This window comes from Pseudoalteromonas luteoviolacea NCIMB 1944, assembly GCF_001625565.1.
GTDB classification, from domain to species: Bacteria; Pseudomonadota; Gammaproteobacteria; order Enterobacterales; family Alteromonadaceae; genus Pseudoalteromonas; species Pseudoalteromonas luteoviolacea_F.
The window spans coordinates 1-57453 of record NZ_AUXS01000045.1 but is presented as its reverse complement, the minus strand read 5'-3'; the positions used below and the strand labels follow the sequence as shown (position 1 = coordinate 57453).

The 57453-nt window shown below is 43.8% G+C and carries 61 protein-coding genes and 3 tRNA genes (1 of these 64 only partly in view); 19 read left to right on the top strand and 45 right to left on the bottom strand.

Annotation, left to right across the window (positions count from 1 at the left end):
• The 20 genes from rpsD to N483_RS17810 all read right to left on the bottom strand — a co-directional run.
• A protein-coding gene (gene rpsD, locus N483_RS17905; RefSeq protein ID WP_023401261.1) for a 30S ribosomal protein S4 crosses the window boundary here: on the bottom strand, positions 1-342 show its 5' portion. 279 nt of this gene lie to the left of the window's left edge; the window shows 342 of its 621 coding nt (coding positions 1-342); its start codon is at positions 340-342; its stop codon lies beyond the left edge, outside the window.
• A gap of 22 nt (positions 343-364) precedes the next feature.
• Positions 365-751, bottom strand: coding sequence for a 30S ribosomal protein S11 (gene rpsK / locus N483_RS17900; protein WP_010386935.1), 387 nt, complete (start codon positions 749-751; stop codon positions 365-367).
• A gap of 13 nt (positions 752-764) precedes the next feature.
• Positions 765-1121: a 30S ribosomal protein S13 gene (gene rpsM / locus N483_RS17895; protein ID WP_010378282.1), complete on the bottom strand. Its 357-nt coding sequence runs from the start codon at positions 1119-1121 to the stop codon at positions 765-767.
• Positions 1122-1250: 129 nt separating this feature from the next.
• A complete protein-coding gene (gene rpmJ / locus N483_RS26680; RefSeq protein WP_002959476.1) occupies positions 1251-1364 on the bottom strand; it encodes a 50S ribosomal protein L36 in 114 nt (37 codons plus the stop codon).
• Between the two features lie 21 nt (positions 1365-1385).
• Positions 1386-2714: a preprotein translocase subunit SecY gene (gene secY, locus N483_RS17890; protein WP_023401262.1), complete on the bottom strand. Its 1329-nt coding sequence runs from the start codon at positions 2712-2714 to the stop codon at positions 1386-1388.
• Positions 2715-2725: 11 nt separating this feature from the next.
• Positions 2726-3160: a 50S ribosomal protein L15 gene (gene rplO, locus N483_RS17885; RefSeq protein ID WP_023401263.1), complete on the bottom strand. Its 435-nt coding sequence runs from the start codon at positions 3158-3160 to the stop codon at positions 2726-2728.
• Between the two features lie 4 nt (positions 3161-3164).
• On the bottom strand, positions 3165-3344 hold the full coding sequence (gene rpmD, locus N483_RS17880) for a 50S ribosomal protein L30 (RefSeq protein ID WP_010378276.1): 180 nt from the start codon (positions 3342-3344) through the stop codon (positions 3165-3167).
• Positions 3345-3350: 6 nt separating this feature from the next.
• Entirely contained in the window at positions 3351-3857 is a 507-nt protein-coding gene (gene rpsE / locus N483_RS17875; protein WP_023401264.1) for a 30S ribosomal protein S5, read from the bottom strand.
• Between the two features lie 9 nt (positions 3858-3866).
• The gene (rplR, locus tag N483_RS17870; RefSeq protein WP_023401265.1) at positions 3867-4217 is read right to left on the bottom strand and encodes a 50S ribosomal protein L18; all 351 of its coding nucleotides are present in this window, start codon (positions 4215-4217) and stop codon (positions 3867-3869) included.
• Positions 4218-4226: 9 nt separating this feature from the next.
• Positions 4227-4757 carry a 50S ribosomal protein L6 gene (rplF, locus tag N483_RS17865; RefSeq protein ID WP_023401266.1) on the bottom strand — a complete coding sequence of 177 codons (531 nt, stop codon included), beginning with the start codon at positions 4755-4757 and terminating at the stop codon, positions 4227-4229.
• Positions 4758-4770: 13 nt separating this feature from the next.
• Entirely contained in the window at positions 4771-5163 is a 393-nt protein-coding gene (rpsH, locus tag N483_RS17860; RefSeq protein WP_023401267.1) for a 30S ribosomal protein S8, read from the bottom strand.
• A gap of 20 nt (positions 5164-5183) precedes the next feature.
• Positions 5184-5489, bottom strand: coding sequence for a 30S ribosomal protein S14 (gene rpsN, locus N483_RS17855; RefSeq protein WP_023401268.1), 306 nt, complete (start codon positions 5487-5489; stop codon positions 5184-5186).
• A gap of 10 nt (positions 5490-5499) precedes the next feature.
• Positions 5500-6039, bottom strand: a complete 540-nt coding sequence (rplE, locus tag N483_RS17850) for a 50S ribosomal protein L5 (RefSeq protein WP_010386945.1) — start codon at positions 6037-6039, stop codon at positions 5500-5502.
• Positions 6040-6054: 15 nt separating this feature from the next.
• Complete coding sequence (gene rplX, locus N483_RS17845) at positions 6055-6369, bottom strand: 50S ribosomal protein L24 (protein WP_023401269.1); 315 nt, start codon at positions 6367-6369, stop codon at positions 6055-6057.
• 10 nt (positions 6370-6379) lie between these two features.
• Complete coding sequence (gene rplN, locus N483_RS17840; RefSeq protein ID WP_023401270.1) at positions 6380-6748, bottom strand: 50S ribosomal protein L14; 369 nt, start codon at positions 6746-6748, stop codon at positions 6380-6382.
• Between the two features lie 276 nt (positions 6749-7024).
• Positions 7025-7852 carry a polysaccharide deacetylase family protein gene (locus N483_RS17835; protein ID WP_023401271.1) on the bottom strand — a complete coding sequence of 276 codons (828 nt, stop codon included), beginning with the start codon at positions 7850-7852 and terminating at the stop codon, positions 7025-7027.
• Positions 7853-8119: 267 nt separating this feature from the next.
• Complete coding sequence (locus N483_RS17830; protein WP_023401272.1) at positions 8120-8680, bottom strand: hypothetical protein; 561 nt, start codon at positions 8678-8680, stop codon at positions 8120-8122.
• 288 nt (positions 8681-8968) lie between these two features.
• Positions 8969-11632 carry a family 20 glycosylhydrolase gene (locus N483_RS17820; RefSeq protein ID WP_023401274.1) on the bottom strand — a complete coding sequence of 888 codons (2664 nt, stop codon included), beginning with the start codon at positions 11630-11632 and terminating at the stop codon, positions 8969-8971.
• Positions 11633-12289: 657 nt separating this feature from the next.
• Positions 12290-13114: an ATP-binding cassette domain-containing protein gene (locus N483_RS17815; RefSeq protein ID WP_080672653.1), complete on the bottom strand. Its 825-nt coding sequence runs from the start codon at positions 13112-13114 to the stop codon at positions 12290-12292.
• A 411-nt stretch (positions 13115-13525) separates the two neighbouring features.
• A complete protein-coding gene (locus N483_RS17810) occupies positions 13526-15478 on the bottom strand; it encodes an AsmA family protein (RefSeq protein WP_023401276.1) in 1953 nt (650 codons plus the stop codon).
• Positions 15479-15922: 444 nt separating this feature from the next.
• On the opposite strand from N483_RS17810, the gene N483_RS17805 reads away from it, so the two are divergent.
• Both N483_RS17805 and N483_RS17800 read left to right on the top strand, forming a co-directional pair.
• Entirely contained in the window at positions 15923-17089 is a 1167-nt protein-coding gene (locus N483_RS17805; protein ID WP_023401277.1) for a hypothetical protein, read from the top strand.
• 270 nt (positions 17090-17359) lie between these two features.
• Positions 17360-18046 (top strand): TorF family putative porin, encoded by a 687-nt coding sequence (locus N483_RS17800; protein ID WP_023401278.1) that lies wholly within the window; start codon positions 17360-17362, stop codon positions 18044-18046.
• Between the two features lie 49 nt (positions 18047-18095).
• On the opposite strand, the gene purT is transcribed toward N483_RS17800, so the two are convergent.
• Together purT and N483_RS17790 are read right to left on the bottom strand one after the other, a co-directional pair.
• Positions 18096-19283, bottom strand: coding sequence for a formate-dependent phosphoribosylglycinamide formyltransferase (purT, locus tag N483_RS17795; RefSeq protein ID WP_023401279.1), 1188 nt, complete (start codon positions 19281-19283; stop codon positions 18096-18098).
• A gap of 102 nt (positions 19284-19385) precedes the next feature.
• Entirely contained in the window at positions 19386-20051 is a 666-nt protein-coding gene (locus N483_RS17790) for a fumarylacetoacetate hydrolase family protein (RefSeq protein ID WP_023401280.1), read from the bottom strand.
• A 244-nt stretch (positions 20052-20295) separates the two neighbouring features.
• Here N483_RS17790 and N483_RS17785 point away from each other — a divergent pair, with 244 nt between their 5' ends.
• Positions 20296-20973 carry a nitroreductase family protein gene (locus tag N483_RS17785; RefSeq protein WP_023401281.1) on the top strand — a complete coding sequence of 226 codons (678 nt, stop codon included), beginning with the start codon at positions 20296-20298 and terminating at the stop codon, positions 20971-20973.
• 3 nt (positions 20974-20976) lie between these two features.
• Here the strand turns inward: N483_RS17785 and N483_RS17780 are convergent, their stop codons facing one another.
• From N483_RS17780 to N483_RS17770, 3 genes are read right to left on the bottom strand one after another with little or no spacing between them, the layout of a single operon-like run.
• Positions 20977-22038 (bottom strand): efflux RND transporter periplasmic adaptor subunit, encoded by a 1062-nt coding sequence (locus tag N483_RS17780; protein WP_023401282.1) that lies wholly within the window; start codon positions 22036-22038, stop codon positions 20977-20979.
• Entirely contained in the window at positions 22022-25315 is a 3294-nt protein-coding gene (locus N483_RS17775) for an efflux RND transporter permease subunit (protein WP_023401283.1), read from the bottom strand. Before N483_RS17775 ends, N483_RS17780 begins: the two co-directional genes overlap by 17 nt.
• Entirely contained in the window at positions 25315-25632 is a 318-nt protein-coding gene (locus tag N483_RS17770) for an ArsR/SmtB family transcription factor (RefSeq protein ID WP_036977121.1), read from the bottom strand. Before N483_RS17770 ends, N483_RS17775 begins: the two co-directional genes overlap by 1 nt.
• Positions 25633-25727: 95 nt before the next feature.
• On the opposite strand from N483_RS17770, the gene N483_RS17765 reads away from it, so the two are divergent.
• Complete coding sequence (locus tag N483_RS17765) at positions 25728-26078, top strand: rhodanese-like domain-containing protein (protein ID WP_023401285.1); 351 nt, start codon at positions 25728-25730, stop codon at positions 26076-26078.
• Here N483_RS17765 and N483_RS17760 read toward each other — a convergent pair.
• Positions 26062-26571, bottom strand: a complete 510-nt coding sequence (locus N483_RS17760) for a DUF6653 family protein (protein ID WP_023401286.1) — start codon at positions 26569-26571, stop codon at positions 26062-26064. The genes N483_RS17765 and N483_RS17760 overlap by 17 nt on opposite strands.
• Positions 26572-26756: 185 nt before the next feature.
• Between N483_RS17760 and N483_RS17755 the strand changes: the two genes are divergently transcribed.
• Positions 26757-29147, top strand: a complete 2391-nt coding sequence (locus N483_RS17755) for a S41 family peptidase (RefSeq protein WP_023401287.1) — start codon at positions 26757-26759, stop codon at positions 29145-29147.
• A 4-nt stretch (positions 29148-29151) separates the two neighbouring features.
• Here N483_RS17755 and N483_RS17750 read toward each other — a convergent pair whose 3' ends face one another.
• The 5 genes from N483_RS17750 to speA all read right to left on the bottom strand — a co-directional run bounded on the left by N483_RS17750 (position 29152) and on the right by speA (position 35213).
• Positions 29152-29964, bottom strand: coding sequence for a substrate-binding periplasmic protein (locus tag N483_RS17750; protein ID WP_023401288.1), 813 nt, complete (start codon positions 29962-29964; stop codon positions 29152-29154).
• 239 nt (positions 29965-30203) lie between these two features.
• Entirely contained in the window at positions 30204-31385 is a 1182-nt protein-coding gene (locus N483_RS17745; RefSeq protein WP_023401289.1) for a mechanosensitive ion channel family protein, read from the bottom strand.
• Positions 31382-32302, bottom strand: a complete 921-nt coding sequence (locus N483_RS17740) for an acetyltransferase (RefSeq protein ID WP_036977124.1) — start codon at positions 32300-32302, stop codon at positions 31382-31384. Before N483_RS17740 ends, N483_RS17745 begins: the two co-directional genes overlap by 4 nt.
• A gap of 41 nt (positions 32303-32343) precedes the next feature.
• The gene (locus tag N483_RS17735; RefSeq protein ID WP_023401291.1) at positions 32344-33222 is read right to left on the bottom strand and encodes an acyltransferase; all 879 of its coding nucleotides are present in this window, start codon (positions 33220-33222) and stop codon (positions 32344-32346) included.
• 110 nt (positions 33223-33332) lie between these two features.
• Entirely contained in the window at positions 33333-35213 is a 1881-nt protein-coding gene (gene speA, locus N483_RS17730) for a biosynthetic arginine decarboxylase (RefSeq protein WP_023401292.1), read from the bottom strand.
• A 207-nt stretch (positions 35214-35420) separates the two neighbouring features.
• Here speA and speE point away from each other — a divergent pair, with 207 nt between their 5' ends.
• Complete coding sequence (gene speE, locus N483_RS17725; RefSeq protein WP_023401293.1) at positions 35421-36281, top strand: polyamine aminopropyltransferase; 861 nt, start codon at positions 35421-35423, stop codon at positions 36279-36281.
• A 60-nt stretch (positions 36282-36341) separates the two neighbouring features.
• Here the strand turns inward: speE and hemE are convergent, their stop codons facing one another.
• Positions 36342-37409 (bottom strand): uroporphyrinogen decarboxylase, encoded by a 1068-nt coding sequence (gene hemE / locus N483_RS17720; RefSeq protein WP_023401294.1) that lies wholly within the window; start codon positions 37407-37409, stop codon positions 36342-36344.
• A 657-nt stretch (positions 37410-38066) separates the two neighbouring features.
• Here hemE and N483_RS17715 point away from each other — a divergent pair.
• Positions 38067-38537 carry an Rsd/AlgQ family anti-sigma factor gene (locus N483_RS17715; RefSeq protein ID WP_023401296.1) on the top strand — a complete coding sequence of 157 codons (471 nt, stop codon included), beginning with the start codon at positions 38067-38069 and terminating at the stop codon, positions 38535-38537.
• A 55-nt stretch (positions 38538-38592) separates the two neighbouring features.
• Here the strand turns inward: N483_RS17715 and fkpA are convergent, their stop codons facing one another.
• The gene (fkpA, locus tag N483_RS17710; protein WP_023401297.1) at positions 38593-39348 is read right to left on the bottom strand and encodes an FKBP-type peptidyl-prolyl cis-trans isomerase; all 756 of its coding nucleotides are present in this window, start codon (positions 39346-39348) and stop codon (positions 38593-38595) included.
• A gap of 328 nt (positions 39349-39676) precedes the next feature.
• Between fkpA and N483_RS17705 the strand changes: the two genes are divergently transcribed.
• Both N483_RS17705 and N483_RS17700 read left to right on the top strand, forming a co-directional pair.
• On the top strand, positions 39677-40621 hold the full coding sequence (locus tag N483_RS17705) for a WD40 repeat domain-containing protein (protein ID WP_231105476.1): 945 nt from the start codon (positions 39677-39679) through the stop codon (positions 40619-40621).
• Positions 40621-40833: a SlyX family protein gene (locus N483_RS17700; RefSeq protein WP_023401299.1), complete on the top strand. Its 213-nt coding sequence runs from the start codon at positions 40621-40623 to the stop codon at positions 40831-40833. Before N483_RS17705 ends, N483_RS17700 begins: the two co-directional genes overlap by 1 nt.
• Positions 40834-40869: 36 nt before the next feature.
• On the opposite strand, the gene N483_RS17695 is transcribed toward N483_RS17700, so the two are convergent.
• The gene (locus N483_RS17695) at positions 40870-41070 is read right to left on the bottom strand and encodes a YheV family putative zinc ribbon protein (RefSeq protein WP_023401300.1); all 201 of its coding nucleotides are present in this window, start codon (positions 41068-41070) and stop codon (positions 40870-40872) included.
• Between the two features lie 122 nt (positions 41071-41192).
• On the opposite strand from N483_RS17695, the gene N483_RS17690 reads away from it, so the two are divergent.
• The 7 genes from N483_RS17690 (at position 41193) to N483_RS17665 (ending at position 47276) form a co-directional block, all read left to right on the top strand.
• On the top strand, positions 41193-43115 hold the full coding sequence (locus tag N483_RS17690; RefSeq protein ID WP_023401301.1) for an ATP-binding cassette domain-containing protein: 1923 nt from the start codon (positions 41193-41195) through the stop codon (positions 43113-43115).
• Positions 43109-43558 (top strand): TIGR02444 family protein, encoded by a 450-nt coding sequence (locus N483_RS17685; RefSeq protein ID WP_023401302.1) that lies wholly within the window; start codon positions 43109-43111, stop codon positions 43556-43558. The genes N483_RS17690 and N483_RS17685 overlap by 7 nt, the downstream gene beginning before the upstream one ends.
• A 119-nt stretch (positions 43559-43677) precedes the next feature.
• Positions 43678-43818, top strand: coding sequence for a hypothetical protein (locus tag N483_RS27305; protein ID WP_023401303.1), 141 nt, complete (start codon positions 43678-43680; stop codon positions 43816-43818).
• A 197-nt stretch (positions 43819-44015) separates the two neighbouring features.
• Positions 44016-44996: a hydrolase gene (locus N483_RS17680; protein ID WP_023401304.1), complete on the top strand. Its 981-nt coding sequence runs from the start codon at positions 44016-44018 to the stop codon at positions 44994-44996.
• Positions 44997-45006: 10 nt separating this feature from the next.
• Positions 45007-45261: a YheU family protein gene (locus N483_RS17675; protein WP_023401305.1), complete on the top strand. Its 255-nt coding sequence runs from the start codon at positions 45007-45009 to the stop codon at positions 45259-45261.
• Between the two features lie 88 nt (positions 45262-45349).
• On the top strand, positions 45350-46534 hold the full coding sequence (locus N483_RS17670) for a dipeptidase (protein WP_023401306.1): 1185 nt from the start codon (positions 45350-45352) through the stop codon (positions 46532-46534).
• A gap of 532 nt (positions 46535-47066) precedes the next feature.
• Positions 47067-47276, top strand: a complete 210-nt coding sequence (locus tag N483_RS17665; RefSeq protein WP_023401307.1) for a hypothetical protein — start codon at positions 47067-47069, stop codon at positions 47274-47276.
• Positions 47277-47928: 652 nt separating this feature from the next.
• Here the strand turns inward: N483_RS17665 and N483_RS17660 are convergent.
• The 5 genes from N483_RS17660 to nudE form a co-directional block, all read right to left on the bottom strand.
• A tRNA-Met gene (locus tag N483_RS17660) sits at positions 47929-48005 on the bottom strand.
• 44 nt (positions 48006-48049) lie between these two features.
• A tRNA-Met gene (locus N483_RS17655) sits at positions 48050-48126 on the bottom strand.
• Positions 48127-48170: 44 nt separating this feature from the next.
• Positions 48171-48247, bottom strand: a tRNA-Met gene (locus N483_RS17650).
• Positions 48248-48486: 239 nt separating this feature from the next.
• Positions 48487-49278, bottom strand: a complete 792-nt coding sequence (gene cysQ, locus N483_RS17645; RefSeq protein WP_023401308.1) for a 3'(2'),5'-bisphosphate nucleotidase CysQ — start codon at positions 49276-49278, stop codon at positions 48487-48489.
• A gap of 1 nt (position 49279) precedes the next feature.
• Positions 49280-49843, bottom strand: a complete 564-nt coding sequence (nudE, locus tag N483_RS17640; RefSeq protein WP_023401309.1) for an ADP compounds hydrolase NudE — start codon at positions 49841-49843, stop codon at positions 49280-49282.
• A 60-nt stretch (positions 49844-49903) separates the two neighbouring features.
• On the opposite strand from nudE, the gene yrfG reads away from it, so the two are divergent.
• Complete coding sequence (gene yrfG / locus N483_RS17635; RefSeq protein ID WP_023401310.1) at positions 49904-50575, top strand: GMP/IMP nucleotidase; 672 nt, start codon at positions 49904-49906, stop codon at positions 50573-50575.
• Position 50576: 1 nt separating this feature from the next.
• Here yrfG and N483_RS17630 read toward each other — a convergent pair whose 3' ends face one another.
• Positions 50577-51197 carry a dUTP diphosphatase gene (locus N483_RS17630; protein ID WP_023401311.1) on the bottom strand — a complete coding sequence of 207 codons (621 nt, stop codon included), beginning with the start codon at positions 51195-51197 and terminating at the stop codon, positions 50577-50579.
• A gap of 119 nt (positions 51198-51316) precedes the next feature.
• Here N483_RS17630 and N483_RS17625 point away from each other — a divergent pair, with 119 nt between their 5' ends.
• A complete protein-coding gene (locus tag N483_RS17625; protein WP_023401312.1) occupies positions 51317-51943 on the top strand; it encodes a peroxiredoxin-like family protein in 627 nt (208 codons plus the stop codon).
• 45 nt (positions 51944-51988) lie between these two features.
• On the opposite strand, the gene N483_RS17620 is transcribed toward N483_RS17625, so the two are convergent.
• The 3 genes from N483_RS17620 to N483_RS17610 all read right to left on the bottom strand — a co-directional run bounded on the left by N483_RS17620 (position 51989) and on the right by N483_RS17610 (position 55504).
• Complete coding sequence (locus tag N483_RS17620; RefSeq protein WP_023401313.1) at positions 51989-54325, bottom strand: fatty acid cis/trans isomerase; 2337 nt, start codon at positions 54323-54325, stop codon at positions 51989-51991.
• A gap of 12 nt (positions 54326-54337) precedes the next feature.
• Positions 54338-54730 carry a hypothetical protein gene (locus N483_RS17615; RefSeq protein ID WP_023401314.1) on the bottom strand — a complete coding sequence of 131 codons (393 nt, stop codon included), beginning with the start codon at positions 54728-54730 and terminating at the stop codon, positions 54338-54340.
• Between the two features lie 108 nt (positions 54731-54838).
• Positions 54839-55504, bottom strand: a complete 666-nt coding sequence (locus N483_RS17610; protein WP_023401315.1) for an SDR family oxidoreductase — start codon at positions 55502-55504, stop codon at positions 54839-54841.
• A 145-nt stretch (positions 55505-55649) separates the two neighbouring features.
• Between N483_RS17610 and N483_RS17605 the strand changes: the two genes are divergently transcribed.
• Positions 55650-56396 (top strand): hypothetical protein, encoded by a 747-nt coding sequence (locus tag N483_RS17605; RefSeq protein ID WP_023401316.1) that lies wholly within the window; start codon positions 55650-55652, stop codon positions 56394-56396.
• Here the strand turns inward: N483_RS17605 and N483_RS17600 are convergent.
• Positions 56386-57183, bottom strand: a complete 798-nt coding sequence (locus N483_RS17600; RefSeq protein WP_023401317.1) for a VOC family protein — start codon at positions 57181-57183, stop codon at positions 56386-56388. The two genes, N483_RS17605 and N483_RS17600, sit on opposite strands and share 11 nt — an antisense overlap.
• Before the next feature lie 37 nt (positions 57184-57220).
• On the bottom strand, positions 57221-57453 hold a 233-nt coding region (locus N483_RS27525; RefSeq protein WP_231105475.1), incomplete at its 5' end, for a hypothetical protein.

Below are 57453 nucleotides of genomic sequence, written 5' to 3'. Positions count from 1 at the left end.
TGCTTCAGCACGTGTGCTCGCAAAACCCATGCGATATACAACATTGTCTAGACGTTGCTCTAGAAGCTGTAACAAGTTTTCACCTGTGTTACCTTTAATGCGAGCAGCTTCTTTATAGTAGTTGCGGAATTGCTTTTCAAGTACACCGTAGATACGACGAACTTTTTGCTTTTCACGTAACTGTAAACCGTAGTCAGATAGACGACCTTTACGTGCGCCGTGCTGACCAGGTGCTGTTTCTAGTTTACACTTAGAGTCAATTGCTCTTACGCCGCTTTTAAGGAACAGGTCAGTACCTTCACGACGACTCAGCTTGAGCTTAGGGCCCAAATATCTTGCCATGTTCTTTCTCCTAACCTATTAATTATACGCGACGTTTCTTCGGTGGACGACAACCATTATGTGGGATTGGCGTCACGTCAGTGATGTTTGTGATACGGAAACCAGCAGCATTCAATGCACGTACAGCAGACTCACGGCCTGGACCTGGACCCTTAATGAATACTTCTAGGTTCTTAAGACCGTACTCTTGTGCAGCAGTACCTGCGCGCTCAGCAGCAACCTGTGCAGCGAACGGAGTAGACTTACGAGAACCACGGAAACCTGAACCACCCGCAGTCGCCCAAGAAAGAGCATTACCTTGACGGTCAGTGATGGTCACAATAGTGTTGTTGAAAGAAGCATGAACGTGAGCCATACCATCAACAACTTGCTTTTTGACCTTTTTACGACGAATTGGTGCTTTTGCCATAACTTACCCCACCTTATTTCTTGATAGGCTTGCGTGGACCCTTACGAGTACGCGCGTTAGTCTTAGTACGTTGACCACGAAGTGGTAACGAACGACGGTGACGTAAGCCACGGAAACAACCAAGGTCCATAAGACGTTTGATGTTTAGTGTTACTTCACGACGAAGATCACCTTCAACAGTGTACTTGCCAACTTCTTCACGAAGGATGTCAAGAGTTTCGTCGTTTAACTCGCCGATTTTAGTAGTTTCAGCGATACCTGTCGCAGCTAAGATAGCCTTAGCGCGAGTTTTACCTACACCATAGATGCTTGTTAAACCGATAACAGCATGCTTATGGTCAGGAACGTTAATGCCTGCGATACGGGCCACTAACATATCTCCTATAAATAAACCTGATTATCATCTTGCTGGAAAGCCCGTATAGGATACCCAACCGACATTCAGGTTTTACCAATGAAACAGGCTAAGTAATTTACTTAGCCTGCACGACTAGATTTCTTAGCCTTGCCTTTGCTTGTGCTTAGGCTCACTGCAGATCACACGTACTACACCAGCACGCTTGATAACTTTACAGTTACGGCAAATTTTCTTAACGGAAGCACGTACTTTCATAACTCAACTCCGTAACAGACCCTATCGGCCGTAGCCTTTAAGGTTTGCTTTTTTCAGCACAGAATCATATTGATGAGACATCAAATGAGTCTGTACTTGTGCCATAAAGTCCATGATAACAACAACGATAATCAAAATTGATGTACCGCCGAAGTAGAATGGCGTTTGCCATGCCATGGTCATAAACTCGGGCACCAGACAGATAAAGGTAATGTACATTGCACCTGCCAATGTCAGGCGTGTCATCACTTTATCAATGTATTTAGACGTCTGCTCACCTGGGCGATAACCTGGAATAAATGCGCCAGATTTTTTCAAATTATCTGCTGTCTCACGCGGGTTAAACACCAACGCTGTGTAGAAGAAGCAGAAGAAAATAATCGCTGCGGCTAGTACCATTGCGTACAGTGGCTGACCTGGGGTCAACACAGCTGATACTGCTTGTAGTGCATCAGCAAGTGGACCTTCACCTTGGCCGAACCAGCTTGCAATTGTACCAGGGAACAGAATGATGCTGCTAGCAAATATTGGTGGAATAACCCCTGCCATGTTAACTTTCAATGGTAAATGCGTACTCTGTGCTGCAAAAACCTGACGGCCTTGCTGGCGTTTAGCATAGTTAACAACGATACGACGTTGACCACGCTCAAAGAACACTACCATATAAGTTACCGCGACAACGATAAACGCAATAAGTGCTAAGATAAAGACATTCAAATCGCCTTGGCGCGCCATTTCTGCTGTCGAACCGATTGCAGACGGCAGGTTAGCTACGATACCAACAAATATCAGTACTGAGATACCGTTACCGATACCACGCTCTGTAATTTGTTCGCCCAGCCACATCAGGAACATAGTACCAGTCACTAAACTCACAACAGCTGTGAAGTAGAAACCGAAACCAGGATTCACAACTAAGCCTTGCATCATGTTTGGCAGGTTAGTTGCGATACCGATCGACTGTATTGTAGCAAGCACGAGCGTGCCGTAACGCGTGTACTGGCTGATTTTCTTACGACCTTGCTCACCCTCTTTTTTCAGCTCTATCATCGCAGGATGTATATGCGTTAATAGCTGCATGATAATTGAGGCTGAGATATAAGGCATAATACCCAGCGCTAGTACAGATGCACGCTCAAGCGCACCACCACTGAACATGTTAAACATGGCAAAGATGGTGCCCTTTTGTTGCTCGAAGAACTCGGCAAGTACAGCGGCGTCAATCCCAGGGATAGGCACGAACGAACCTAAACGGTAAATAATGATGGCACCCAATACAAATAGTAATCGGCGCTTCAACTCCGCAAGCCCACTTTGTGCGCTTTGCATATCTTGACCTGGTTTAGCCATAATGTACTTCCTTAGTCTTCGACCTTGCCTCCGGCAGCTTCGATAGCTTCGCGAGCACCTTTAGACACTCTAATGCCTTTAACAGTAACTGCGCGTGAAACTTCGCCAGATTTAACAACTTTAACGAACTGAATGTTCTTCTTAACGATACCAGCTGCTTGTAGTGTGCTTAGTTCTACCACATCGCCTTCAACCTTCGCGATTTCGAAAAGGTTTACTTCAGCAGATACTAATGATTTGCGTGAAGTGAAGCCAAATTTTGGTAGACGGCGTTGCATAGGCATTTGACCGCCTTCAAAACCAACACGTACTTTACCGCCAGAACGCGATTTTTGACCTTTGTGACCACGACCACCAGTCTTACCTAGACCAGAGCCGATACCACGACCAACACGCTTACCAGCAGTTTTTGAACCTGCAGCAGGAGAAAGTGTATTCAATTGCATCGAATTAGCCCTCAACCTTAACCATGTAAGAAACTTGGTTGATCATACCACGTACTGCTGGCGTATCTTCTAGCTCAACAGTATGGTTGATACGACGTAAACCAAGGCCACGTAATGTAGCTTTATGCTTCGGTAAACGACCGATTGAGCTACGTACTTGTGTTACTTTAACTGTGTTTGCCATGGTTTCTTACCCCAAGATTTCATCTACGCTAAGACCACGTTTCGCAGCGATCTTCTCTGGAGAGTTCATGTTCTCTAGAGCAGAAATTGTTGCGCGAACGATGTTGATCGGGTTAGTAGAACCGTATGCTTTTGAAAGTACGTTCTGTACACCAGCAACTTCTAGTACTGCACGCATCGCACCACCGGCGATGATACCTGTACCTTCAGATGCAGGCTGCATGTACACTTTAGAACCCGCGTGGCGACCCTTGATTGGGTGCTGTAGCGTGTGACCGTTAAGGTCAACATTTACCATGTTACGACGCGCTTTTTCCATTGCTTTTTGAATAGCAGCTGGAACTTCACGTGCTTTACCGTAACCAAAACCTACTTTACCTGCGCCATCACCAACTACAGTTAGTGCAGTGAAGCTAAAGATACGACCACCTTTAACCACTTTAGACACACGGTTTACCGCGATTAGCTTTTCAGCCAAATCAGGCTGTTGTTGCTTTGCTTCTACGTTAGCCATTGTCTACTCCTAGAATTGCAGACCGGCTTCACGCGCTGCATCAGCAAGCGCCTTCACACGGCCGTGATATTTAAAGCCACTGCGGTCAAAAGCAAGTTTTTCGATGCCTTTGTCAGCCGCGCGTTCAGCAACTGCTTTACCAACTGCTTGTGCAGCTTCGATGTTGCCAGTGCCTTTAACTGTTTCAGCAATTGCTTTTTCAACAGTAGAAGCAGCAGCCAGTACAATACCCTCAACGTTTACGATTTGAGCATATATGTGACGTGGCGTGCGGTGGATAACAAGACGCGTTGTGCCTTGTTCGATAATATTTCTACGAGTGCGCTTAGCACGACGTAGACGAGCTGTTTTCTTATCCATCGTCTTACCTTACTTCTTCTTAGCCTCTTTACGACGCACATGCTCATCAGCGTAACGTACACCTTTACCTTTATAAGGCTCTGGTTCACGGTATGAGCGGATGTTAGCAGCAGTTTGACCAACAAGCTGCTTGTCTGCGCCTTTAACAACGATTTCAGTTTGGCTTGGAGCTTCGATAGTGATACCCGCTGGGATCTCGAAGTTCACTGGGTGTGAGAAGCCAAGAGTTAAGTCTAAAACTTTACCCTTAACTGCAGCACGGTAACCAACACCGACTAGTTGTAGTTTCTTTTCAAAACCTTCGTTAACGCCGATGATCATGTTATTGATCAGAGCGCGTGCAGTACCAGCTTGAGCCCAAGCATTTGCTACTTCACGAGGTGCAGTAGTGATAACGTTGTCGTTAAGAACAACTTCAACTGCGTCGTTAAGAACGCGAGTCAATTCACCATTTTTACCTTTAACTTTGATTTCCTGGCCGTTAATTGCAACTTCAACACCGGCAGGAACAGCAATAGGAGCCTTCGCAATACGAGACATAGTTCCCCTCCGATTAAGCTACAAAGCCAATGATTTCACCACCAACACCAGCGGTACGCGCAGCGCGGTCTGTCATCAGGCCTTTAGAAGTTGATACGATAGCGATACCTAGACCACCCATTACCTTAGGTAATTCGTCACGTCTCTTATAGATACGTAGACCAGGGCGGCTAACACGCTGGATGCTTTCGATAACAGCTTTGCCTTCGAAGTACTTAAGTTCGATTGTCAATTCTGCTTTTACGTCGCCTGATACTGAATAACCAGTGATGAAACCTTCGTTTTTCAGTACGTCAGCAACAGCTACTTTCAGCTTTGAAGTTGGCATCGTTACTGATACCTTCTTCGCAGACTGACCGTTACGGATGCGTGTAAACAAATCCGCGATTGGATCTTGCAAGCTCATGTCTTACTCCCGTGATTCTATTACCAAGAAGCCTTTTTAAGGCCAGGAATTTCACCGCGCATAGCTGCTTCGCGAACTTTAATACGGCTTAAGCCGAACTTGCGAAGGTAACCATGTGGGCGGCCCGTAATGTTACAACGATTACGTTGACGTGAAGGGCTAGAATCACGCGGTAAAGACTGAAGCTTTAATACCGCGTCCCAACGCTCATCATCAGATGTTTTAACATCGCTGATGATAGCTTTAAGTGCAGCACGCTTTTCTGCGTACTGTGCAACTAATTTAGCACGTTTTACGTCACGCGCTTTCATTGAATTCTTTGCCATAACCCTACCCTTACTTTTTGAATGGGAAGTTGAACGCTTCTAATAACGCACGGCCTTCATCATCTGTTTTCGCAGAAGTAGTGATTGTGATATCCATACCGCGAACGCGGTCTACTTTATCATAATCGATTTCTGGGAAGATGATTTGCTCACGTACGCCCATAGAGTAGTTACCGCGACCGTCAAAAGACTTTGCGCTAACACCGCGGAAGTCACGAATACGTGGCATCGCGATTGAGACTAAACGCTCAAGGAAATCCCACATACGCTCACCGCGTAGGGTTACTTTACAGCCAATTGGGTAACCTTCACGGATCTTAAAGCCAGCAACTGATTTGCGTGCTTTAGTCACTAGAGGTTTCTGACCAGAGATTGCTTCTAGATCTGCTACTGCATTTTCTAGAATTTTCTTGTCAGCTAGGGCTTCGCCCACACCCATGTTAAGTGTGATCTTCTCGATCTGAGGGACTTGCATGACAGAGCTGTAACCGAACTTTTCAAAAAGTTCTTTTACTACTTTGTCTTTGTACACTTCATGCAGTTTCGCCATCGTCTACTCCAACTATTAAATAGTTTTGCCAGTAGACTTGAAGAAACGGACTTTTTTACCGTCTTCAAATCTAAAACCAACACGATCTGCTTTGCCAGTTTCGGCATTGAAAATCGCTACATTTGATACGTCGACAGACGCTTCTTTCTCAACAATACCGCCAGCTTGCTGTAGTTGTGGTACAGGCTTCTGGTGTTTCTTGATGATATTTACGCCTTCAACAAATACACGACCAGTTTCAGTTACAACTGAAAGCACTTTACCGCGCTTACCTTTGTCTTTACCGGCTAGTACGATTACTTCGTCATCACGACGGATTTTTGCTGCCATGATCGACTCCTTATAGTACTTCTGGTGCTAGTGAAACGATTTTCATGAACTTGTCGTTACGTAGTTCACGCGTCACAGGGCCGAAGATACGAGTACCAATAGGCTGATGACTATCATTTAAGATAACAGCCGCATTGCTATCGAAACGGATTAAAGAGCCGTCTGGACGACGAACGCCTTTCTTAGTACGCACTACTACTGCGTTTTTAACATCACCTTTCTTCACTTTGCCGCGAGGAATAGCTTCTTTAACAGAAACTTTAATGATGTCACCAACACGCGCGTAGCGACGGTGCGAACCACCAAGGACTTTAATACACTGCACTTTGCGAGCGCCGCTGTTATCAGCAACGTCCAGCTGAGTTTGCATTTGGATCATTGTCTATGCTCCGGTGTAGTTAACATTTACCTAGAATTTGTATAAAAGCTAAGCATTTAGATTAAATTCCACTCAAAAAACGAGGCTTTCGTCTTTCAAGGGCGGGGAATTGTAACAGCAAAGTTCAGGCAAAGATAGTTCAATTTTTAATTAATTTATCAATTTGCTCTGTCTGCCTTCACCGCCCATATACATATGAGGGCGGTGAAATGGAAAACAAGTCTATAGAGTAAATTTTAAACCTTTGTTACAGTTCAAAAAACAACCTAAAAAAGTTTACTTATGCTTTTCAATGTACGTTGCTACTTCGTCTACCGTAGCGAGCCAATAACCATTTTTTGGGTCCTTTAAATACACAATGAGTGCATTGAGCGCTTCTTTATCTACCGTATACATGCCTTTTTCACCGACGTCATGACCTGCCAAAATAATCCACTTGTTGTCTTCTTTAAGCAGATTGAGCATTTCTTTTATTTCAACAAAGCTCATGCCATCCATGCGATTACCAGCAAGCTGGGCAAAGTCTGTGTAGGTGGGGTTATTACCTGTCTCATCAAGCCAAGTTCGGCCTGTTTTAAATAACTCAGCAACTAAGGGCACATAACTTTGAACCTCGATACCTCTACCAACAAATGTATTGCCACAAGGGTAAGCAAATGACTTCGGTGAGACGTTCAGCTGTTGCTTCATAAATTGAGTTGTCGACTCTATGTCTCGCCTTAACCAAGCAAGGTCTACCTGCTCCAACCCTAAGTTGTCTTTTCTAAGCCATGCAAAGTTACCAGTGCAAAGGTGAGAGCTAGTATGGTTGCCTAGCTCATGACCATTCTTCACAGCCGCTTTCCAACCCGCTAACCGCTCCTTCGCAAATTGCGGATTGATATAAAAAGTACCTTTAACACCGTGTCTATCGAGTATGGGAAGGCCAACGTCCACCTGACTACTGCGTGCATCGTCGAAGCTCAATGAAATCGCATAACGAGCACCGTTCGGATAGCTAAAGCCTGTTTGCTCAGAAGCCTTTCCTGCGTTTGCAAAACCATTATTGGATAAAGTTAATAAGGTTACCGCCACTAGTTTACTAAATGTGTTAAATGAGCCCATACCATCTCCATTTTTTCGTTTAAAGTCGCTCACCATGCAGTGTGCGTATCACACCTTTTATCCGCCATGATGAAACAATGAAGGTAATCTTATTTTCTATTTATTAATTACAAACCTCTGATTTAATGGCTTTTATAGATTTAAGAATCAATAAAAGCAGCACTATCTCACAACCCAATACTCTGCTTTAAGCTTGCTTTCTACTTCTCTGATCCCTGTCTAAACAAGTGGGTCAGACTATCTAGCCAATTCACCTGTCTGTTTTGGTTACTCGCTTTTTCTGGTTGAAACTTGAAAGCCAAGCTTTTTACTGCTTGCTTGGTGTTTAGCTAAAAAGAACTCTTTTGTACAACACAATCCCTTACCCAGCGGGCAATAATCGTCCTCAGCAGTATCAAGAGATAGCACAGCAGCGTCCAAAAGCTTCTCTCTTAAATAGGTAATCTGGGAGCGTATCCATGCTTTTGATACCCAAGTATTAAGCACCGGCCAAATAACCACATAATCACAATTAACTGCCAACGCAAGCCGCTCTGAAGTACGTTCAGCCAAGCTGAGTGTCAATCTAGTTGGCAACAGGCGTACATCAAACGTAGTTTTTTGATATGCTTCGATGCATAGCTCAGGAGAATGGCATATCACTAACTCAACAGGCTTAAGGGACTGCATTTCTAATACTCTTAGCACGCTGTGCAGCTCAGCCATATTTTTTATCGCACACACACAGGTTACTTCAATGACACCTGCAGACCTTGACACACTTTTATCTAACCCTCTGGGTTGATGCGTAAAGAGGTCGTCTTGTGAATATAGTGCATCCAACTTCATCTCAGAACACCTTGGCTAAGCGCTGTTTGCAAATACTCAAGCTAGAATCCAAATCAAAAGGCACAATAACAGTGTACTTTCGATCATAATATTCAAGTGGGGTCGTCAACTGTTGCAGTAAGTCAAGATGCCGCCAGTTGGAGAAGTCAAAGCTAGCTTGACTTATCCAACCTGCATTTAATAAATGTATATTTACACCTAAAACTTGGCGGCAATTCATTATCGTCTACTCACACAAATCTCTATGGCTATAACGTAAAGCAAGTGTGTTTGTTACTTCTCACTTTTTTAAAGGCGAGCTTTCCCTGTTAAATCGGCCAACTCGATTCTACCTGGTCGTCTTCTATCAGGGGAGAGCGCTCTCAATTCCACTTCAGCATCCGACGTTAATTGCAATGGCTCAACATACTCCTGCCACTTGCCGCTATTCAAACGATACTGAATAGGTAGCCCAGGAATAATCGTTGAAGCATGTAGCCTACTGTCGATCACTTTGCTGACAACATTTGGAATACGATAAAACACCCCTAGTCGGTCAAATTTCTCCAACTCTTTGTGTCCGACGGCATGAATGAAGTCTTGCCACTGCAGATCCCTTTGCTTGCGCATTTGCGCAGTTAGGAAACCAGTCGTGTGGTCATACTTCTCACCTGCGTAATTGTAAGGCACTTCCCACGCGGCTCTGTGCCATGCTTTCTCTGCCAATGCCAACAAGCGGGGAAACAACATGTACTCCGCTAAATGGTCTTTGCGGATAACTTCCGACCAAAGATGCCCTTGAATGCCAGTTACTCTAAAACCTTCAGGGAGTGGTTGATGTGTAAACTTGCCATGCTTGTCAACTTGTGTACGATCATCCGCAACGTAGTGCCTACCAATGGTGTCTTTTTTAACTTCCGCATTAGCAGGTAGATTATCTGGCATAAATTCAAAAATTGTTTGGCTGTTAGTCCTTCTTGCTCCCCACTTATAGCCGCTTTCTTTCGGATCTAATTCATATGGAAAATCTAAATAGGTCACATCGGGTGTTGCCAATATAATGTCCCAACCGCGTCTGGCGTGTGCACTCACTACCTTGTGCGCATTTTGTGGCAGCGTCGCCCATACATACGAGGCCACCTTATGTGGCATTTTGTCTTGTCTAGTTTCTGATAGACCATCATTCCACCCCGCCACTTCAATACCTTGTGCAGCAATCATTGCGGCAACACGTTCAATGAAATAGCCAGTAAGCTCTTCCACCTCATGTACATCGTTAGATTTATCCGCAATGAACTGCTTACAGGCTGGAGATTCAACCCATGCACCAGCCGTTTCATCTGCGCCAATATGGTAGATATTGAGGGGAGATCCCGCTTTTTTGTGCTGGTTCGCTACTTCTGTAATCACCTTATCAACAAATGCATAGGTTGACTCCATACACACATTTAACGTGTTGTCATTGTAATGCTGTATGGAGCGATACTCTGTAACGTCCTGTGGATCACTCACTAAATACTGGCGAGCGGCATCATGTTTGCCCTCTTTCGTCAGCGTATAAAAGCGTTTCTCCATCGCCTTTACCGCTGCACGCGAATGACCAGGCATATCCAAAGAAGGAATGATTTCGATGTGATGTTGCTTGGCAAAATTTAAAATCTCTTGGTAATCAGCAACAGAATAGTAACCATCTCTTCCTGTATTTATGGCCGAGCCCAATTGTGGCTGCAAACAGTGTTTATCATCTAAATCAATGCATCTATTTGATGATAGCGCTGTCAATTCAGGTAGATCAGGAATTTCTATGCGCCAACCCTCATCATCAGCCAAATGAAAGTGCAATTTATTGAGTTTGTATGCTGACATTTTACTGAGTAACCTCAATACAAACTCTTTTGAACGAAAGTTACGTGCGACATCCAAGTGCAAACCACGATAACCATACCGGGGTTTATCCTCAACCTTTACTGCTGCGACTTGCATTGTATCCAGCGATAAAAGACTTGCAACAGACTGTAACCCATAAAATGCGCCCGCACTGTCCTGAGCGTTAATTTGTATTTTGCCTTTTCGGGTACTCAGCTGGTAAGCACCGGCATGGCCTTGTGGCTTTCCGCTTACCGTGATAGACACGGCAATACCATTGTGAGTTTGTTTTACACCTAATGAATCTAACCGCTGTAAAGCTGCTGCAATATCGCCATATTCCAGTCCGGTTAAATGCAACTTAATCCCTTTACTCAAACTAAGCGGCGTATCTCTTTTAAACACTTCTATAGCTTCTGGGGTAGGAACGATAGCGTGCTGTACAGAATCAAGCGCATAACCCTTAACATCATATTTATCAAACAGGGCGGCGGATGTATATTTTGCATAATGGTCATCTGGGTGAGATTGCATAACACTGTTCTTTGCACTAACAGCCGCATATGGCTTTATCTCTAAACCCGTATCTGACTCAATGTACGATTGCGTGCTTTTGATGACTTTTGGCAGCAACCCTTGCGCAGTTAGAATATAGTTGGGCATCAACTCACCTTCATTCAATAGTGAGCTGGCAACCCAAAATTCAATCACTTGACTCTTACCTGCTTTGAACCCTGTGAAGTTACTACTGGGTGCAATATGATTAAGGTCACCATTAAAATGGCTTAGGGTCAGTTGCTTACTTTCACTGTGGGTTGCAGGATAGACTTGGCTGTACAGAATTTTCCAGCCATTCACATTCGCTGTAACGGGGCTCGTTATCTCAATTTGCGCGTGGTAGCAAAATTCGGCATTTGACCTGGGGCATTGCTCCGGCATGTTACTCAATAGACGATATTTCACATCTAGCGTATCGGCAAGTTGGTTAAGCTGTTGTTGATTAATGTTCTCTAGGCCTGTATTAGCCCACACAGGGCTAACCATTACCATGGTTGGCAGTAGCACAGCCAAAATACGATCCGTTAATGCTCTTTTATTTACATGCATATATCCGATCCTGCTTCTTCATTTATCATTAAAACATCTAATTGGTTAAAAATTAGCTAAAACAACTCAATCTAGAGCTTTTATGAAGCTGTTTCAATTTCGAAACATTCATAGTACAAGGAATAATTTAGTAAATGACAACAGCAAAAAATGCTCGACGCTATGGGCACTATATAGCCAGTTTGAAAAAGCGGATGGGTGTATATGATTCAACACAATGGCACTTACGACAGCGGTACAATCAGTACACTGGGTAAAAAATACATACTAGTGCCTATATTACTACATTCGTTCACGTCAAAGATTTCAACTCACGAGTAAAAGATATGTCTGAAAAAATTGGTTTGCGCCGCGCTTTTTGAACCTTAAACTCTCTCAGCAAGTATCATAGGGGGCCAAGTAAATTACTAAGATGTAAACCGTTTAAAAAGACACCGTTTTATTAATGAAAATTCAGAAATTCTCAGCAAGATAATTTAAAACTCACGCTCAACTCGTGTGGTAGCCAAAAAGCCACGCCAGTAGCGTGGTGGAGACTAAAATCTGTTTTTTTTAAATAGGAGTCTGTCGTATATTGCAGATGATTTAATGTATAAAGCATCACTGTCAACATGACTTTTATTCATTTTATACACCTGCTTTCGCTAGGAATTTAGCTCAAGCGACTTCAATGGCATGTTCTAACACCTGTTTTGCCAGCTCAATATCATTGTCGTATATCAATCGTCCATCTTTGATCACCAGTACCCTTTCACACAATGTCGAGATATCATCCACAGTGTCACTTGATACCAATACAGTTAATTTATCTTCTTTAGCCAACTGCTTTAGACAACGCATGACTTCACGTTGAGATAAATAATCGAGCCCCAAAGTGAGTTCATCCAAAAATAGCAGATCCGGACCATGTAATAGCGCTGCAATTAATTCCATTTTCAAGCGCTCAGCCCCAGACAGGCGACGCACCTGAATATCAAGCAAGTGTGAAACTCGAAAAAACTCAGTCAAATAGGACAACCTCTGCCGATATATGGGTAATGGGATCTCATAAATACACTGACACAGATTGAAACTATCGATAGCAGGTAAATCAGGCCAAAGTTGGTAACTTTGACCAGTTAAAAAAGAACAGCGCTTTTTGAAAGTAGCGGTTTGCGCACAGGGCGTACTACCGAATATTTTTATATGACCGCGTGTTGGATGTAAGATACCTGACAGCATCTTCATGGTCGTGGTTTTCCCAGCCCCATTCTCGCCAACAACAGCGACCACCTGTCCACGTTCAATGTCAAACGACATATCTTTTATCGCTTCTTTGTATTCAACTTCTCGATGGAATAGCTGTTTCAGTGAGGCAGAAAAACCCTGTGGCTTTTTAAAGTACTGGTAGGTTTTACTGACGCACTCAACTTGTATGACTTTCATCACACAACCTCCAGCGATATCGCCGTTGAGGTATTCAGTGCATATTTTCGATTGCATGGTAAACCAATTAAATCTAACAAGTCAGGGCCCGTGAACATGGTCTTTAAAGTTATTTGAGTTGAGAATATGAGTAATAGAATTAAACGACCAGTGTGTATTTTTCAATCAAAAATATCACATGTACATAGCACTATTTACAATTACTGGATGAGAAAAAGTTTTATGTGCTAAATAATAGATACTTAAATATATGGCCACCCTAAACATATGCAAAATAGGGAATAATAAATTTATACTAAAGGATGGTTTACAATATGAAAAAGAGAGTTTGAGGAGTAAATAACCCGAATTGTAAAGTGCCGAATCCTTCACAACATGCAAAAAATCGACTCTTCAAGTCTCGGGCTCACAGTGCAAGGGGGTGGGTGCATATTGTGGACTTGCTACACTATATGCACCTGAAACCGCTTAGCCTCCGAATAAACCTTTAAACTTATCTTTGAGTTTGTCTTTAATGGTATCTTTTGCCTTGTCTTTGGCAGCACTGCTGAAATCTAGGCTGGTCTCGACTTGATGAAATGGGCCTTTAATTCTAGCTGGTATCTTAAAGCCCGTGCTTTTATCTCGGCTACTTTGCCCCTCTATAGTATCGACAATTCCAGTTACTAAACGGTAGTCCACAAAGGTTTTTGGTAGATCGACCACACCCGACCCAGTGATACGAATAAGTGGACTTGCCAGTAGGAGGTCTCTGTTTGTACCAATCCCTTTTGCAAACGTAAAGCTGCCCGTCAAAGCAGAGAAGTCCGTTTTTTGTTGTGGATCAAAATCTGCATTGATCCCTTCTGATAAACCAGAAAAATTACCTTTAAGCATTTCTTGGCCTTTGCGCACCATCTCCGCCAAGTTAGCACCTTTTACACCCCCATCCTTAAACTCAAAAGCCAATTTTCCTGCTAACTGAGAGATAAATTGCTTTTGACTGACACCAAGCGTACTTAATTGCCAATTGAGACTGCCTTTACCCAGTACTTTGTCAAAACCAATCGCATCGGTTAGTAATGGTTCTGCGTTAATCCCATTAAGTGCAAAGTCTGTATCGATTTGATACGGAGTCGCTGCTGCATTTACCTCCACTTTGCCTTTTCCTGTTCCGTTATAAGCATTGAAACTATCCAGTGATAACACAGCCTGACCCTTATCCAGTTTCACTGACAATTGGTTCTTTCCAAGTGTGATTTTGCGTGCTTGGAGGCCTGTAGATCGTACTACAATATCCGCATCTAACATGTTCAGCGCCGACAAGTCTATCTTAGTGTCATCCCACACAATCGGTGTTGCGGCGACCTCTTCTTCTGGCTTTGTAGGTTGTGTTGTGTTCACAGGATCAGGTAGATAAGGATTTAAATTCAACATTCCTAAATCCACATTGGCCGCAACAGACAAACGCTCACCAAGGTTGACTTGCGCATTACCTTTGATAGCCAATTCATCTAATTTTGCGCTAAAGCTTTCCAAGCTAAATACATTATTGGAAAATGTCATCGCCCCGGTAACTTCAAACTGATTAAACGCATTGTCTTTGGCGTCTAATACAACATTTTGCCATTTCGTCAATGACTTCACTGAGCTACCCGAAACAGCCAATTCACCCTCAAAGACACTCCCCTGTTTTAAAACGCCACCATTGAAATCTACATTCACTAAATCGTTGCGTAACTGTTTGGTAAATTTAAAATCTTCACTTTGAATAGCTTTAGCAGGGGTATCAACATTGAGCGCTAAATCAAAACGCTGTTTTTGAAATGTTACTTGCCCTTCGATCATAAGCGGTTGGTATAGAGAAGGGAGTACGACACTCAAGGCTAAATCGGTGAGCTGTTCATTGGTGCCCGCCTGAGCGTCGGCATACGTGATAGTACCGCCATAAATTGCGACCTCGCCTAAAGCAATATCGAATCCACTTGGCAATGTAACCGGACCAGATTGAGCCTCAGTCGCAGTCGCTTCGGGCGTTTGAGATTGTGCCACCGGATCAAATAGCTGCCAATTTGGGCGCCCCTGTGCATCGATCTCCAATAATATCTGGGGGTTTTGAATTACAAAGCGTTCCAGTTGAAACTCACCTGATAGTAAAGAAAACCAAGGAACATGAACTGCAAGCTGGTCCATTTTAAGCATATGTGGCGCACTACCCGAGGGCATGTTGTCAAACGCCACTTGATTTAGCGTAATGTTCAGCTCGGGTAATATAGATAGCTCACTGTCGCCTGAAATGGTTAATTTCCGCCCTGTGGTTTTTTCAACTTGCGACGTGATCTGAGACACTATCGTTTCTGTTGGAATTAACATGGGCGCTAATATGATCAACGCTATCGTCAATACTATGAGACCCACTACACCTTTTAAAATCGCCTTCATCGATCATCCTTACACAGAAATAATTTTCTATTCACTATCATAGCGAGGCTGATAAAAAACCACAAAAGAAGCGCATAGGCGAATGGGGAAAAAATGACAAAAAAGTTTTACAAAACGACCCAAAGTTCTCTTGCCACATATTCTAAACCTTTATAACCAATTGCTTTAATTAGTTAAAAAAAATCCGTTCTCACCCAAACTATTAGCTAATTACACTTAATTTAAAGTTCACAAATAGCATTATATTGCACGACAATCATCGAGAAGAAACCCGCAAAACGAAGCGCATAAAAAAGGCGGAATAAGGTTCGCTGAAAAAAAGACCACAAACCGCGTTGCAACTGCGCTAGAACTCGGTATGATCCTCGCCCTTGCCAGTTTATCGATACGTTCGCTAAACTGAGTAGTCTAGATTTTAACCTAACCTTGGAGTATCCACGCAGCATGAAAAAGTTGCTCATTTCACCGTCAAATATGGCTTTGGGCGAACAAGAAAGTCAGATTTACCAAAACATCTTAAAACAATCTACTGAGATCAGCTTAAACCTGATGGCGGTTAAAGTAGAAAATCACCCAGAAGACTTTCTGGGCTGGTGTTATGAGTTACTCGACGTGGCTAAAAACCGCATTAATTTTGATCTGCTGGACGACCACCAGCTTCCAACTGTAAAAAAACTCCAAGATATGCTGATCTCAGCAATCAGCTTCCTGCAAGTCAAAACGTTGCGGATCGCGCCTTGGCCAGTGGTGAGTGACTTCATTGCCCAGCGCAGTGATGTGTTGGTGCTTGATGAGCAGTTAAAGCTCATGGATTACATTGCAACACTACGTGATGACAAATTACAAGACATGATCGTTGAAGATCGCTTAGCTTTTGCAGGTAAACACACAGCGAAACACGATACCAGTGTATATCAATTTGATGTTGAGTGGTTTGCATCAACAAAAAGTGCAAAAGGCTTTCATCAGCAATTTGCCGATTTGCCTGGCGCTTTTGACGAAGCACTAGCTCATATCCCATTAGAAGGTCCAGTCACACTTGAAAACTATCAAGGGTTTACAATCGCATTTCTAAGTGCCTTTAATGGCAGCGATGAAAAGCCAACCCTTGCCCCTGCGACACGCCTACTCGCCATGCGTCGCCCTGATGTGTTTACACCGATCACCAACAATCGCCTCGACGCACTGTGCCAAGCTTTGGGCGTCACACGTTTAAACAATCGTGATTTCGAGCGCTATTGGCAAGATATCGTGCAAGCAATCGCTAAAATGCCTTGGTTTGCGATGGCCAGTGGTACCAATGAACTCGAGTCGAAGCTTGCAGAGGTGAAAGCACTACTGCCAATCTTCTTCTATTATGCTGATGAAGATACAAAAACGTCTTCTAACTACTATAAATTACTGCACAAACCCAAGCGCACCACAACTTCATCTGGTAGCAAATCTGTGCGCCGCAGCAAAGAGTCTGCCGCAACATTAGTTGACAGAGCACTCAGTGATGAGTCAATGCCTGAGCATATTCGCTCTAAACGCGACTCTATCATCGCTGAGGTAGAAAAAGGTAGAAGTGTAGATGAAACTATCCAGCTAATGCGTACCATATTTGGCTAATACAGGGGACATAGCCTGCATAATAACAGTGCAGGCTATGCTATTGCGCACCAAGGATGTGCACACGACATAACCTTTCCTACCACCAGCGCCATCAGAGCTTTGGTTTATCACCATTAATTTCAACTACCTAATAAACATTCACTCAGTCGTATTTAGGTTGGCGCAGAGCTTGCGATGCTTTGTTCACCATTGAATACAGGATTAAACAATTCTCTCAATGGTACTCGTATTAGAAAATGATTTATTCTGTGCCATATAGGAACCATTATGACAAACAAAGCTTCTTTCTTATTGGGTGCGTGCTTAGTGTTACTTTCTAGCAACGCCCTAGCTGCCAGTGGCCATACCGTTTCAGCCAATGCTGCTGCTAGCTCAAATTATTTTTGGCGTGGGATCACGCAATCTGATGATGGCGCGGCTGTTTCTGGTGGCCTCGATTACAGCAATGACTCCGGCTTTTACCTTGGAACTTGGGCATCTAATGTAGACTTTGGTGAGACTTCCAGCACCAGCTACGAGCTCGATTTTTACTTGGGATTTAGCGGAGAGATCAAAGCGCTAAGTTATGATATTGGCTATATTCACTATGCTTACCCAGATGCTGCGGGCGATATTGACTTTGGTGAGGTTTATACTTCACTCGGCTGGCGTAATCTCACTTTTAAAGCCAGTTATTTAACCCATGCCCAGTCAGGTAGCAGCACCGAAGAAGATATGCTTTATCTTGAACTCAATGCCACATTTCCGGTATTCAAAAGCGCTGAGCTTGGATTGCATATCGGCAACTCACGGGGAGATACGGTCATGGAATGGACAGGAGAAGACGACAGCTATATGGATTATGGAGTCAACCTGAGTAAAGATGGTTACACATTTGGCCTAGTCAAAACTGACCTCGACGCCGATGACGATCTTAAAGTTTATGTAAGTTACGCTGTCGACTTCGATTTGTAAATTGATTTTTGCTGCAACTCAAAGGGCCAAACGGCCCTTTTTTGAGTACTTATAAAGTATATTCCACCGCCGCGCTGACTCTTTTGGCTTTTTCAACGGCCTGTTCAATGTGGGTATCCCTTGCTAATGCAACGCCCATACGCCTAACTCCCTGAACCTCAGGCTTACCAAAAAGCCGTAAGTCGGTGTTTGGCTCTGCCAACGCTTGAATTAAATTGCCAAACTGCAATTGTTTAGATTCACCTTCTACCAAAATGACACTGGACGCTGACGGACCGTGAAAGTGAATATTCGGGATAGGAAGTCCCAAGACTGCCCGTGCATGCAGGGCAAACTCACTCAAATCCTGTGATATTAACGTGACCATGCCGGTATCATGGGGCCGTGGCGAAACCTCACTGAAATACACATCATCTCCTTTGATAAACAGTTCAACACCAAATAACCCCCGACCACCGAGCGCTTCTGTGATTTTGCACGCAATTTCTTTGCTGCGCGCAAGCGCAACTTCGCTCATTGCCTGAGGTTGCCAACTCTGTTGATAATCGCCACCTGCTTGCACATGACCTATTGGCGCACAAAAGCTGGTCCCCTGAATATGGCGGATCGTCAACAGTGTGATTTCATAATCAAAATCAACAAACCCTTCAACAATAACGCGTCCTTGACCGGCTCTGCCGCCTTGTTGTGCGTATGTCCATGCCGCGTCAATATCGGCATCAGTTTTCACCACGCTCTGCCCTTTCCCAGATGAACTCATGATCGGTTTCACGACACATGGCATACCAATTTGGTGAATAGCAGCTGTAAAATCAGCTAAATTATCAACAAACTGATATGGGGATGTCGCCAAGCCAAGCTCCTCAGCTGCAAGTCGACGGATCCCTTCTCGGTTCATGGTCAATTGCGTTGCTTTAGCAGTGGGTACCACCGTAAACCCTTCACCTTCGAGCTCAACTAAGGTATCCGTTGCTATCGCTTCTATTTCAGGCACTATGTAGTCTGGCTGCTCTGCACGGATGATTGCTGCCAACTTATCACCATCAAGCATCGACAAGGTGTAACTCCTGTCCGCGACTTGCATCGCTGGCGCATTGTCATAGCGATCTAAGACAATGACTTCGGCACCGAGCCGCTTAAACTCAATCACCGTTTCTTTGCCAAGCTCCCCGCCGCCGCAAAACAATACTTTACACGCAGTGCTACTAAAAGGGGTTCCTAATGACTTAGTTTTCATACGTTTTCCTGATATCCGTAAATTCACCTCAATAGCCTAAGCTCAGGCTGCGTATCGAGTCCAGCAAATTATCTTCCATGCGGTAAAAACGGCGAAATGAAGTTAAATGCGTTTTTGCACCTGGCTACACAACCGCACCCCATCTCCTAATTGCAACGCCAGTGTATCTGTAACATTGAGCTCCCCCACACCTTGCGGTGTGCCAGTCATCACGATATCTCCTGGCTGTAATGTGAAGTAGCGACAGATCTCTTGTAACAGCAGGGGCAACTTAAAAATCATGTTGTCAGTCTCCCCTAATTGTTTCAGTTGGTCGTTTTGCCAAAATTGAAATTGCCATGGCAATTTCAGTTCATCTTCAGTGACTGGCATAAATGGAGTTAAACTGGCGCTGCCATCAAATGCTTTTGCACGCTCCCAAGGGTGACCCTGACGCTTTAACTGCGATTGCAGATCTCGCAAAGTTAAGTCTAAACCCAGCCCAATTCCAGCAATATGTGTGAGCGGATCTGTGCTGTTAACATCTAATGTCTTACCAACCAATAAGACAAGTTCAGCTTCATAGTGGTGCTTACCAAGCTGCTCGTTTATCGTAAATGCTGGGGTAAAGTCGCAAAATGCACTGGCTGGCTTGATAAATAATAGAGGAGATTCAGGTACAGGATTATTGAGTTCTTTTGCATGCGCAACATAGTTACGCCCTATACATACCGCTTTTCCTACTGGAAGTTGTACAGTCTCTCCAGAAACCCATTTGTGTTGATACATGGCTTTTATCCTTCACTATCAAATACATCACGCATAATTGTACCTAAGCATATGAGTAAATCAGAGCTTGCTGTTATTATAGCCAGTATACACACACGTTATTATGCTCACCTCACTGAACAGGTAGTAAACATATTTTGCCACTGTTATGGAAACTTTATGTTAACCATGGTACACAACAAGTTGAAACCTTTATAATCACAAGTTATAAAAAGCTCACAGCAAGTAACTAGGAACCACAAGCATGAAAGCCCATGACAATATCCCATTGACTGATTTTGTTGAGTATCCTCTACAAGAAATGCAACAAAGAGCAGACGACAACTTCGAGTTAATGCAGCGCAGACATACCATTCGTAGTTTTAGTGACCGCCCTGTGCCAAAAGAAATCATTGAAACCTGTATCAAAACAGCTGGACTTGCGCCAAGTGGGGCCAACCACCAACCGTGGCACTTTGTAGCAATTCACAGCAGTGATGTGAAAAAACAAATCCGTGAAGCTGCGGAGCAACTAGAGCGCTCATTCTATGAAGGCCGCGCTGGCGATGAGTGGTTAGACGCATTGAAGCCTCTTGGCACTGACGCGCAAAAACCTTATTTAGAGCACGCCCCTTGGCTTATTGCGATTTTCACGCAAAAAAAAGGCGGGATCCACGCGGATGACAAAAACACCAATTACTATGTACATGAGTCAGTTGGAATTGCCACGGGCTTTTTGATCCAAGCTTTGCACAATGCAGGCCTCGCCACTTTGACACACACGCCAAAACCAATGAGCTTTTTAACTGAAATTTGTCAACGTGACAAAGATAATGAGCGCCCGTACATGCTACTGATAGCCGGTTACCCTGCCGATGATGCCACAGTACCAGAGCATGCACTGGTTAAAAAGTCACTGGATGAGATCGCTTCATTCATTTAATAGTCAAGATGAGGTACTGGAGGAAACGGCCAGTATCTCTCCCGCTTTTAATCCAGATAACACCACCACCTTGTCATTCAGTTGTCGCCCTAATCGAATTAACCGTCTTTGTTTTATTCCCTGTTCCACAACATATACCATACTCAATTGCCCAGTTTGATAGACGAGCTGACGTGGCACCACAACCCTCGATACAGGTGCTGTTGGTAGCGTGATTTGCGCATACATGCCCGGCTTTGCGCCCTTTGGAGGCGTGATGTCTAATTTTATTTCAAACTGCCTAGCGAGACTATCTGCCACTGGGACAATTTCACTTACGTGGCCCATCACGGACTTATCTAGCGCATCTAACTTCACTTGTAATGGATCACCGACACTCAGCTGACCTGCCAAGTTCGAGCGCACTGCACCACTAATTTGTAAACTCGCAGGGTTGAATATTTCTACAATCGGAACTCCAGGACTGAGCATAACACCGGGTTCTTGTAATCGCTCTACAACTAAACCCGCTATAGGCGCATGTAGCTGAGTATAACTCAAGGCCACTTGTGCACCATTTAACTGCTCACTCAGTGCCAGATGACGCGCCTCCAATTCATCAACCTTGCTTTGCCACTCATCAACTATATTTTTTGCAATAAGGCCCTTTGTAAATAGAGCTTCACTGCGCGTCAGTTGCTTTTGTGCTTGCAGCAATTGAGCTGTATTGGCTTTACTTTGCGCTTTGATCTCTTGCAATGCCGCGCGCAGTTCAGCGCCGTCCAATGTCGCCAATAATTGGCCTTTTTGAACTAGCTGACCAGCCCGGACTTCCAGCGTTTCTAATTGTGCTAAGATCCGACTCGCAACGAGGGTATTTTCACGCGCAACCACTGTCGCACTGACAATATCACCCGATGCCACTGGTTGTGCTTGCACAAGATATTGCTCCCCTTGATATGGCCCAGGTTTGGCTCGCAGCTGGGGCTCGCGCTTTTTGTCAAATACACCGGAAAAGGCGGCCAATAGAATACCTAGGGCTGCAAACGCACCCAACGCGACCCACTTTTTATTCACTAAGTGCATTTGATTTCCCCTGCTGAAAGTTGTCCGAAAATACCAAGAAATAAACCACTGGCACCACCACCAGTGACAGCAATGTTGACGCCAACGTACCGAATATAATAGCCAGAGCCAATCCGCTAAATACGGGATCTAAGATGATCACCAAGTTCCCAAGCATGGTCGTTCCAGCAGTTAGCAAGACTGGTCGCATACGCACTTCGCCCGCTTGGTAAAGCGCTTCTTTAATCGCCACTCCTTGCGCACGTTGTTGATTAACGTATTCCACTAAAATCAAGCTGTTTCGTACCACTATCCCGGCCAAAGCGATCATCCCAATCATAGCCGTAGCAGTGAATAAAATGGGCTCTGGCGCATCGGCAATGGTGCGTTCACCAAACTGATTCAACAACCAAAAACCGGGCATGATCCCAATCATTGTCAAAGGGATAGCCGACATAATAATTCCAGCCAAAGCACTCGACGCGGTTTGCCAACGTAAGATCACAAATATGGCCGTAAGAGCAAAAGCAAAACCAAGCCCCATATCACGAAAGACATCTACAGTAATACGCCACTCCCCCTCTCCAGAAAAGCGGTATTCTGTACCCTGTGGTAATTGCCAGCCCATGCCGGACCCACTATTGATAAATGTACGTTCCTGCCAATTTCGCTCCTCCAACCCTGCTGCTCTATTTTCATCACTGACAATATCTGCGATAACAGATGCGGGCGTGCGGCCGTTCAGTTCAGCCGTGATATAAATGACTTCCTTTAAGTCTTTTCGATAAATTGCTTGCTCTACAGACCCCAACTGCCACTTTCCTAATTCTCCCAATGGCACCAATGGCTTGGCGGCATCTTCAAGCGATTGATCAGACGCACTTTTAGCAAGCTCAGCGCGGCCACGTAGTTGCAGGGCATTAAGCATTGGCCACTGGTTTCGTTCAATAAAAGGCAATTGCAATTCAATTTCTAATGGCGTGGCTTCAGAAGGCACATGCAATGTGCCAGCAACTAGGCCTCCACTGGCTATTTGTAACGTTTGATTGACGTCCTGAGTGGCAATACCAGATAAAGCGGCTTTACTTTTATCCAGTATAAATCGTTGACGAGTCGCTTGAGGCTCCAAACTTGAATCAACTTCTACGACGTGTGCTTCTTGTGCCAGTCTACTTGCCAATATTCTTGCAGCTTGTTCATGAGTCGCTCTGCCTGTAAACATATCTGAGGCATATACTTCTGCAACCAAGGTCGACATCACTGGGGGGCCAGGTGGCACCTCAACGACTTTAATTTTGATGCCGTGAGTCGCGAGAGATGACAGTAATTTTCGCATCCTTAGCACCACAGCATGAGATTGGTGAACACGTTGTCGCTTATCAACCAATAGCACACGAAGTTCCGCAAAATAACTGCCATGTCGCTGATAATACCCTCGCACCATGCCATTAAAGTCAACACTAGAGGGCTGCCCGATATAGGCCGCGATAGACGACACCTCTTGTAGCTGCCAAATTACCTCTTGAATACGCTGAACCTTCGCAGCAGTTGCTTCTAAACTGCTCCCCCTCGGCATATCGAGTACCACTTGTACTTCATTCTTGTTATCGAAAGGCAAGAGCTTAAGTGGTACGGCACGCAGCAAGGGCAAACAAGCACTAATGACAAAAAGCACCAGTACAGTCCACAAAAGCCATTTGGCTTTTTTTGGCTGCGAGAACAAGGCTGTTAGTACTTTCCTATACCAACCCTGCGTGCTTTTTGGCGTTGTATGTGTGTTTTTAATTAGCAATTTGCTACCCAACCAAGGCGTAACAAATAGAGCCACTAAAGTGGACACAATCACGCTGACGGGAATATTAAATGCCATTGGCGCCATGTAGGGGCCCATCATACCGGTAATAAATGCCAGTGGAATAAATGACACAATGATGGTCAGTGTCGAAGTTAATAACGGCACTTTAACTTCAAGCATCGCTGAGGTAATAGCTTTGGTTTGTTTAGCGTGGCCTTGACTACGCCCTAGGCGACGCAAAAAGCGTGTCATATTGTCTACGCCAGTTATGGGGTCGTCCACCAATAGACCGAGTGCTAAGATCAAAGCAAATAACGTAACCCGATTAATGGTATAGCCAAATGCATATCCTAAAATCAGCGTTATGCCGTAGCAGATAGGGATCGCCAAACCAATCACCAAAGCCTGACGCCAACCCAAAAAGACGCCGACAAATATCACCACAGTTACTATGGCAAAAGCCAAGCTCGCGGTCAGGTTATTTACTTTTTCATCTGCGGTTTCGCCATAGTTACGCAGTACATGGTAGTGCACACCTTCTGGTAGTAACTCTCTGCCCAACTTGTCCATCATTGCAAGACTTTGCTTGGCAACTGTCACCGCATTACTGCCGCGCTGTTTGGCTACACTTAACGTTACCATTGGCAAGTTGCGTCGCTTTTCATCTAAGGTTAACCATTGATAATGCAGTGGCTCACTCGGACCATCTTTCACCTTGGCAACATCGCTTAGATAAATCTGCCTGTCATTAACCACATTGACAACCAACTTTCCGAGCTCAGCGGACGTACGTAATACATCACCTGCTTGCAATTGCCATTGCAGATCACCGACGACATAGCTGCCAACGGTCTGCAACTGATTCGCATGTTGGATAGCTCTCAGTACATCTAGCGGCGTAGTATGATGCGCCGCTAACGAACTTGCATTGAGTTCGACCTGAATTTGTCGCTGCCGCCCAGCTAATACCGTCACCTCACTGGTATCGGCAATTGTTTGCAGCTGTATCGAGACTTCCTGCGCGATACGAGTCAACTCGAAGTCACTATAACGACTCGGGTCTTCGCTATATAAGCCCAACATCAAGATCGCTACGTCATCTACTTCTACAGGCTTTATTTGCCACTTTTCAACAACGTGAGGCATGCGATCTTCATTGGCATACAGTTTTGTGTAGGTGTTGAGAATCGCTCGCTCGCGATCTTCGCCAACTTCAAAGCGCAATGTAACGGCAGCTTTGCCCGACACAGTCGTAGAATAGACATGCTCAACACCTGGAATTTGCCACAATAACTTTTCCAAGGGCTCAGTAACCAAACGTGTCACCTCAGGGGCCGCAATGTTTGGTACATCAACGTGAATATCTAAAATAGGCACGACTATTTGCGGCTCTTCCTCACGCGCAGTTTGATGTAACGCTAACAGCCCCAATACAATGCTCACCACTAGAATAAACAGAGGTATGCGACTGCTTAATAACAGTGTCATTACTCTAGCAAACATTAGCTAGACTCCCCGTCTACTTGAGGCTGACAAAACAGTTGATACAACTGGGCCAAAATCGCAGTGACCTTGTCATCAATGATGCGATAATAAATGACCTGCCCATCACGACGCGTCGCAACGACATTGGCTTTGCGCAGCCCAGCTAGGTGCTGTGACAAGGCTGATTGTGCCAAGGGCACCTGAGCATTTAACTCGCTAACGCTCATTTCTTGTTGCAATAAACTACACAATATCATCAAGCGATTTTTGTTGGCCATAAGCTTTAGCAAAGCCTCTGCATTCTCGGCACTTTTCGCCATATCTTGAACTTTCAATATCACGTCCAAACAATTTCTGTATGCCGAGATTATAGACACATACATTAGAAAGATCTAATATTAGTAAATTCTAATATAAAAGGTCATGAAATATGTTTCAACCTACTAAAGATCTGGTCACGGCCGTTAGAGCCAAGCAAAATTGTGTCGACGGTAAACAGGCAAAACAAGAGATCACAGTTAATCAGGGGCTCCTTATTGATGTTAGGGAAGCATCTGAATATCAAACAGGTGCTCCAAAAACAGCGATTCACATCTCTAGAGGTTTACTGGAATTTAAACTACCTGAACTAGCGCCAGACCCAAAAACGGCGATTTACTTGTACTGTGCCTCTGGCGGCAGAGCAGTGCTTGCTGCCGAACAGTTAAGACGACTTGGTTACCTAAATATTACCGTGCTCACGAGTTCGCCCGCTGAATTGTGTACTATTTTTTCGAGTTAATTGGTTTGTTCATGGGGTTTGCGTTTTCAACTTCATGGTAAAGCCACACCATGCGGTCTAAAAACCAAGTTTTAGTCAATATCAAGCCAACCGCCCCTACGCAGGTGCTGATCACTTCGTGGAAAAATAACCCCGCGACACACAACACAGTAAATATGCAGAGCAAAATTGAAATGACATCCAGCATTTTTGAATGGTGCGGCGGGATTTTTTCCGGTTGATAAATCAGTATGCGTTCACCTAATACGCTTTGTGACGTCCAATGACGAGTGTGTGGCGGCTTTTTGAAACACCTTGGGTTAACCCAAATCCAAACCATCAAGATCACCAAGATTGGCCAAAACCAGATATCTAGTATTTCTCGCCACCAAATGCAGGCAATCAACAAAGGTAAACAACTGTATCGAGTCCACACACTCCAAGGGTTTGCATGTCGCTCCCATACTTCCTCACTCATAGCAAAATACTTCGCGGCAAGATTTTCTAATCGCATCAACATTTGTCCTTAAATTCGTCATCATATACAGCCTAACCATGATCCGCACACTGAACTGTTTAAAAATGTAGCATCGTTACAACATTTGTTGACGTTTTTTTCCAACTCCCTTACAGCACGAATCAACGGCTATTTGTAGACTCGATGTCACTTTAATCACCAATTGCAAAGGATTGTTCACAATGATACTGGCACCTAAATACAAGTTATTAATCGCTGCGAGCTGCTTAATTTTGAGTGGTTGCCAAGACAATCAAGATCATCGAAGCGACTTGCAGCGATCAGCTGGTATATGGCACAAACCAGCTTATGGTGAAGCACTGCACATTACAATGAGCCGAGTATTGCGCTACCAGTACAACAGCTATGGCTGTATCCAAACGTCAGAAATGACCCATCAAGAAGCAAATCGCCATTTAGAAGTAAAGAAAGCTCACTCGGCAGAGCGATTGCGTTTAAACCACAAAGGCCAAGTTTACCCTATTGATTATAGACAGATAACTGCCATCCCTACGCAATGTGATAATCCAATTTCGACATCAGGCACAGTGTCTCCCATCATGGTATTTGACTATTTTTGGCATGCTTTTAATGATTACTATGCCTTTTTTTCAATACGCAACCTTGACTGGCAGACACAGTATGACCTCTACCGCCCACTCGTCACAGAGTCAATGACTGAGCAGGCACTATTTGATGTTCTCTCAAAAATGATCGCTCCTCTTCAGGATATGCATGCAAGTATTTCATCACCTCAACAAGAGTATTTCTCCAGCAAGCCGGTTCCCCTTTTAAATGCCGTGCGACAAAAAATGGCTAACCTAAGCTACCTAGGAGAGGATCATGATATGTACAGCATTTTTGAACGCTACCAATCCCAGCTACAATCCATAAGCCAACACTATATTACGCCAGACAGCCTCAAAACCGTGCCGGAAGATAGCCAAACTGCCACTGCAATATGGGGGAAAACAGCAGATAATATTGGCATTTTGGTGCTCAATAACATGGATAGCTACTCTGAGACTCAAACGGCCAATGAATCCCAACAGCTCTTAGCTGCCCATAAAATGATGTCGCGTGTAATGTCTGACCTTGGCGACACAGATGCCATGATCCTAGACATTCGCCACAATACTGGTGGAGATGATGCCATTTCGTTAGCCATTGCAGGCTACTTTGCCGACAAAGAAGTATTGGCCTTTAACAAACAAGCGATCAACCAAACTGGTCGAGGGATCCCGGTACGGCAAAAATTAACGCTTAATCCAGATGCCTATACCAAACCGATTTACTTACTCACTAGCCAACTGACGGTCAGCGCAGCTGAAGTATTTACGATGGCAATGGACCAACTTGACCATGTTACCAAAGTCGGCGAAGAAACTGCCGGCGCGCTCTCAGATGCATTGCGGTTTGAGTTACCTAACGGATGGCAAATAAGCCTATCCAATGAGATCTATCGCAATGCGCAAGGAAATATGTTTGAACATACAGGGTTTTCTCCTGATCATCATGTCCCCGCTTTCAGTCAACATGATATCGATATGCAGCGCTTTGAAACATATGAATTTGTGTTCAATAAACTCAATAAAGATCTGCGACCGACCATGACATTGACAGATTTTGAACGCGAAATAACAGCACTGCAAAAACAGGGAGACATAGCCACAATTGCAGTTAATATAGTGTCGCAAGGTCAATCAATATATAGCCAAGGTTTTACAACACATACAAGCAAGTTGGTCACTGCTGACACGCCATTTTACCTCACATCACTGAACGACATTTTAGTTGGTGCCACTATCGCTCACGCGAGTATTGATGGACATTTTCCTCTGGATGAGTCCATTGACGATATTTTACCTTTTGCCCTGGAGTATCCCGTTGATCATGACCACTCGATAACACTATCTAAACTACTTACACACACCAGTGGCATTGTTGACAACCGTGAGGTCCTCGACTGTGCAGTGCATACGGCAAATCCAGTGACGTCCTGTGTACACTCACACAAAGCCCGTGAAGATCTGCTAAAAGCTTATTTAAGTGCCGAAGGCCCGCTATATCAAGCTGGCAACTTTTCTAGTCACTATGGTGTTGCACCTGAGCATGCCGCCCTTTACTCACAAATGGGCATAGAATTGGCTACTTTTGTGCTCGAACAGAGTAGCCAAGAACCCATTTCGTCACTGGCACAACGTTATGTATTTGAGCCGCTCAAAATGCAAAATACTTACTGGCAGCATTCAAATGACTCAAACACCGCACACGCTCAATTTGTCTCCACGGCCAATGATTTGAGTCACTTACTTATCGCGAGTATGGACGAAGCCATTGCAAATGATACCCCACTACCAAATTACTTTTGGCATACCGACAACCAGAAATTTTACTACCGAGGTAATGTAGCAGCACCTAAAGCGCAGTTTTTTGCTGACTTATACAATCAAACGGGGTTTGTCATACTAACGGATTCGGATCCTGGCTCTAATAGGGCTGGCGCAGCATACCAAAAACTTGAAAAGCTGATATTTGATATGACTATGTATATGCATCACCAAATTAAGTAATAACTTAGTGAGGAGAAAATGAGGCAGCTGGCTCAATTAAGCTCGACGGGATTTTAGGTAGGTGATATGGCGCAACAAGTTGGTCTAGTGTCTTGTTTTTGGCCATACTGTGCATTTGCTTAGAAATGTGATCTCCCAATCTGGAGTTTGCAAATGACTCACTCATCGCCATATAGCCATAAATTGCTTGGGTATGGCGATATTGCATTTTCTTTAGTCTGTGAATCGGTTGGTCAAGTGCGTCCATTGCAATATCAGCCGTATCCTCCACCGCTATCACCAAATCGACTCGTCCTTTGAGCACTAAGTCAACAGCGACACGCTCAGAGGGAACGGCTATTTTATTTAGGCTATTGTCTTTATCAAAACGGGGAAAAAAGGCACCGCCACGCATCACTGCAATGCGTTTACCTTGCAAGTCTTCATAGCGTTCAACTTCAATATCACTGTTTTGCTGTCCATAAAACACAAATGATGAAGACAACACCATGTAAGGTGGCTCAACAAAAGACATGATTTTTTCACGTTCAGGAGTTCTGATTAGTCCCCCCATCACATCCACTTTACCTTTACTCAGTAAACGGACACAACGTGAGAAAGGGCAAGGCACCGCTTTTATCTTGTACTTTTTATCACTGGTCAATTGGGCATATTTGAGAATATCCAAGATCAAGCCCTGAGAGTGGTTGTTTTCACTCAGCCGGCTATAAGGAGGCGCATGATCCACAGCCACATGAACAATTTGCTCTACCGCTAGACTATACGTACTAAAAGTTAAAGCCAACACACTCTGTATTAGTACGTTATATAACTTCATTCGACCACCCACTTAAAAACACGCCTTTAAACACCAAGACATTGTGCGTACTTGCGATTACCTATGTCATGCTCTCCTGCTATATAACATATCTCATTGTCACGAAAATACCACAATAAAATAGTTTCCTGAACCACCACCATATCACAGACGAGATGACTACTCAGTCATTTTTTTACCAATGCGATTAACAGCTGATCCCGTCTAGGATAAAAGACAAGGATACTCCAGAGTGTGATTTAAGCCATAGCACTGCGTGTGTCAAATGTTTGATAGGGGCGTAGTTCAAACTCTTTAATGAGTAATAACATCTGGTCAAGTATATTAGCTTGAATGTGCTCATAGTTAACCCAACTTTTGTCTTTACTAAAACAATACAGCTCAATAGGCAGGCCATTATGAGTCGGAGAAAGCTCACGCACCATACAAATACACTCTGTATTTATTTCGGGCCGTTGTTTTAATAACAGTTCAGCGTACATTCTAAATGCTGTTAAGTTGCTACACATTTCTGGTAACTTTAATGCATTCAATTCCACAAACTTGTCTTTCAACACTACCAATTGCTGCTCAGACAACAGGGATACACTGTTCATATCTATTGGAATAGTACGCTTAATGCGTCGTCCAGCAGACTCTTGCATAGCACGCCAGTTTTTAAAGGAATCAGAGATCAACGCATAGGTAGGAATTGTTGTCACCGTATTATCCCAATTACGAACTCGCACGGTATTTAAACCCAAATCAATGACTTCTCCATCGGCACCAAAAGTATCAACTTGGATCCAGTCTCCCGTCGCAACCAGTTTGTTTGCTGCAATTTGTATACTCGCGACTAGGCCTAAAATAGTGTCTTTGAAAACCAATAAGGTCACCGCCGCGATGGCACCAAAGCCAGACAAAATATAGGTTGGAGACTTATCAACCATAGTACTGACAACCAAAACAGTTGTGACAATAAAGACCATCAGCTTGGCCAGCTGTACGATGCCCTTAATCGGAACGTCTTTCGCGAATTTTTGCTGCTGATATATTGCATGGGCAATATTCATCAAAGAGCTTACTAAAAAGCCAAAAGCAATAATTAAAATGACCTGCGCTAATACTTGTAATTGCGCCATGACCCACAAAGGCGCGACAAACAAATGTTTGTTAACCATCACAAACAACATACTACAAATAAGTAAAGCCACCCGGCCACTCAACTTACTTAATTGAGGAGCAAGAAACGCTATTTTTGCCTGCGAAAAACGCGATAGCATACGTTTGACTTTTGGAACCAATGCTAACTTGATCAGTGCGAAGATGATCACTAAAACAATCAACGACACACTATTTGTAAGAGAAGCTAGAACAAAAGGATGCATGTTAGCGCCACCAATAATTGGCGAGATCACATCTTGTACATGCATTGAGTTCATAGTGGTTTTACCTCTGTTGAATACTTCCCAGTTGCGTCATCGAGCCGTTGCTCTATGGCTTTAATTTGCAGAGATTTGTGTTGCCATAGTTGATTCATATAGGCCTGAAATTGCACGCGATACGCTTTATCAAGTTGATAATCCCCTTTGGGCAAGTCATCTATTGGAATATAGTCAACTTCCAGAGAAACCGCTTCTAACTGGCCACGGAAAAATGCGCGGCAAATATGCTCATCTTCACTATGATAAACCAAAGCTGTATTTAATAAGCCGTCAACCTGCTCACTCAACACATCTAAAGCAAAAGCAGTTCCCCCCGCTTTTGGCTTTAATAAATTATCAAATGGACTCCCTTGGCGCTGCTGTTTTGCCGCAGTAAAACGAGTACCTTCAGCAAAGTTTATTACTGTCGTAGGATGTTGTTTAAAGTTTTTACAACTCTGCCTGGTGCGCTCCACGTCCATGCGCTTTAATTTCGGGTTTTTAGCTATTTGCGCTTTACTAGCGCGCTTCATAAACGGCATATCCAATGCCCACGCTCCAGTTCCAATAAAAGGCACATATTTTAGCTCATCCTTAAGGAAAAATTTCGGAGCTGGCAGTTGATCTTGCGCACTTAGCACCACAATATCCAGCCAACTAATATGGTTGGAAACCAATAAATACCAACCATTTGTCGATACAGACTGTGGGATCTTGACGTCCATCAGCACGCCACCTAGTTTTAATCCAATGCGATTTCCAAGACACCATTTGTGGTAAGCCCAATGCAATAACACAGAGACGGATTTGGTGCGGATACACCATTTAGTCACACCAAGTAATAGTACTATCACACCCCAGAACACGGTGTTTAGTAATAAAAATAATGTTCCAACTGCACCGTAAAACCGCCTCGGTAATATACTCTTCATTATTTCTGTTCCTATACTCGCTGCTTATTCCGTGTAGAACCTGTTTACTTCGAAGGCGTTGCCAGCTCGTCGATGCTCTTGTCTTTTTCAGACCATAAGCGATTAAGCTCCCCTTGAAATTGCACCCGAAACTCATTGTCTCCGGTGTAATCCCCCACCAGCTTATCACTGACTGGCATCAACTCGACCTGCACGTTAATTTGGCCTACTTTTCCAGCCACAAAGTCCATAAAAGTAGGCACGCCATTTGGATAGTGGATGGTTACATTGACCACTTGATTGATCTGCTCCCCCATGGCTTGCATGACAAAAGCTATGCCCCCAGCTTTAGGCTTGAGTAAGTGCTTAAATGGACTGTTTTGTCTTTGATGTTTTTCTTCGGTATAACGGGTTCCTTCAACAAAGTTCACAATACTGACAGGCATCGTTTTAAACTTTTCACACGCCTTTCTTGTGGTTTCGATGTCCTTGCCTTTGAGTTTAGGGTTTTTTCTGATCTGGCTTTTACTGGTACGAGTCATAAATGGAAAGTCCAGTGCCCACCAAGCTAACCCCAAAAATGGCACGTACAGCAGTTCTTTTTTGAGAAAGAAGTTTAAAAAAGGAATTTTGCGATGCAGTACTCTTTGCAATACCAGTATATCAACCCAGCTTTGATGGTTGGCGATCACTAGGTACCAATCTTTTGTATCCAGTGCATCAGCGCCTGAAACTTGCAAATGATAAGGCGAAATAAAGCTCTGATTAATGTTGTTGCCAGCCACCCACAAGCTCGCACATGCTTTTGCCAATTTACTCAATAAGCGCTGCAAAATGGGGATCGGTATCAGTTTTAATACGCCACAAATGAAAATCGGCACGAACCACACTAATGTATTTAGGACATATAAAATAAGCCCTACGATTTGACGGACTAGCGACATGCAAAGTTCCTTTACTACTATTATTTATTCGAGGACATCTCATCACAATTCATATGTGATGAGGTCATCATACGCATTTTCAAGGTCAGAAAAAATCTGAGCAGTACTTATCAATCTTCAAAGTATGTATATCCAGCCAAACCCGAATTGAGCTCTTGTAAAAATGCGTGTTGTGTTTGCACAGGCAAAGCCGTGGCATTTATCTGAGAGTTAAAATTGTCGACCAATTGCTGTTTGTCATAATGTACAAAGCGCAATACATCTTCGACGCAGTCCCCTTTAAGCGCATTTGTCAATTGATAACCTTGTTCAGTGAGCTCAACATGAACTGAGTCCGTGTCGCCAAATAGGTTGTGTAAATCTCCCAATATCTCTTGATATGCACCGACCATGAACATGGCTAAATGATATTGCTCTGCGCTGCGATATTGCGGCATTGGCAAACTGGATTCTATTCCAGCCCCTTCAACATACTCGCGAATTTGCCCATCCGAGTCACAGGTAATGTCTTGGATGATGGCTCTTTGAGTTAAGGGTTGATCTAGGTTGGCAATTGGCATGACTGGGAACAACTGCTGGATCCCCCAAACATCCGGCAAAGATTGAAACAGTGAAAAGTTCACAAATAGCTTGTCAGCCAATTTCTCATTTAAATCATCCAACACTTCTCGATGTGCTCTAGATTGCGTACTCAGGCTGTCACGTACATTTCTCAATATTGTAAAATACAAACGTTCGATCTGCGCCCACTGTGCCATCGTGATAAGACCATGAACATATTGATCGTGGGCATCTTGGAACAAATGCATCGCATCATGGTAGGTTTCCAAAGCCAACCTTGGCGTCAATCGCGACAGCGATAGCCGTAACTCTTGGATCAAATGGTGTTCATCTCCAGACACCTGATCTGGCACAGCTTCGCAAGGCGCCGTCTCAATATCAATAACATCCGTAATAAGTACCGCGTGATGGGCGGTTAGTGCTCGCCCAGACTCGGTAATTATATCTGGATGAGGTAAGCCGTGTTGTTCTGCAACTTCAGCAAATGCGTTCACCACATTTCGGGCATATTCACCAACGGTGTAATTCATAGAGCAAGCGCTGCGCGAGCCCGAGCCTTCATAGTCGACCCCGAGTCCACCACCAACATCAACGGTTTTTAACGGTACACCCACCTGTGTCAATTCAGCGTAGTGTCTCGCACACTCTCTCAGTGCACGCTGAATATCGCGAATATTGGCAATTTGAGAGCCAATATGAAAGTGTACCAACTGCATCAAGTGCAGCTTATTGTGACGGCGCAATGTCTCTACCGCATTGAGCACTTGTCCTGCGGTCAGACCAAACTTGCCCTTTTCTCCACCCGTATTTTGCCACTTGCCCTTTCCGATTGAGTTGAGGCGAATGCGAATGCCAATGGCCGGCTCGATTTGCATGTCATCTATTTCAGCAATGAGTGCATCCAGTTCAGACAGCTTTTCAACCACAATCTGTACCTTGTGCCCCATGGCTTGTCCAATCAGTGAAAGACGAAGAAACTCTCTGTCTTTGTAGCCATTGCAAACAATCGTAATTGGTGAAGTAGCGAGACCCAAAATGGCCATCAGCTCAGGTTTAGAGCCCGCTTCCAACCCCACTAACCCACTTGGATGACTGAGTAGCTTACTGACCACAGAACGCTGCTGATTAACTTTAATCGGATAAACACAAGTGTATTGACCATGGTAGCTCTTTTGAGCACGTGCATCTTCAAATGCGTGCGTCAGTGTATCTACTCGGTTTTGCAAGATATCGGTAAAGCGTACCAAAACAGGTAGCGTCAGCCCCTGTGCTTTAAAACGCTCGGTAAGGTCAGATAATGAAATAGGGCTTTTGCTACGATCGCCATCTGGATAGGCAACTAACTTACCAGCATCATCAATATCAAAATAACCATCACTCCAATGTTGTACATTGTATGTATTACGTGCTGTATCGACTCCCCACTCCATCATCTTCTCTGCTAAATAACTCTAATATGCCGCTCATTTTAATACGCTTAAGCGTGATTAGCGATAGGGGGAGGTCGCTTTTCTATGCACTTAGGGACGCAATTTATGGTAAACAGACAAACTAGGCACAATCGACTAAAATAGATTGAGCAAATTCTTTGGCGCTGGCAAAATTGCGCCTGTTAACAATTCAACGTGAAAACAAAAATGTCTAATTTAGAAGCAAACCGCTGGTTTACAGAGATCAGTGACCGAGATGGTAGCGCTTTTTCTCTGCGTATCAATAAAAAGCTAGATGAAGTTCAATCACCGTTTCAAAAGGTCGAGATGTATGAAACAACCGACTTTGGGAATTTGATGATCATAGATGGCTGCACCATGGTCAGTACACGTGAGAACTTTTTTTATCATGAAATGATGAGCCACACTGCACTCTTTGCTCACCCGGCACCTAAAAATGTCGTGATCATTGGCGGTGGAGATTGCGGAACACTGCGCGAAGTACTCAAACACCCGGACGTCGAGTCAGTTACACAAATAGACATCGATGAAGTGGTGACACAAATGTCACTTAAGTACTTCCCAGAACTATGCGCCTCAAATGACGACCCACGTGCCACGGTGATGTTTGATGACGGTATCAAATATATGCGAGAAGCCGCTGCAAACTCTATTGATGTGGTCATTGTTGACGGAACAGATCCAGTAGGTCCAGGGGAAGGCCTGTTCAATCACGCATTTTATACGAGCTGTTTAGCGGCACTGCGCGAAGGTGGGATTTTAATCCAGCAAAGTGAATCACCTCTGATGCATATGACACTGCTAAAAGAAATGCGTCAAGCAATGAAAGATGTCGGTTTTGCCGATTTGCAAACCTTGCCATTTCCACAGCCAATTTACCCAAGCGGCCTATGGTCGGCAACACTCGCGCGAAAAGGGCAACACTTCAACGGCTTTAGAGAGCAGGATGTTGAAGCTGCACAGTTTGAAACCGAATATTACAATAGCGGTATTCACCATGGCGCCTTGGCAACGCCTTACTTTATGCGCCGCGCATTTGACGAATAGCGCTCAAGCCATAAAGTAAAAAACCCAAGCAATGCTTGGGTTTTTTGCCTTGTCAGACTATCACTTTTGATGATACTGGCGACTAAATTCATGGACTGAATTAATGAATACACCTGCATTTTCAGGGTCAACATCCGGCGTGATACCATGGCCTAAGTTAAATACGTGACCATTGCCTTCTCCGAAGCCTGCCAAGATTGACTGAACTTCTTCACGAATGCGCTCTGGTGTACCATGTAACATAGCAGGATCCATGTTGCCTTGCAGCGCGACTTTATCACCCACACGGCGTTTTGCATCGGCAATATCTATGGTCCAATCCAGACCAATTGCATCACAGCCCGTTGCAGCAATCGCTTCAATCCATTGCCCGCCATTTTTGGTAAACAAGGTAACAGGCACTTTACGACCATCGTTTTCACGGATCAGGCCATCGACAATTTTGTGCATGTACTGTAGCGAGAACTCTTTATAGTCACGAGGGCTTAACACACCACCCCAAGAATCAAAAATCATTAGAGATTGTGCACCTGCTTTCACCTGCGCATTTAGATAATCAATGACTGAGTCAGCGACTTTATCAAGTAGTAAATGCAATGTCTGCGGTTCAGCAAATGCCATTTTTTTAATCTTACCAAAGGTTTTACTGCTACCGCCTTCGATCATGTATGTGGCAAGCGTCCATGGAGAACCAGAGAAGCCGATTAAAGGAACTTCTCCTTTTAGCTCTCGGCGAATAGTGCTCACTGCATTCATCACATAACCAAGCTCGTCCGTCGGATCGAGTTTTGGTAACTTCTGAACATCAGCTAGCGAGGTGATTGGACGTTCAAACTTTGGACCTTCACCTGTTTCAAAGTACAAGCCAAGTCCCATAGCGTCAGGGATAGTTAAAATATCACTGAATAGAATCGCAGCATCCAGTGGGTAACGACGTAGTGGCTGCAATGTCACTTCACAAGCTAATTCAGCATTTTTACACAAGCTCATAAAGTCACCAGCTTGCGCTCGTGTAGCTCTGTATTCAGGGAGGTAACGACCCGCTTGTCGCATCATCCATACAGGTGTCACATCAACCGGCTGCTTCTGCAACGCGCGTAAATAACGATCATTTTTCAACTCGCTCATAGCGTGATTCAATTCCAGTGCTGTAAAAATTGTTCGAATTGTATCACTTTATCCCCAAGCCCCCTAGCTGTTCAACCGTTTAAATCACATCTCCATGATCCAGATTAATGAGCAGCTCATTCAAATACCCTCTTTGTTGGCCCAAAACACCAACAAACCCTTTCTCATAAACTCGCTTTCATATTTTTGAGATATTAAATTCATAAAAAAATGTTCGTGATTATTTGCACCACAAAAAAAACCTTGCTATAAAAATGCTGCGCAAAATAACAAGAACAAAACACCTTCTAACAAGAATAAGTGCTATTTGCTAAACTGTTTTGAACCACCTTAGGGTGGTTTTTTGTTTTTTTATCACCCAGCAAACATCACTCCGCCTACCTGAATACTAAATAAAAATGATTAACACCAAGACTAAAAAACCCAGCTAAGGTACAAATGAAAGAAATTATGTGCTTTTTGCAAAAAGTGGTTGATCTTTTCATCAGTTTTCCTTTTTATAGGAGGCAAGATTAAGTATTCAGTATTACCAAATTGCTGTCTCTTATTGGGTCCAAACCATCCTATTTTTGATGTGCCCATAAAAATAAAACCTAATATACAAACACAATTTGGTCATTGCAGGGCCTAAAAAAACGACCCGCTAAGGAGATAACTATGCTTTCACGGTTAGAACAAGCCCAACAAAAATGGGGAGGGAGTCATAGTGTTATCGACAACTGGCTCATGGAGCGTCAAGAGTTACTGTTACTGTACTACAAAGTAGCTGGCCTATCGCCTTTTGAGAGCGTAGATAAAGCGCTGCCAGAACAGGTTCAAATCCAGTCCTTTTGTCAGATATTGATGGACTACTTGTCAGCTGGACACTTTGAAATATACGACAATATTGTTGCTGCGTGCAAAGAAAAAGGCCCAGATAGCTTGAAGCTAGCTCAGTCTATCTACCCGCAAATTACGGCATCAACTGATTTAGCACTCGACTTCAATGATAAATACGCCGAAGCAAGTAGTGACAATCCCCTGGAAGATTTTGACAAAGATCTATCAACGCTCGGCGAAGCACTGGAGCAACGGTTTGGACTAGAGGATGAACTGATTGATAACCTCTTTGCAAATCATACCGAATAAACTAAACAAGTATAAAAAAAGGGCCCTGTAGGCCCTTTTTTTATTTGCTTGCACCTTAGGCTGCAGGCTTCTCTTTATCTTCTTGGATCTCCAGTAGCTCAACTTCAAACACAAGTGTTGAGTTAGCAGGGATCTTACCTAAGTTACGCTCACCGTAACCTAGCTCTGCAGGAATAGTAAATTTATACTTTGATCCTACAGGCATTAGCTGTAAACCTTCAGTCCAACCAGCGATAACCTGGTTAAGTGGGAAAGTTGCAGGCTGGTTGCGCGAATATGAGCTATCAAACTCAGAACCGTCTAGTAGCGTACCTTTGTAGTGTACTTTAACAACGTCAGTTGCAACTGGCTTTTTACCTTCACCCGTTGAAATTACTTCGTACTGAAGACCAGACTCAGTCACTGTAACGCCATCTTTCTTGGCATTTTCAGCTAGGTACTTTACGCCTTTTTCTTTGTTTTCTTTTGCATCAGCTTCTGCTTTAGCAGTTTGCTTTTCACGTACAGAGGTATCAAGTGCAGTGAGCACTTCACGAATTTTTTCATCATCTAGTTTTGAGTTACCAGCAAGCGCATCTTCAAAGCCTCTCATAAGCAATGCTTGATCAAGCTCAATGCCTAGGCCTTGCTTATCAGCAAGATCTTTTTGTAGGAAGTTACCCACAGATGCACCAATACCGTATGCTTGCTTTTGAACTTCAGTTTCTAGTTTTACTTCTTCTACTTTTGCAGTTTCCTGCGCTTTTTGATTACACGCAGTTAGTGCAAGTACTGAGGCTGCAATTAAAGACAGCTTAATAGTTTGTTTCATTTTACTTTCTCCGACATCCGAGCAGCCAGCAATGTTTCATTGCTCTCTAACTTCATTGTCATGTTAAATAATTATTAATTTAAAAGGTGATGTCACATTATCACTCATTGCCACCAAAGCCAAGATTCATACCCATAGAACCTTGCTTTAGGAAAAACCCATGTTACTGGCGACATACTTTAGCTAATACGCTAATATCAGTTTTGTGGCCCAATCAATTTTACCACTAGTCTACTCGGTGCAAATCATAGAGTTAAGAGGAAATACCGAATTTATGGCCAAATTTTTTAAATTGCACATACGACTCTTCGTTTGCTTATCTATCCTGATGCTATCAGGTTGTTCTCCCGACAGCTCCAAAGCGCAATTGACTGTCGAACACGCAGCACGCGGTGCATTTGCAGCCGCTATTTCACACGATGGTCGTTACAGTTTAGTGTCATCAGTCGAACACGGTGCAGTTTTATGGGACAACACCACCCATGGCTTGAAGTATCAGTGGTCTCACTCAGATCAGCCTGATGAGCTCATTCACTCTCTCGCCATTGCTCATGACAGTTCTACAGCGGTCACAGCCGCCAACGATCGATTTGCTGTGTGGCAGCTCTCCGACGGTAAAAACATTGGCTACTATCAAATAGACACTGGCACTATCAGAGACATCGCTGTCAGTAACCAAGGCAGATATGTCCTATATGGTCGCAGTGACAATGTTGTTGTGCATCTCGACTTAGATAGCGGAAGACGAATAGAGTTCCTTGGACACCAAGAAAAAATTAATAGTATTGCACTCTCGCCCAATGGCCACTTCGCACTTACAGGTGCCAATGACTATAGTGCATACTTTTGGGACACCAGAACTGGGCAAGTATTGCACCGGTTTAATCACCCGAGTCGAGTGACCAAAGTGGCGCTAGATCCACAAGGTCGCTACGCATTTACGGCCGATAGCATGAAAAAAGCCAGTATTTGGCAACTCACTTCAGGTGATCTTGTGGCGCAATTACAGTATATTGCACGGCAGAAAATATTCAGTGCCGTGCGCTTCAATCAGCAGGGTGACCTGCTCGCAACAGGCTCCCCTAATCGCCAACTGACACTTTGGCGGATCAGTGATGGCACCAAGTTAAACACTTGGCTAGTTAAACCCAGAGAAGGCAGCCGACCCAAATCTGCAGTCGTATTTGACGTTGCGTTTGCAAAGCGCGACGGCATTTTGGTTACCGAGAGTTCAAGCGGTTTAATGGAGCAATTCGAAAGAGTAAAAGAGTAATGACAGAGTTAGAAAGTCGCGTAATTGAACTTGAAGCAAAAGTGGCATTTCAAGAAGACACCATCGAGACGTTAAATGATGAGTTAAGAGTCCATCAAGCAAGGCTGGCAACAATGCAACATCAAATCAGATTGCTAGCCGAAAAAATCAAAGAGGGTAAAGATGACGGCATGATGCCTATTGAGCAAGAGCCCCCGCCACCGCACTATTAACCGATCACCGTATTTGATGCGCATAGGCGCATCAGATTATTGCGGTTTAAAAACCCCAATGACTTGTTCAAACTGACGCGTTGACGCTTGTACTGCTTCTTCAGGCTGAGTCATTGAATGGCCACAAGCGACACACTCGACCTTTTCAACATCATGCTCTTTATAAAGCATCATGACATCCATTTTGTTACAAGCCGGACATGACGCACCAGCAATAAAGCGTTTTTTCGTTCTCACAATACAACCCCACCTACTCTGTGAAAGGCTATTTTAACTCAAGTTAGGACACAATTATACGCTTGTTCCCTAGTTATAGATCCATGTTATCATTCACTCAGTAATTTTGACTCGAGCTTATTATGATCCAACTTTCTGATATTGAACTGTTACGCGGCGGCAAAACTCTATTGAAAAATGCCAGCGCAACCCTCTTTGCACAGCACAAAGTCGGTTTAGTCGGCGCCAATGGTTGCGGCAAATCGTCACTGTTTGCGTTGCTCAAATCACAACTGCACGCAGATGCCGGCGACTTTCAAATCCCAAAAGATTGGTCTATCGCTTCAGTTAAGCAAGAAACACCAGCACTATCTATTTCTGCAATGGAGTATGTTTTACAGGGTCATCAGCAGTACTATGAATTACGAGCTGCATTACAACAAGCCGAAGCACAAGGTGATGGCGAAAAACAGGCCAAGATCCACCAGCAAATGGAATTGGTCGGCGGATACAGTATTGAAGCTAAGGCCGGAGAATTATTACATGGCTTAGGATTTAGTAATGAGCAACTAGATTTTGCAGTCAGTGAGTTTTCCGGTGGTTGGCGAATGCGCCTCAATTTAGCCCAAGCCTTGATCCGCGACGCCGATTTACTATTGCTGGATGAACCAACTAACCACCTTGATTTAGACGCTGTTTACTGGCTGGAACGATTTCTAAAGGCCTATCAAGGCACCCTAGTACTCATCTCTCACGATAGAGAGTTTTTGGATGCGGTAATCGATCAGATCTGGCACATCGATCAGCAGTGTATCAATGTTTACAAAGGTCATTACTCACAGTTCGAACGTCAAAAAGCAGAACGCATGGCGCAACAGCAAGCTATGTATGAAAAACAGCAAGAGACCATCGCACATCTCGAAAAGTTTATTACTCGCTTTAAAGCTAAGGCCAGTAAAGCCAAACAGGCACAGAGTCGGGTGAAAGCACTTGAGCGCATGGAAAAATTGGCACCCGCACATGCAGATTCACCATTTAGTTTTGAATTTGCCAACCCTGAAAATATGCCAAACCCTTTGATGACATTGGATGAAGCACAAGCAGGCTATGGCGACATCACTATTTTGCATCAAATTAAACTCAACTTAGTACCCGGTAGCCGAATCGCTCTGTTGGGAAGAAATGGCGCAGGTAAGTCCACCTTAATTAAACTGCTGGCTGGCGATATAACACCTCAAGCAGGCGAGGTATTTCAACATCAAGGTTTAAAAGTTGGCTACTTTGCCCAGCATCAACTTGAATCTCTCGATTTAAATGCCAGTGCGGTCACCCACTTACAACGTTTAGATCCACAGGCAACCGAGCAGTCTTTACGTGACTTTTTAGGTGGCTTTGCCTTTCATGGCGACAAAGCGCTTGATCCTGTTGCGCCATTCTCTGGTGGTGAAAAAGCGCGATTAGTATTGGCCATGTTGGTGTATCAGTCACCCAATCTATTGTTGCTGGATGAACCTACTAACCACCTAGACTTGGAAATGCGTCATGCGTTAGTCATGGCGCTACAGGGATTTGAAGGCGCTATGGTGACCGTTTCCCACGATCGTCATATGCTGAAAAATACCGCCGATGAGTATTACCTAGTCGATAACGGCACAGTGTCGGCATTTGGGTATGACTTAGACGAATACTATCAGTGGCTGCTAAATGCCAATAAAGAAGCAAAGCAAAAGCCACAGGTAGAAGACAAAGCGCATTCAAGTGTCAATCGAAAAGAGCAAAAGCGCTTAGAAGCAGAATTCAGAAAGTCGGTTCAACCACTTAAAAAATCAATAGAAAAACTAGAAAAGCAGCTCGACAAATATACTACTGCACTGGCCGAAATCGAGTCTCAGCTAGCGGACAATTCGCTCTATGAGGCAGAAAACAAAGCGAAATTGAGCGAATTGTTGAGTGAACAAGCACGTTTGACGCCTCAATTGAATGAAACCGAAGAGGCATTATTAATCTCGCTGGAAGAACTGGAAGAAAAAGAAACCCAGTTCGCAAGTACAGGAGAAGTATGCTAAGTCGCGATGCCTTTTGGCAATACGCTTGCACGATTTATCAAAACGAGCAGGTTCAGCAGGTACTTTTAGAATGCCAAGATAGGCATGACAAGAATGTTAACCTGTGTTTGTTACTCGACTATTTAAGCTATTTAAATGTGCAGCTAACTGAGCAACAAACTTGCGAATTAGAGGCCGTTGTAAAACAAATTGATCGGGAACTGCTGGTTCCCTATCGCGCTACCAGAAAACAAGCCAAGACACGGTATCAAGCTTACCCAGATTACCAACAACTCAGAGCCAGTCTGCTCGCGACTGAGCTAGAGCTTGAAAAACTGCAACAGCACCACTTAATTGAGCATGTCAAAACGTTCTCTTTACAAGACCATGTAAAAGACCCTAAAAACCTGCTTCATTATTTGCCAAAGTCACTCTACACGCGGTTTCAACACGCCAAACTATGATCAAGATCAAGTGCCGTTACTCGGACTGATCGGCTAAATAATAAACTTGATCTCGATCATAACGATTGCTCAGGTGCTCCTCTACTATTAACTCATCGACAAATTGAGGAGACACAGCCATGAACGTATTCTTTAGAGATTTCTTTTCCGACCCGGTACTGTATTTATCTTTTGGCATACTCGGGATCGTGATCGCGCTGTGCATCTATTACGTCTACTACTTTGTGAAAAAGGTCAATGAGGCTGAAGTACCAGAGTAAGACACAGTCACTCAGATCTAGTTAAGCAAACTTAGTTCCCGTTTCAGAATTAAGCACGACGCACAAAGCACCTTACCAGCTTCGCTGGTCGGGTGCTTTTTATCTCACACAGACAAATTCTTTAGGTCCATACTCATTTTGTAGCAGCTTTGGTACACTATTTGGGTTAATCGTCACAAAGAGATCGTCACCTATCTATGTCAAAGCAGCTCGATTTAAATTTTCAGCCCGCTTGGTGGATGCGCAACCGTCATGTGCAAACTATTCTTCCACGCGCTTTTCGACCAAGATTAAAAGCGGATGTCAGCTATGAGCACCTCACCACGCCAGACAACGACTTTTTAGAACTTGCTTGGGCCAAAAATGGCAATCAACAGGCGCCTCTCGTAGTGGTGCTGCATGGTTTAGAAGGCAATATAAACAGCTTTTACGCAAAAGGGATGCTACATGCCCTTACCAAATCCGGGTTAGATGCGGTACTGATGCACTTTCGTAATTGCTCTAGAGAAGTGAATAAACAACCACGGGCATACCACAGTGGAGAAACACAAGACTTAGGGTTCTTACTGCAAACATTGAGTAAGCGATTTCCCGGCCGGGCTCTGTTTGCCGTTGGCTTTTCGTTAGGTGGTAATGTATTGGCAAAATACCTTGGAGAAAAAGGCCATGCAAGCCGCTTAGCTGGTGCTGCGGTGATCTCCGCTCCCTATCATTTGTCATCCTCTTGCCAAGTGATCCGAAAAAGCTGCTTCAAACTGTATCAAAAATACCTACTGGATAGAATGAAGCATTCTTTTTCACGTAAATTAGACCAGATCCACACTTCCATTAATATGACTGCCCTTGAGCTGTCACAAATTAAAGACCTTTGGCAATTTGACGATCGAGTCACCGCCCCTTTACATGGCTTTAAAGGCGCTGAAGACTATTATGCACAGGCCAGTGCACAACCGTATTTAAGTTTAATAGAAACACCGACACTGCTTATCCACGCTGAAGATGATCCTATGCTGTCAAAACAAGCTATCCCTCTGATCCAGCAAGTCAGTGAGCAAGTGAAGCTTGCGGTATCCTCTAAAGGAGGTCACGTTGGCTTTATTTCTGGCGCAAACCCATTTAAGCCAATCTATTGGCTGGAAAAAGTCGTGCCTGATTACATCCACTCATTAATAAAATAGCGATACATCCATGCTTATTCCTTATCAACAAATTGCCACTGAGACGCTGAACAGCTTGATCGAGCACTATGTGTTACGTGAAGGCACAGATTATGGTGACAGTGAAATCTCAACGGAGCAAAAAGTTGCGCAAGTCAAAGCCCAACTGCAAAGCGGTGATGCGCTGATTGTATTTTCTGAGCTTCATGAATCAGTCAATATTGTCAGTAAAGCTGAGTTTCATGCTATGCAAAGTCAGGACTATACTTCAGAGCCCATTTACTAAGTATTCTCCGCTTAATGTAGCACCACATGTTGAGCCTTTATAATTAGTTGTTACAATCAAACTTCACAATCATAATAAAGGCGCAAACATGAAGTTAAGCTCAGCTCTTTGTGTTCTGACACTGGCCATCTCCTCTGCCCAGGCAAAAGAATACACCGCATCCGACCGTGCCATTCGTTTGGCTCAAGAAAACTTACTTATTGATACCCACATCGACGTCCCCTATCGCATCAATATGAAATGGGATGATGTTTCTAAAGCAACACAAGGGGGCGATTTCGACTACCCTCGTGCAATGCAGGGCGGGCTTAACGCGCCTTTTATGTCAATTTATATACCTGCTAGTTTAGAGTTTGAAGGCAAGGGCAAAAGCTACCAGTTAGCAAACCAGCTTATTGACGGTATGGAAGCGCTGGTACATCGCGCACCACACAAGTTTGCTATTGCACATAATACCAAAGACATCGAGGCACAATTCGATAAAGGGTTGATGTCGATTGCCATGGGTATGGAAAACGGCTCTCCCATTGAAGGGGATCTAAAAAATCTACAGCACTTTTTTGACCGCGGCGTACGCTATATCACCTTGGCTCATTCGCAAAGCAACCACATTTCTGACTCTTCGTATGATCTGCGCCGCAAATGGAAAGGGTTAAGTCCATTTGGTAAAAAGCTCGTCGTCGAGATGAATAAGATTGGTATGCTGATCGATGTTTCACACATTTCAGATAAAGCCTTTTATCAAGTCATGGAAGTCTCAAAAGTTCCTGTGATCGCCTCACATTCGTCGCTCAGAAAGTATACGCCAGGGTTTGAGCGCAATATGGATGACGAGATGTTATTGGCTCTGAAAAAAAATGGCGGTGTGATCCAAATAAACTTTGGCTCTAGCTTTGTCACTTCCGCATCACGAACATGGTCTGATAAACGCACTAAAGAAGAGCAAGAAGCGACCAGTCGTGGCGCGACTAAAACCGACTTCCGCGCAGCATTTCTCGCGCGTAACCCTTACCCTTTTGCCTCTTTAGATCAGGTATTGGACCATATTGACCACGTAGTCAAGTTGATTGGTATTGAACACGTAGGTATTGGTTCTGATTACGATGGTGTGGGTGACTCTCTCCCTGTCGGATTAAAAGACGTGTCTACCTACCCAAATCTTGTACAAGGCCTTTTGGATCGCGGCTACAGCGATAACGACATTAAACTGATCCTCGGTGGTAATACGCTGAGAGTCTGGAAACAAGCTGAAGTATTCGCTGCGAAATTTTAACTTAAATCAGGTAGGCTACTCGGTCTACCTGAATTCTTTTCACTAAGTTAACGCCTTAACCCTGTAACAGCGTATAGCTGAGAACACACAGATGAACTCCCCATCATACGCCACCTAGGTCAAATATAGTGTGAATGATGATGTCTTTTCATTACACAGAGTTCGTTACTTTAGCAGTAAAGCTCACACTACACGTAAGGCGCGTGTACCTTTTATTTTAGAAGTGTAAATTAACTATATCATTCAGTGAGAACAAATAAGCGTAGAGGCCTCTGATATATTACTCATTGCATGACAGCCAACAGCATCCTTTACAGCTGAGCTTCAATACGCCTCTTTTTAGGTTAAGCAAAATGGTATGCCAACTTAGTTTTTTCCTAAAGCAGCATAGGTTCGATATTAAACTTTTCATTGTTCAAGTTCGGAGTGTTTTTTTAATTTTATATTTGGCCTATATTAAATATGCATGCTAGTGAAATCTAATCAACTTTCAATTCATGCAAAAACATCTCAAGTATAAAAGGAAATTAAAATGAAACTAAAAATACAAAAAAAGAAACTCAAGTCTCTATCTAGTGACAAAGGCATTATGAATGAACAAACCCCACAGGTAGCAGGTGGCGGTGTGTCTCAAGAAGGCTATGGCTGCAATGTAACAAATAGCTGTGCAACCAACCTTTCTTTATGCTGCCATGCATCTAAAGAAGCCAGTTGTATCGGTGGCTTTTCTTGCCGCTGCTAACTGTAATGCTAGGTGAGCGCGAGCCTTTTTAGGTTCGCGCTATTTAATACATGTAGTTATTAATTTATTTTAAGTCCAATAAACCCATAGCTATATAACTAAAATTAACGACTCAATATAACCCCATTGAACCGATAAAACCCAAGGCGTTAAAATAGACACCATTTTATAAAACCAAATTAAAAACCTCATAAAAACAGAAAATATAAAATAAAGTTGATTTTAAAAAATGCACTATATTAACTGTTTTAGTTGACACTTAACGTGTAACTTCGACTAATCAATTATTAAAAAGGAGAATTTAATGAAACTTAAGGTTGAAACAAAGAAGCTTAAAATACTGACTCACTAAAAAGTGTTAGAGTCTAAACACTCCCCAAATGTTGCAAGTGCAAGAACTGCTAATAAGGTATGCACCAAGATTAGATGGCGCACAGTTGTCTTGGTGATCGTTCGTCTTGTCGCCGTTAGCTGCAAACACATTACTTAGAGCTATTTTGCCCTAAAAACCCACAGAGCATGAACTCAGCTAACAATGGGACAAATAAGCTGTAAATTACGTATAAAAAAGATGAAAATGGCAAGCTGAGTGAAAAGTCAGAAAATTTCAATAAAGGGAAGAATAGTATTTGAAAAGCTTAAATACAGGAATTGGTTGCGGGAGCCGGATTTGAACCGACGACCTTCGGGTTATGAGCCCGACGAGCTACCAGGCTGCTCCATCCCGCGCCTGTATTGTTAAGTTTGTTTTACTTCTCTCTTAACTAAGAAGTTGGTTGCGGGAGCCGGATTTGAACCGACGACCTTCGGGTTATGAGCCCGACGAGCTACCAGGCTGCTCCATCCCGCGCCTGTAATGCTAAGTTTATTTTGCTTCTCTCTTAACTAAGAAGTTGGTTGCGGGAGCCGGATTTGAACCGACGACCTTCGGGTTATGAGCCCGACGAGCTACCAGGCTGCTCCATCCCGCGCCTGTATGCATCTAATTAAGATGCGCTTTAAGAAGTGTGCTTTTCAGCTCTTCCTTAAAGAGGTCGCTATAATATCTAAATTTATTTTTATTGCAAGGATTTGACATAAAATAATTGTTTAAACGAACAAAAATACATCAATAACACTTATTTTTAGAGATAACCCTACTTTTAGAGGCCTAAGTAGATTTATTGCAGGCGTATTTTATCAACAAAATACGCCTTCTGTTCGGGTAAAATTACCTCTGATGAGGGCTTATCAACTTTTGAAATTGCCAATCTGGATGGCCCATAACAATAAAGTCTGGGTTTTCAGTTGTTTCACGCTGGTTATAAGTGAGTGGATTAAATTGTGCATCGGTAATGCAACCACCTGCCTCTTCTACAATTACCTGCGACGCGCCAGTATCCCATTCACCGGTAGGTCCAACTCGTAAAAAGCAATCGGCTTTCCCTTCTGCGATAATACACGCCTTAAGAGAACAGGAACCAAGCGCAATGGTGTCGAATTGACTATTCAAATATTGGCTCACCGCTTCGATTTTTTGTCTTCGGCTCACCGCAAGTGTCAAAGTATCTGGCGGTGATACAAAGATCTGTTCATCTTGCTGCTTGTCACGTTTGAATGCACCGCCGCCTTTAGTTGCAAAATAGGTGACGTTTTTGGCAGGCCAATGGATCACTCCTAAGACAGGTTGATTATCTTCAATTAGTGCAATATTAACGGCAAAATCACCGCTTTCTAAAATAAACTCTCCGGTACCATCCATAGGATCCAACAGCCAGTAGCGCTGCCAGCTTTGTCGCTGCTCAAGAGGGGGGATCGGAGTTTCTTCGGACATCACCGGGATCTCTGGTGCTAACGTCTGTAAACCATTAAGCAATACTTCATTAGCAGCTAAATCCGCCGCAGTGACCGGTGTATGATCTGATTTTTCTTGTTGGCCAATATCATCTTGTTGATAAATTGCCATAATGGCTTTACCTGCCAACTGCGCCAATTCGATACAAGGCTCTAAGTAGGTTTGCAATTTAAACCTCCTTTAATAAATGCTGCTGTAATAACAACAATGCCGCAACACTACGCGCTTCAGTAAAGTCACTTTGCTCAAGTAATGATTGCCAATCATTCAAAGGCCACTTTACAACAACAAGAGGTTCTGGCTCATCGCCTATCAAGCGCTCAGGGTATAGATCTTTTGCAAATAGAATATGCATTTGCGCTTTAAAATAACTTGGCGCTAATGATACGGTTTTCAAATTCACAAATTCGTTAGCCCCAAAACCGACTTCTTCTTTTAACTCTCTGTTTCCCGCTTCAATCGGTGTTTCACCAGGATCAATCAACCCTTTTGGAAACCCCAATTGATAGTCATGTGTGCCCGCACAGTACTCTCTGACTAATAATAGTTCATTTTCAGCAGTTATTGGCACAATCATCACAGCGCCACGCCCACCCCCTTTCACACGCTCATATTGCCTTCGCTCTCCGTTTGAAAATTGCAATGACAAAGCTTCAACTGTAAACAGCTTACTTGATGCAACAACGTCAGATGACAATATTTCTGGCGGACATGGGTGCTTTTTCTGTGACATAAACTTTTATTTGCTATGATGTTGGTAACCTAATCATAAAGCCTTTGCAGTTAAAAGCCTATGTTAAATTGGTCTAAAATCGATACCGTTCTGTTGGATATGGACGGCACATTGTTAGATTTACACTTCGACAACCATTTTTGGTTAGAGCTCATTCCCAGAGCCCACGCTCAGAGACAGGGCCTGAGCCTTGAACAGGCTCGCGCAGATATACTTGCCAGATATGAAGCCGTGATGGGACAAATAGAGTGGTATTGTCTCGATTACTGGCAGGAACAGCTTCAGCTCCCCATTATGGAGCTAAAACGAGAAGTGCAGCATCTAATTTCTGTCAGAGAAGACGTGCCCGCGTTTTTACAAGCACTCAAGGACGCCGATAAAGAATTAGTTCTGCTAACTAACGCACACCCCGACAGCTTAAGCCTCAAGATAGAACGCACGCAACTTAGTGGTACTCAGTTCGATGGGTATTTAGATAAAGTCATTTCAACCCATGAGTATGGTGTCAGTAAAGAAAGCCAATCGCTTTGGCATCAAGTACAAGCTGATATTGGGTTTGATAAAACACGTACTTTATTTGTTGATGATAGCCTGAGTGTGTTGGCTGCTGCCAAAAAGTACGGAATAGGCCACCTATTGGCAATTAATAATCCAGACAGCCAGCAACCTCCTAGAGAGATCACTGACTATTTGGCGATCAGTGACTACCGCACATTGCTGCCAATCAAGTAGCCTAAGCAGGGTAACGGGCTGTTAGGCCGCTATAAACTTGCTTAGCAAAGTCTGGATGCTCTGTATCCAGACTTTTTACAATCTCAACTAGGTGTTCATTGTCTTCTTTGCCGTCCCACTCTTTGATATAAGTGCCATCTTTATAACCATGATCTTGACGGAAAAAATTCAAGGTGTTCTTACCGACATAACCACGGTATAAATCGTCAAGGCTCATGCCGATTTGTGCCATACATCCTGAAAATGCGGCTGCGTTAAAAGATTTTTCTGCCACAGCACTCGCCGCTAACTGCTCAAGTGTTTGTTTAAAATCGTCTGCTTGTGTAGGCGCAGCCAATTCATGGTCAAGCTGCGTTGCCAGCGCTTCGAATGATGTTTCGCCATCGATTCTCAAAGATAGCCCAAAGTGAAAAATATCGACCAACTCCAAGATCACTTGCTCGGTATCCGGCGTTTGCTTTTTCCACCACTTCCAACCATAGTGGTCAAGCATTTCTGCGCACTCAACCCATATCGCTCGATACCATTCAAAACCCTGACTGAACCATTGCTCATGCACTTTGGTATTCATCGCATTTTGCATTTCCAGCATCACCACTAGCTTTGTGATATTTGCAGACATATTCGCTCTCTTTGACGTGATAAAATTACAAGGATAAAAACAATATCATACCCGAGCGAAAGTCTTTCGTCACTTTGCCTGTCTAATATCACTGACCAAACATTTAGACAGAGGATTTTATGCAAATACTACTCTTTATTTTGCTTCTAGTTATGCTCCCGAGTGTATCAGCTGCGACTGCTACCAATATCACTAACTCCCCAGATACAGTCGCGCCTTTATTGCCTGGCCTTGATGCCCCTAAATTGATACTTAAAAACAGCCAAGGTAAGCCAGTAGAATTGGCGCAATTATATAAAAACAAAACCACCTTAGTGGTCGTGTACCGTGGGGGATGGTGTCCATATTGTGTTCGCCAACTTAATGGCATTCAAAAAATTGAGTCTCAATTGGCTAAACTCGATGTGCAAATTGTTGCAATTTCTCCAGACTCGCCAAAAGAACTGGCTAAAAGTACCATTGAGTCACCAAATTACATGCTACTGTCTGACGACCAACTGGCCTATTCACAAGCTTTGGGTTTGGCTTATTATTTAGATGACAAAACAGCAACAGCCTATCGCAATAAATTGGGTGTAAATTTTGTGGATCTCAGCGGAAAAGACAGAGTCGCACTACCTGTACCGGCAGTATTTGTTATCGATAAAAAAGGGTTAATTCAATTCCAGTACGCCAACCCAAATTATAAAGTACGATTGGATGAGCAAGTATTACTCGCTGCGGCAAAAGCAGCCAGTGCACTTTAAAATGCCAAACGGTGACAGATGAGGTATCTATCACCGTCTAACTTTTTAACGGTTTTCTAGTCGGTTATAGTCAAATAACCCAAACTCAACACCGCGTGTCTGTTTTGCAATTTGGTGTAGTAAATCACTGTATTGCCAAAACTGCGGATGTGTGCGTCTTATCCCAAACTGCGCTTTTAATGCCTGATAACTTGCTTCACTAGACACCTCCATTAGGCCGCTGGTAAAGGCGTTGGCATGCGCTTCGTTTGGCAAATACCAAATGGCTTCTGGATAATCACCAACAAAACCAGGTAAAACAGTGACGTAGTCTTCCGCATAAGCGCGCTGGCCTTCCTCATTCAATAATGACGAAATATTAAAATGCGCGTTGTGGCGCAATAAGGTGTAGCCTTTTAACTCACCCAGCTCATCATTCGCAAGTATAAATGACACTTGAGGCAGAGTCGCCACCGCAGTATTGGGCAAGTTATTTAACACACGCAAGACCGGAGGCACAGACAAATAGTCGTACTCTCTATGCATGACAGGGGCGAGGTATTCGGCGAGTTTTTCATAGAGCTCTCGCTGAGGGTCATCACTTTGGTAATTAATATGACTAGGCGCGCCGAGCAAGCTTTTACGATTGATAAACTCACTCAAGCTCAAATGTGATTTGCGATACCAGTGCTGCTTTATTTGTTGACGATGGCTGCGCGGAAGCAGATTAAGAAAATTTTGCTCCCCTTCAAGTCGCAAAAAGTCCATATACAGACGTGTGATCAGCTGGTGACCAATATTGCCATATACATCAAAGCCTGCCACCAATAAATAATGAATACGCTCGAACAATGCGTAATCTAAAACCCACGCTGTTTTTGGCTGTTGGCCAACAAACCCTTTCACAACTGTGGCACTGTTAAAGTGGCGAAATATGGTCAGTGCTGCGTTGGGATTGTGACCATCACCTTGCCATATTAGTGCTAAATCAATCTTTCCATTCTGATTGAAGATTTGCTCAGATAACCGGTTTTTAGCTTCTAGGTAATCACTTTGATGTTTTGCATATTTAGCCCAGCTAGACAACGGCAACACATTACTTTGCTCAGCGGCTGGTAGAAGTAGATCATCGTCATGCTGCATCAATAAAGCCTCAACAGCTGGCGAAGCATTTTTCTCTGGATCAACAAATGCCACCCAAAAATGGTCGTTGATCACATTCAATGCAATTTGTCCGCGACATACAGGCCCCTTGATAAAGCCCTTTACTATCAACTCAGCTTCATCCAACATAAACTGATAACGGGACTTTACTGGAATATCCGCAAATGTCTTAAACGGGTTTGCAGCCAGTTTTGGCGCGTAGTCTGGTAACTCGGAGACCGTGTAATCAAGGCCAATAAACTGCGTGTATAGGCGGGCCAACTTTTTATCATCTAATGCTAACGGCAAATGCGTTTTAGACAAAATGGTACTGCGCTCGTGCAGTAATCGATAATACACCCTATCTACTTTTGGATCATCAAACGGGCGAACCGTCGCGATCAGCTCAATTGGCTCACCGGGTGGTGTTTTAGACCTGACTAGCTTAAAGAAGTCAGTGTGACTGTGCTGTGCAAAATAGATATTAGCCAAGTACCAGTGCTCATAAATATAGCGAGCAGCCAATTGGTGTTTGTTACCAGACTGATTGAGAAACTGCTCCCACTTTGTCACCTGCTGTGCAACCGCCTTTGATGGTGCAGCCACTTCGCTCATTGGAGCGCCTTGTTCCATCCATGCTTGCAATTGCCCATACTCATGGCTTGTCAGTGCAGGCAAGCCATAAGGCATACCAGCATGGGGGTTATCCTGAGCATACTGCCCATATTCATCCATTGTTGGGCAGGTTTGCTGTCTATCAAGGGAAAAGTCAAACGCATCATTCAAAACGGTTTGCTGAGGAAATGGCGTACGCTGCTTGAGCAATAAACTGTGGTACATCACACTGCCTTGTAAATTGGCATAAGCTGTTTGAACTCGCTCATTCAGCACGGGTGTGAAACCCTTGTCACGCCACTGACTAGTCGTTGTTGCATCAAATAGCAACCGTGTGGGAGGCTGAGCCAGAATTCGCGTGCCGTCATACACTAAGGTTTTACTCAGCCCTCTATCAATGCCTTGAGGCGAGCTCAATTTCAGTTGGCACGGGGCATCATAGCACCCATGACACACCACGCAGCGGTTATCCAGAATAGGCTTTACTTGCTGCAAGTATTGCGCGCCACCTTGGCGATATTCGACTAAGCGTTGACGAGGCTGTTCCGGTCCAAACAAATCATCATAATGACTTACCCCAAGAACAGCACAGCCACTGAGTACAATTAACGCAGCTACCAACCAAATCTGGCGCTTTTGCAACATGACTAAATCCCCTTAGACTTTATGCTCTTCTTCACCATCATCGTCATCATCTAAACCGAGATCAAAAGTCGGCATCATATCAACGGGAGGGGAAACAAAAAGCACATCTTCACCAAGTGGACTCAATACCGCGCTCAACACAGGGCCGTGATTCAGGATAAGCTGAGCCTGATGTCCTTCACTGAGCATTGTCGCAACATTCGCTTCAATATCTGTCAGTTCATAAGCTTCCAAAGGGATACTCATATTCTGATCTAGTGCCGGATTTTGACATAAATTTGCCAGCAAATCTGCGGTCAAATTAACCGAAAGTTGCATATCGGGAGACTCGATATCACGCGCTTCTAACTGTTCATTTAATTGAAAAAGGGGCAGTGTTAGGGGGGTATTCTCTTGAAGTTCCATACAGTTCTCTGGGCTTATTTTTTTGCAATTGTAGCATAGTTCGCTGAACCAGCCCCAAACAACTGTATTTGGGCTGATTCTATCAGCCCAGCTCAGAACATCACGCTCTTACCAAGGTAACTCTTCGCCGTTTGAATGCCAAAAGTTTCCAGAATTACTGAGCGTAAGTTCGTCTATGCGGGCAATTAAGCGATTAGCAGATTCTTGCGCAGAAATATCACCAGCGAAGTTCACCATTTGGGTTTGTACAAAACCTGGGTGTAATAAGGCAACCGCCACGCCTTTAGGTTTAAGTTCATGGGCTAAACTCACACCAGCTGCATTAAGTGCAGCTTTAGACATACGATAACCAATGTACGCGCCTGAGCTATTGTCTGTAATTGATCCCATTCGACTGGTGATCATTGCCACTTTAGCCCCTTTACTCAATTGGGACTGAAGTGCATGCGTCACTCGGATAGGTGCCACAGCATTAACCGCTAACTGTGCCTCAAGTTGAGCGAAATCCATATGTTCAAGACTTTCGTTACTGAATATCCCCGCATTGTTAATCAATATATCAATTGCCTGACCTTGTAATTGCGCCGATAGGCTGGCCACATCTTGCTCAACACTGACATCAATATTTTCGATAACAGTGATACCCAGTTCGTCAAGCTCTTCAGAACTGTTTCTCACCACAGCGGTCACCTGATAGCCCAGCTCGGCATATTGACGGCAAAACTCTAAACCGATACCTCTGTTTGCACCTGTGATAACAACATGTTTGGTCATTTTTTTCTCATTTATTTGGCTATTGATGATGTAAATAGTTGGGGCGTGCTTGTTCAGATTCAAGTGAATTTTCTCACTGAGCTCTGATAGAAATGAAGACTTCTGCTAGTCTTAAACGAAAGGTTTGCATTTTGGAAAACGCATTGTGAAACCCTTCTTTGCATTGATGCTGTTGTGTTTATGTAGTCAACCGAGCGCTAGGGAATTTAATATAAATGTCAGTGAAGGCATGTCTTTCCACCTTGGAAAAGCACAAATAGAAAAAATTTTTACTGAGATATACCGGCCTCTTAACATCACTCCGACATTTCATTATCTACCCACTCAACGAGGCCTTGAATGGGTCAACAGTGGACGTTTCGATGCTGAGGCTGGTCGTGTAGAAAATGCGATGACCACATTTGAACAGCTGCTTCCCATCCCTACACCTCTGGCAACCGTGCGTCTCGCGGTGTTTTGCTTGAAGCCCGAATTGTGCCACCTCAATGGTGAGCACGGTATTATTATCATCGAAGGCAGCTTAATGACGACACAATTTTGTGAGCGCACCAAACTCGATTGCCACCCCGTCCACAATAATGTATCAGCTTTCCAAGCTTTGACGCGCAATCACAGTGATCAATTACTGGCAACAGACCATTTTAGTATGGGCTCGCTTTGCGATTCTGGGCTGAGTAAAATTTACATGCGTATTTTACCTTTTCAGGGTGTGCTTATCCGCCACTATATTCACAAAAAGCACCAAGCACTCTTACCAAAACTAAACGATATCATTAAAGATAAAGTGAATAGTGGCGAATTTACCCGCTTTATCAATCGCCTAAATAGCGAGTTTGCTAATTGTGATGGTGAGATCATTGATCTCACCGCTGCTACTAATATTAGTCTGTAATCTTGTCCATAAAGGATGCCATCACTGAAAATACAGCGCCCTGTGGATCCGTTATGACAGCAAAGCGACCCACTTGAGGAATATCTGTTGGCGGTACACACACATCTCCTCCCAGTGATTTCGCTTTATCGGCAACCTCATCGCAATCAAGTACTGCAAAATAAAGCATCCAGTGTGGTGGCACACCCTGCCATTCTTCAGTCATCTCCAACATCCCCGCAACTGGTTTACCGTTATAGCTAAAAACCACATAGTCCATATTTTCCATTGCCTGATGATCAGCCTGCCAGCCCAGTAGGTCACAATAAAACGCTTCACTTTTGGCGCTTTGTTGGCTTGCCAATTCGTACCAGTAAGGCACACCAGCTTCAAGCTCTCTTCGCGTACCAGTATGAGCACCAGCTTGCCACAAGGCAAACCTTGCACCACCGGGCTCTTGAAGCATAACCATTCTACCTGCTTCAGGAACATCATGGGGCCCCGCAATAATGTCCGCACCTAAACCTTTTGCACGCTGTGCCATCTCGTCAACATTCTCAACCGCAATATATCCTAACCAGTGACTGGGCACATGCGCTTCTTTTTGTTCTGGCATCATTTGATACATAGCCGCAACGTCATCTCCGTGCTTTTGCAGCATAGTATAAAAACACCCCTCTCCAATTGGTTGGTCGACATGCTGCCAATTAAATAACTGAGTATAAAATGATTTACCTTCGCTCCAATCAGAGCTACATAACTCAGACCAACAAAATGCTCCTACCTGACTTCGTTCAATACGCGCCATACCATTCATTCCTATTGTGCAGTTCACTACATTACAGTTAAGCAGACTTTGTAAGCTTCGCAATCTCACCATCAGTTTGCAGACAAAGAAAGCGGTGCAAAAGAGAGAAGCGCATACGTTCAATTTGCGTAAGGTGAATATCGTGCAAAGTATTAACGACTATGAGCGCAGCGAATACGTTTACTTTGCGCAAGGTGAAGTGAGCAGTTTTGACAGTTGCTAAGGCTACCACTCTTAAAACCAAGCTAGCATCAAAAAACATGGATCCTG

What these genes read in the sequence shown, in the direction of transcription:
- N483_RS17805 (WP_023401277.1), top strand. Translation starts at nt 15,923, where the DNA reads ATGAAAAAGTTGCTCATTTCACCGTCAAATATGGCTTTGGGCGAACAA.
- purT (WP_023401279.1), bottom strand. Translation starts at nt 19,283, where the DNA reads ATGAAAACTAAGTCATTAGGAACCCCTTTTAGTAGCACTGCGTGTAAA.
- rpmJ (WP_002959476.1), bottom strand. Translation starts at nt 1,364, where the DNA reads ATGAAAGTACGTGCTTCCGTTAAGAAAATTTGCCGTAACTGTAAAGTT.
- N483_RS17600 (WP_023401317.1), bottom strand. Translation starts at nt 57,183, where the DNA reads ATGGCGCGTATTGAACGAAGTCAGGTAGGAGCATTTTGTTGGTCTGAG.
- fkpA (WP_023401297.1), bottom strand. Translation starts at nt 39,348, where the DNA reads ATGAAACAAACTATTAAGCTGTCTTTAATTGCAGCCTCAGTACTTGCA.
- N483_RS17615 (WP_023401314.1), bottom strand. Translation starts at nt 54,730, where the DNA reads ATGGAACTTCAAGAGAATACCCCCCTAACACTGCCCCTTTTTCAATTA.
- N483_RS17810 (WP_023401276.1), bottom strand. Translation starts at nt 15,478, where the DNA reads ATGAAGGCGATTTTAAAAGGTGTAGTGGGTCTCATAGTATTGACGATA.
- rplR (WP_023401265.1), bottom strand. Translation starts at nt 4,217, where the DNA reads ATGGATAAGAAAACAGCTCGTCTACGTCGTGCTAAGCGCACTCGTAGA.
- N483_RS17815 (WP_080672653.1), bottom strand. Translation starts at nt 13,114, where the DNA reads ATGCAATCGAAAATATGCACTGAATACCTCAACGGCGATATCGCTGGA.
- rplX (WP_023401269.1), bottom strand. Translation starts at nt 6,369, where the DNA reads ATGGCAGCAAAAATCCGTCGTGATGACGAAGTAATCGTACTAGCCGGT.
- N483_RS27305 (WP_023401303.1), top strand. Translation starts at nt 43,678, where the DNA reads ATGAACGTATTCTTTAGAGATTTCTTTTCCGACCCGGTACTGTATTTA.
- rpsE (WP_023401264.1), bottom strand. Translation starts at nt 3,857, where the DNA reads ATGGCTAACGTAGAAGCAAAGCAACAACAGCCTGATTTGGCTGAAAAG.
- N483_RS17760 (WP_023401286.1), bottom strand. Translation starts at nt 26,571, where the DNA reads ATGCGATTAGAAAATCTTGCCGCGAAGTATTTTGCTATGAGTGAGGAA.
- rpsH (WP_023401267.1), bottom strand. Translation starts at nt 5,163, where the DNA reads ATGAGCTTGCAAGATCCAATCGCGGATTTGTTTACACGCATCCGTAAC.
- rplO (WP_023401263.1), bottom strand. Translation starts at nt 3,160, where the DNA reads ATGCAATTGAATACACTTTCTCCTGCTGCAGGTTCAAAAACTGCTGGT.
- N483_RS17705 (WP_231105476.1), top strand. Translation starts at nt 39,677, where the DNA reads ATGCTATCAGGTTGTTCTCCCGACAGCTCCAAAGCGCAATTGACTGTC.
- N483_RS17820 (WP_023401274.1), bottom strand. Translation starts at nt 11,632, where the DNA reads ATGCATGTAAATAAAAGAGCATTAACGGATCGTATTTTGGCTGTGCTA.
- N483_RS17620 (WP_023401313.1), bottom strand. Translation starts at nt 54,325, where the DNA reads ATGTTGCAAAAGCGCCAGATTTGGTTGGTAGCTGCGTTAATTGTACTC.
- N483_RS17785 (WP_023401281.1), top strand. Translation starts at nt 20,296, where the DNA reads ATGAAAGCCCATGACAATATCCCATTGACTGATTTTGTTGAGTATCCT.
- rpsN (WP_023401268.1), bottom strand. Translation starts at nt 5,489, where the DNA reads ATGGCAAAGAATTCAATGAAAGCGCGTGACGTAAAACGTGCTAAATTA.
- N483_RS17765 (WP_023401285.1), top strand. Translation starts at nt 25,728, where the DNA reads ATGTTTCAACCTACTAAAGATCTGGTCACGGCCGTTAGAGCCAAGCAA.
- N483_RS17610 (WP_023401315.1), bottom strand. Translation starts at nt 55,504, where the DNA reads ATGACCAAACATGTTGTTATCACAGGTGCAAACAGAGGTATCGGTTTA.
- N483_RS17800 (WP_023401278.1), top strand. Translation starts at nt 17,360, where the DNA reads ATGACAAACAAAGCTTCTTTCTTATTGGGTGCGTGCTTAGTGTTACTT.
- N483_RS17665 (WP_023401307.1), top strand. Translation starts at nt 47,067, where the DNA reads ATGAAACTAAAAATACAAAAAAAGAAACTCAAGTCTCTATCTAGTGAC.
- hemE (WP_023401294.1), bottom strand. Translation starts at nt 37,409, where the DNA reads ATGAGCGAGTTGAAAAATGATCGTTATTTACGCGCGTTGCAGAAGCAG.
- yrfG (WP_023401310.1), top strand. Translation starts at nt 49,904, where the DNA reads ATGTTAAATTGGTCTAAAATCGATACCGTTCTGTTGGATATGGACGGC.
- N483_RS17690 (WP_023401301.1), top strand. Translation starts at nt 41,193, where the DNA reads ATGATCCAACTTTCTGATATTGAACTGTTACGCGGCGGCAAAACTCTA.
- N483_RS17630 (WP_023401311.1), bottom strand. Translation starts at nt 51,197, where the DNA reads ATGTCTGCAAATATCACAAAGCTAGTGGTGATGCTGGAAATGCAAAAT.
- N483_RS17735 (WP_023401291.1), bottom strand. Translation starts at nt 33,222, where the DNA reads ATGTCGCTAGTCCGTCAAATCGTAGGGCTTATTTTATATGTCCTAAAT.
- secY (WP_023401262.1), bottom strand. Translation starts at nt 2,714, where the DNA reads ATGGCTAAACCAGGTCAAGATATGCAAAGCGCACAAAGTGGGCTTGCG.
- N483_RS17755 (WP_023401287.1), top strand. Translation starts at nt 26,757, where the DNA reads ATGATACTGGCACCTAAATACAAGTTATTAATCGCTGCGAGCTGCTTA.
- N483_RS17625 (WP_023401312.1), top strand. Translation starts at nt 51,317, where the DNA reads ATGCAAATACTACTCTTTATTTTGCTTCTAGTTATGCTCCCGAGTGTA.
- rplE (WP_010386945.1), bottom strand. Translation starts at nt 6,039, where the DNA reads ATGGCGAAACTGCATGAAGTGTACAAAGACAAAGTAGTAAAAGAACTT.
- N483_RS17775 (WP_023401283.1), bottom strand. Translation starts at nt 25,315, where the DNA reads ATGTTTGCTAGAGTAATGACACTGTTATTAAGCAGTCGCATACCTCTG.
- rplF (WP_023401266.1), bottom strand. Translation starts at nt 4,757, where the DNA reads ATGTCTCGTATTGCGAAGGCTCCTATTGCTGTTCCTGCCGGTGTTGAA.
- rpmD (WP_010378276.1), bottom strand. Translation starts at nt 3,344, where the DNA reads ATGGCAAACACAGTTAAAGTAACACAAGTACGTAGCTCAATCGGTCGT.
- N483_RS17680 (WP_023401304.1), top strand. Translation starts at nt 44,016, where the DNA reads ATGTCAAAGCAGCTCGATTTAAATTTTCAGCCCGCTTGGTGGATGCGC.
- speA (WP_023401292.1), bottom strand. Translation starts at nt 35,213, where the DNA reads ATGGAGTGGGGAGTCGATACAGCACGTAATACATACAATGTACAACAT.
- N483_RS17700 (WP_023401299.1), top strand. Translation starts at nt 40,621, where the DNA reads ATGACAGAGTTAGAAAGTCGCGTAATTGAACTTGAAGCAAAAGTGGCA.
- N483_RS17830 (WP_023401272.1), bottom strand. Translation starts at nt 8,680, where the DNA reads ATGAAGTTGGATGCACTATATTCACAAGACGACCTCTTTACGCATCAA.
- rpsK (WP_010386935.1), bottom strand. Translation starts at nt 751, where the DNA reads ATGGCAAAAGCACCAATTCGTCGTAAAAAGGTCAAAAAGCAAGTTGTT.
- N483_RS17780 (WP_023401282.1), bottom strand. Translation starts at nt 22,038, where the DNA reads ATGCACTTAGTGAATAAAAAGTGGGTCGCGTTGGGTGCGTTTGCAGCC.
- N483_RS17715 (WP_023401296.1), top strand. Translation starts at nt 38,067, where the DNA reads ATGCTTTCACGGTTAGAACAAGCCCAACAAAAATGGGGAGGGAGTCAT.
- N483_RS17685 (WP_023401302.1), top strand. Translation starts at nt 43,109, where the DNA reads ATGCTAAGTCGCGATGCCTTTTGGCAATACGCTTGCACGATTTATCAA.
- rplN (WP_023401270.1), bottom strand. Translation starts at nt 6,748, where the DNA reads ATGATCCAAATGCAAACTCAGCTGGACGTTGCTGATAACAGCGGCGCT.
- N483_RS17790 (WP_023401280.1), bottom strand. Translation starts at nt 20,051, where the DNA reads ATGTATCAACACAAATGGGTTTCTGGAGAGACTGTACAACTTCCAGTA.
- nudE (WP_023401309.1), bottom strand. Translation starts at nt 49,843, where the DNA reads ATGTCACAGAAAAAGCACCCATGTCCGCCAGAAATATTGTCATCTGAC.
- N483_RS17835 (WP_023401271.1), bottom strand. Translation starts at nt 7,852, where the DNA reads ATGGGCTCATTTAACACATTTAGTAAACTAGTGGCGGTAACCTTATTA.
- N483_RS17670 (WP_023401306.1), top strand. Translation starts at nt 45,350, where the DNA reads ATGAAGTTAAGCTCAGCTCTTTGTGTTCTGACACTGGCCATCTCCTCT.
- N483_RS17745 (WP_023401289.1), bottom strand. Translation starts at nt 31,385, where the DNA reads ATGAACTCAATGCATGTACAAGATGTGATCTCGCCAATTATTGGTGGC.
- speE (WP_023401293.1), top strand. Translation starts at nt 35,421, where the DNA reads ATGTCTAATTTAGAAGCAAACCGCTGGTTTACAGAGATCAGTGACCGA.
- N483_RS17675 (WP_023401305.1), top strand. Translation starts at nt 45,007, where the DNA reads ATGCTTATTCCTTATCAACAAATTGCCACTGAGACGCTGAACAGCTTG.
- N483_RS17750 (WP_023401288.1), bottom strand. Translation starts at nt 29,964, where the DNA reads ATGAAGTTATATAACGTACTAATACAGAGTGTGTTGGCTTTAACTTTT.